Source organism: Acidovorax sp. LjRoot118 (assembly GCF_964253575.1).
Taxonomy (GTDB): domain Bacteria; phylum Pseudomonadota; class Gammaproteobacteria; order Burkholderiales; family Burkholderiaceae_C; genus Acidovorax.
The window spans coordinates 6,659,426-6,714,907 of sequence record NZ_CAXURB020000001.1 but is presented as its reverse complement, the minus strand read 5'-3'; the positions used below and the strand labels follow the sequence as shown (position 1 = coordinate 6,714,907).

General features: G+C 67.3%; 51 protein-coding genes (1 of these 51 running past the window's edge). 19 read left to right on the top strand and 32 right to left on the bottom strand.

Going from position 1 to position 55,482, the window contains the following annotated elements:
* The 7 genes from ACSQ9E_RS31495 to ACSQ9E_RS31465 form a co-directional block, all read right to left on the bottom strand.
* Nucleotides 1-529 carry the beginning of an FAD-dependent oxidoreductase gene (locus ACSQ9E_RS31495; RefSeq protein WP_436220069.1) on the bottom strand. Its footprint begins 1,064 nt before the window's first position, so 529 of the gene's 1,593 nt are visible here — the first part of the coding sequence; it begins with the start codon at nucleotides 527-529; its stop codon lies beyond the left edge, outside the window.
* A 175-nt stretch (nucleotides 530-704) separates the two neighbouring features.
* Nucleotides 705-2,435, bottom strand: a complete 1,731-nt coding sequence (locus tag ACSQ9E_RS31490) for an ABC transporter substrate-binding protein (RefSeq protein ID WP_436220068.1) — start codon at nucleotides 2,433-2,435, stop codon at nucleotides 705-707.
* Nucleotides 2,436-2,536: 101 nt separating this feature from the next.
* Entirely contained in the window at nucleotides 2,537-2,845 is a 309-nt protein-coding gene (locus ACSQ9E_RS31485; protein WP_428003269.1) for a DUF2160 domain-containing protein, read from the bottom strand.
* Between the two features lie 12 nt (nucleotides 2,846-2,857).
* Complete coding sequence (locus ACSQ9E_RS31480) at nucleotides 2,858-3,670, bottom strand: carbohydrate ABC transporter permease (RefSeq protein WP_057268556.1); 813 nt, start codon at nucleotides 3,668-3,670, stop codon at nucleotides 2,858-2,860.
* Nucleotides 3,663-4,559, bottom strand: a complete 897-nt coding sequence (locus tag ACSQ9E_RS31475) for a carbohydrate ABC transporter permease (protein WP_436179984.1) — start codon at nucleotides 4,557-4,559, stop codon at nucleotides 3,663-3,665. The genes ACSQ9E_RS31480 and ACSQ9E_RS31475 overlap by 8 nt, the downstream gene beginning before the upstream one ends.
* Entirely contained in the window at nucleotides 4,556-5,647 is a 1,092-nt protein-coding gene (locus ACSQ9E_RS31470) for an ABC transporter ATP-binding protein (RefSeq protein WP_436179985.1), read from the bottom strand. Before ACSQ9E_RS31470 ends, ACSQ9E_RS31475 begins: the two co-directional genes overlap by 4 nt.
* A gap of 1 nt (nucleotide 5,648) precedes the next feature.
* The gene (locus ACSQ9E_RS31465) at nucleotides 5,649-6,725 is read right to left on the bottom strand and encodes an ABC transporter ATP-binding protein (protein WP_436220067.1); all 1,077 of its coding nucleotides are present in this window, start codon (nucleotides 6,723-6,725) and stop codon (nucleotides 5,649-5,651) included.
* A gap of 202 nt (nucleotides 6,726-6,927) precedes the next feature.
* Between ACSQ9E_RS31465 and ACSQ9E_RS31460 the strand changes: the two genes are divergently transcribed.
* The 3 genes from ACSQ9E_RS31460 (at nucleotide 6,928) to proC (ending at nucleotide 10,146) form a co-directional block, all read left to right on the top strand.
* A complete protein-coding gene (locus ACSQ9E_RS31460) occupies nucleotides 6,928-7,692 on the top strand; it encodes a DeoR/GlpR family DNA-binding transcription regulator (RefSeq protein WP_436220066.1) in 765 nt (254 codons plus the stop codon).
* A 47-nt stretch (nucleotides 7,693-7,739) separates the two neighbouring features.
* Complete coding sequence (gene glpK / locus ACSQ9E_RS31455; protein ID WP_436220065.1) at nucleotides 7,740-9,233, top strand: glycerol kinase GlpK; 1,494 nt, start codon at nucleotides 7,740-7,742, stop codon at nucleotides 9,231-9,233.
* 76 nt (nucleotides 9,234-9,309) lie between these two features.
* Nucleotides 9,310-10,146, top strand: coding sequence for a pyrroline-5-carboxylate reductase (gene proC, locus ACSQ9E_RS31450; RefSeq protein WP_436220064.1), 837 nt, complete (start codon nucleotides 9,310-9,312; stop codon nucleotides 10,144-10,146).
* Between the two features lie 17 nt (nucleotides 10,147-10,163).
* On the opposite strand, the gene ubiA is transcribed toward proC, so the two are convergent.
* Nucleotides 10,164-11,048 (bottom strand): 4-hydroxybenzoate octaprenyltransferase, encoded by an 885-nt coding sequence (gene ubiA, locus ACSQ9E_RS31445; protein WP_436220063.1) that lies wholly within the window; start codon nucleotides 11,046-11,048, stop codon nucleotides 10,164-10,166.
* Nucleotides 11,049-11,222: 174 nt separating this feature from the next.
* On the opposite strand from ubiA, the gene ACSQ9E_RS31440 reads away from it, so the two are divergent.
* Genes ACSQ9E_RS31440 through ACSQ9E_RS31425 form a run of 4 tightly spaced genes read left to right on the top strand, consistent with a single transcriptional unit; the run spans nucleotide 11,223 to nucleotide 17,240 of the window.
* Nucleotides 11,223-14,648: a response regulator gene (locus tag ACSQ9E_RS31440; protein ID WP_436179990.1), complete on the top strand. Its 3,426-nt coding sequence runs from the start codon at nucleotides 11,223-11,225 to the stop codon at nucleotides 14,646-14,648.
* Complete coding sequence (locus ACSQ9E_RS31435; protein WP_436179991.1) at nucleotides 14,645-15,487, top strand: CheR family methyltransferase; 843 nt, start codon at nucleotides 14,645-14,647, stop codon at nucleotides 15,485-15,487. Before ACSQ9E_RS31440 ends, ACSQ9E_RS31435 begins: the two co-directional genes overlap by 4 nt.
* Nucleotides 15,484-16,095, top strand: a complete 612-nt coding sequence (locus tag ACSQ9E_RS31430; protein WP_436220062.1) for a chemotaxis protein CheB — start codon at nucleotides 15,484-15,486, stop codon at nucleotides 16,093-16,095. The genes ACSQ9E_RS31435 and ACSQ9E_RS31430 overlap by 4 nt, the downstream gene beginning before the upstream one ends.
* Entirely contained in the window at nucleotides 16,092-17,240 is a 1,149-nt protein-coding gene (locus tag ACSQ9E_RS31425; RefSeq protein ID WP_057268549.1) for a hybrid sensor histidine kinase/response regulator, read from the top strand. Before ACSQ9E_RS31430 ends, ACSQ9E_RS31425 begins: the two co-directional genes overlap by 4 nt.
* A gap of 195 nt (nucleotides 17,241-17,435) precedes the next feature.
* Here ACSQ9E_RS31425 and ACSQ9E_RS31420 read toward each other — a convergent pair whose 3' ends face one another.
* The 6 genes from ACSQ9E_RS31420 to recG form a co-directional block, all read right to left on the bottom strand.
* The gene (locus ACSQ9E_RS31420; RefSeq protein WP_057268548.1) at nucleotides 17,436-17,810 is read right to left on the bottom strand and encodes a response regulator; all 375 of its coding nucleotides are present in this window, start codon (nucleotides 17,808-17,810) and stop codon (nucleotides 17,436-17,438) included.
* Nucleotides 17,811-17,994: 184 nt separating this feature from the next.
* Nucleotides 17,995-18,495: a Dps family protein gene (locus tag ACSQ9E_RS31415; protein ID WP_057268547.1), complete on the bottom strand. Its 501-nt coding sequence runs from the start codon at nucleotides 18,493-18,495 to the stop codon at nucleotides 17,995-17,997.
* Nucleotides 18,496-18,618: 123 nt separating this feature from the next.
* On the bottom strand, nucleotides 18,619-20,355 hold the full coding sequence (locus tag ACSQ9E_RS31410) for a dipeptidase (RefSeq protein WP_436220061.1): 1,737 nt from the start codon (nucleotides 20,353-20,355) through the stop codon (nucleotides 18,619-18,621).
* 357 nt (nucleotides 20,356-20,712) lie between these two features.
* The gene (locus ACSQ9E_RS31405; RefSeq protein ID WP_057268545.1) at nucleotides 20,713-21,678 is read right to left on the bottom strand and encodes a LysR substrate-binding domain-containing protein; all 966 of its coding nucleotides are present in this window, start codon (nucleotides 21,676-21,678) and stop codon (nucleotides 20,713-20,715) included.
* The gene (locus ACSQ9E_RS31400; protein ID WP_436220060.1) at nucleotides 21,675-21,875 is read right to left on the bottom strand and encodes a hypothetical protein; all 201 of its coding nucleotides are present in this window, start codon (nucleotides 21,873-21,875) and stop codon (nucleotides 21,675-21,677) included. Before ACSQ9E_RS31400 ends, ACSQ9E_RS31405 begins: the two co-directional genes overlap by 4 nt.
* Before the next feature lie 8 nt (nucleotides 21,876-21,883).
* The gene (recG, locus tag ACSQ9E_RS31395) at nucleotides 21,884-24,004 is read right to left on the bottom strand and encodes an ATP-dependent DNA helicase RecG (protein ID WP_436220283.1); all 2,121 of its coding nucleotides are present in this window, start codon (nucleotides 24,002-24,004) and stop codon (nucleotides 21,884-21,886) included.
* A 109-nt stretch (nucleotides 24,005-24,113) separates the two neighbouring features.
* Between recG and ACSQ9E_RS31390 the strand changes: the two genes are divergently transcribed.
* Nucleotides 24,114-25,406 (top strand): HD-GYP domain-containing protein, encoded by a 1,293-nt coding sequence (locus ACSQ9E_RS31390; RefSeq protein WP_436220059.1) that lies wholly within the window; start codon nucleotides 24,114-24,116, stop codon nucleotides 25,404-25,406.
* Nucleotides 25,407-25,484: 78 nt separating this feature from the next.
* Nucleotides 25,485-26,591: a tRNA preQ1(34) S-adenosylmethionine ribosyltransferase-isomerase QueA gene (gene queA, locus ACSQ9E_RS31385; protein WP_436220058.1), complete on the top strand. Its 1,107-nt coding sequence runs from the start codon at nucleotides 25,485-25,487 to the stop codon at nucleotides 26,589-26,591.
* Nucleotides 26,592-26,866: 275 nt separating this feature from the next.
* Here the strand turns inward: queA and ACSQ9E_RS31380 are convergent, their stop codons facing one another.
* The 5 genes from ACSQ9E_RS31380 to ACSQ9E_RS31360 all read right to left on the bottom strand — a co-directional run bounded on the left by ACSQ9E_RS31380 (nucleotide 26,867) and on the right by ACSQ9E_RS31360 (nucleotide 31,108).
* Nucleotides 26,867-27,532: a hypothetical protein gene (locus ACSQ9E_RS31380; RefSeq protein WP_057268541.1), complete on the bottom strand. Its 666-nt coding sequence runs from the start codon at nucleotides 27,530-27,532 to the stop codon at nucleotides 26,867-26,869.
* Entirely contained in the window at nucleotides 27,519-27,767 is a 249-nt protein-coding gene (locus ACSQ9E_RS31375; protein WP_428003251.1) for a helix-turn-helix domain-containing protein, read from the bottom strand. The genes ACSQ9E_RS31380 and ACSQ9E_RS31375 overlap by 14 nt, the downstream gene beginning before the upstream one ends.
* A 53-nt stretch (nucleotides 27,768-27,820) precedes the next feature.
* Nucleotides 27,821-28,390 carry a DUF2975 domain-containing protein gene (locus ACSQ9E_RS31370; RefSeq protein ID WP_436220057.1) on the bottom strand — a complete coding sequence of 190 codons (570 nt, stop codon included), beginning with the start codon at nucleotides 28,388-28,390 and terminating at the stop codon, nucleotides 27,821-27,823.
* A 115-nt stretch (nucleotides 28,391-28,505) separates the two neighbouring features.
* Entirely contained in the window at nucleotides 28,506-30,116 is a 1,611-nt protein-coding gene (locus ACSQ9E_RS31365) for a gamma-glutamyltransferase family protein (protein ID WP_436220056.1), read from the bottom strand.
* Nucleotides 30,117-30,124: 8 nt separating this feature from the next.
* Nucleotides 30,125-31,108, bottom strand: coding sequence for a Bug family tripartite tricarboxylate transporter substrate binding protein (locus tag ACSQ9E_RS31360; protein WP_436220055.1), 984 nt, complete (start codon nucleotides 31,106-31,108; stop codon nucleotides 30,125-30,127).
* A gap of 207 nt (nucleotides 31,109-31,315) precedes the next feature.
* Here ACSQ9E_RS31360 and ACSQ9E_RS31355 point away from each other — a divergent pair, with 207 nt between their 5' ends.
* Nucleotides 31,316-32,227, top strand: coding sequence for a LysR substrate-binding domain-containing protein (locus tag ACSQ9E_RS31355; protein ID WP_436220054.1), 912 nt, complete (start codon nucleotides 31,316-31,318; stop codon nucleotides 32,225-32,227).
* Nucleotides 32,228-32,230: 3 nt separating this feature from the next.
* Here ACSQ9E_RS31355 and ACSQ9E_RS31350 read toward each other — a convergent pair whose 3' ends face one another.
* From ACSQ9E_RS31350 to trpE, 9 genes are all read right to left on the bottom strand, one after another.
* Complete coding sequence (locus ACSQ9E_RS31350; protein WP_436220053.1) at nucleotides 32,231-32,941, bottom strand: uracil-DNA glycosylase; 711 nt, start codon at nucleotides 32,939-32,941, stop codon at nucleotides 32,231-32,233.
* A 17-nt stretch (nucleotides 32,942-32,958) separates the two neighbouring features.
* A complete protein-coding gene (gene trpC / locus ACSQ9E_RS31345; protein ID WP_057203934.1) occupies nucleotides 32,959-33,759 on the bottom strand; it encodes an indole-3-glycerol phosphate synthase TrpC in 801 nt (266 codons plus the stop codon).
* 96 nt (nucleotides 33,760-33,855) lie between these two features.
* Nucleotides 33,856-34,398 carry a hypothetical protein gene (locus tag ACSQ9E_RS31340; protein WP_057203933.1) on the bottom strand — a complete coding sequence of 181 codons (543 nt, stop codon included), beginning with the start codon at nucleotides 34,396-34,398 and terminating at the stop codon, nucleotides 33,856-33,858.
* Between the two features lie 69 nt (nucleotides 34,399-34,467).
* A complete protein-coding gene (locus ACSQ9E_RS31335) occupies nucleotides 34,468-35,043 on the bottom strand; it encodes a hypothetical protein (RefSeq protein ID WP_057203932.1) in 576 nt (191 codons plus the stop codon).
* Between the two features lie 15 nt (nucleotides 35,044-35,058).
* Nucleotides 35,059-36,090 carry an anthranilate phosphoribosyltransferase gene (gene trpD / locus ACSQ9E_RS31330; RefSeq protein WP_057203931.1) on the bottom strand — a complete coding sequence of 344 codons (1,032 nt, stop codon included), beginning with the start codon at nucleotides 36,088-36,090 and terminating at the stop codon, nucleotides 35,059-35,061.
* Between the two features lie 25 nt (nucleotides 36,091-36,115).
* Nucleotides 36,116-36,784 (bottom strand): LysE family translocator, encoded by a 669-nt coding sequence (locus tag ACSQ9E_RS31325; protein WP_200961153.1) that lies wholly within the window; start codon nucleotides 36,782-36,784, stop codon nucleotides 36,116-36,118.
* Nucleotides 36,781-37,365, bottom strand: coding sequence for an anthranilate synthase component II (locus ACSQ9E_RS31320; RefSeq protein ID WP_057203930.1), 585 nt, complete (start codon nucleotides 37,363-37,365; stop codon nucleotides 36,781-36,783). The genes ACSQ9E_RS31325 and ACSQ9E_RS31320 overlap by 4 nt, the downstream gene beginning before the upstream one ends.
* Nucleotides 37,362-37,715 carry a chorismate mutase gene (locus tag ACSQ9E_RS31315; RefSeq protein ID WP_057203929.1) on the bottom strand — a complete coding sequence of 118 codons (354 nt, stop codon included), beginning with the start codon at nucleotides 37,713-37,715 and terminating at the stop codon, nucleotides 37,362-37,364. The genes ACSQ9E_RS31320 and ACSQ9E_RS31315 overlap by 4 nt, the downstream gene beginning before the upstream one ends.
* A complete protein-coding gene (gene trpE / locus ACSQ9E_RS31310; RefSeq protein ID WP_057203928.1) occupies nucleotides 37,712-39,211 on the bottom strand; it encodes an anthranilate synthase component I in 1,500 nt (499 codons plus the stop codon). The genes ACSQ9E_RS31315 and trpE overlap by 4 nt, the downstream gene beginning before the upstream one ends.
* A 352-nt stretch (nucleotides 39,212-39,563) precedes the next feature.
* On the opposite strand from trpE, the gene ACSQ9E_RS31305 reads away from it, so the two are divergent.
* On the top strand, nucleotides 39,564-40,154 hold the full coding sequence (locus tag ACSQ9E_RS31305; RefSeq protein ID WP_057203927.1) for a chalcone isomerase family protein: 591 nt from the start codon (nucleotides 39,564-39,566) through the stop codon (nucleotides 40,152-40,154).
* Between the two features lie 233 nt (nucleotides 40,155-40,387).
* On the top strand, nucleotides 40,388-42,022 hold the full coding sequence (locus tag ACSQ9E_RS31300) for a methyl-accepting chemotaxis protein (protein WP_057268532.1): 1,635 nt from the start codon (nucleotides 40,388-40,390) through the stop codon (nucleotides 42,020-42,022).
* A gap of 8 nt (nucleotides 42,023-42,030) precedes the next feature.
* Here ACSQ9E_RS31300 and ACSQ9E_RS31295 read toward each other — a convergent pair whose 3' ends face one another.
* From ACSQ9E_RS31295 to ACSQ9E_RS31285, 3 genes are all read right to left on the bottom strand, one after another.
* A complete protein-coding gene (locus ACSQ9E_RS31295) occupies nucleotides 42,031-42,741 on the bottom strand; it encodes a phosphoglycolate phosphatase (RefSeq protein WP_436180012.1) in 711 nt (236 codons plus the stop codon).
* Between the two features lie 77 nt (nucleotides 42,742-42,818).
* Complete coding sequence (locus ACSQ9E_RS31290) at nucleotides 42,819-44,285, bottom strand: hypothetical protein (RefSeq protein ID WP_428003770.1); 1,467 nt, start codon at nucleotides 44,283-44,285, stop codon at nucleotides 42,819-42,821.
* Nucleotides 44,286-44,338: 53 nt separating this feature from the next.
* Nucleotides 44,339-45,661 carry an SPFH domain-containing protein gene (locus ACSQ9E_RS31285; protein WP_436180013.1) on the bottom strand — a complete coding sequence of 441 codons (1,323 nt, stop codon included), beginning with the start codon at nucleotides 45,659-45,661 and terminating at the stop codon, nucleotides 44,339-44,341.
* Nucleotides 45,662-45,889: 228 nt separating this feature from the next.
* Between ACSQ9E_RS31285 and ACSQ9E_RS31280 the strand changes: the two genes are divergently transcribed.
* The 3 genes from ACSQ9E_RS31280 (at nucleotide 45,890) to ACSQ9E_RS31270 (ending at nucleotide 49,298) form a co-directional block, all read left to right on the top strand.
* On the top strand, nucleotides 45,890-46,615 hold the full coding sequence (locus tag ACSQ9E_RS31280; protein ID WP_436180014.1) for a response regulator transcription factor: 726 nt from the start codon (nucleotides 45,890-45,892) through the stop codon (nucleotides 46,613-46,615).
* The gene (locus tag ACSQ9E_RS31275) at nucleotides 46,612-48,759 is read left to right on the top strand and encodes a sensor histidine kinase (protein ID WP_436220052.1); all 2,148 of its coding nucleotides are present in this window, start codon (nucleotides 46,612-46,614) and stop codon (nucleotides 48,757-48,759) included. The genes ACSQ9E_RS31280 and ACSQ9E_RS31275 overlap by 4 nt, the downstream gene beginning before the upstream one ends.
* A gap of 149 nt (nucleotides 48,760-48,908) precedes the next feature.
* A complete protein-coding gene (locus tag ACSQ9E_RS31270; RefSeq protein ID WP_436220051.1) occupies nucleotides 48,909-49,298 on the top strand; it encodes a hypothetical protein in 390 nt (129 codons plus the stop codon).
* A gap of 145 nt (nucleotides 49,299-49,443) precedes the next feature.
* Here ACSQ9E_RS31270 and rpe read toward each other — a convergent pair whose 3' ends face one another.
* Nucleotides 49,444-50,124 carry a ribulose-phosphate 3-epimerase gene (gene rpe, locus ACSQ9E_RS31265; protein ID WP_436220050.1) on the bottom strand — a complete coding sequence of 227 codons (681 nt, stop codon included), beginning with the start codon at nucleotides 50,122-50,124 and terminating at the stop codon, nucleotides 49,444-49,446.
* A gap of 29 nt (nucleotides 50,125-50,153) precedes the next feature.
* On the opposite strand from rpe, the gene apaG reads away from it, so the two are divergent.
* From apaG to ACSQ9E_RS31245, 4 genes are all read left to right on the top strand, one after another.
* On the top strand, nucleotides 50,154-50,561 hold the full coding sequence (gene apaG / locus ACSQ9E_RS31260) for a Co2+/Mg2+ efflux protein ApaG (RefSeq protein WP_057203920.1): 408 nt from the start codon (nucleotides 50,154-50,156) through the stop codon (nucleotides 50,559-50,561).
* A complete protein-coding gene (locus ACSQ9E_RS31255; protein ID WP_436220049.1) occupies nucleotides 50,558-52,543 on the top strand; it encodes a site-specific recombinase in 1,986 nt (661 codons plus the stop codon). Before apaG ends, ACSQ9E_RS31255 begins: the two co-directional genes overlap by 4 nt.
* Before the next feature lie 328 nt (nucleotides 52,544-52,871).
* Nucleotides 52,872-54,131: a cation:proton antiporter gene (locus ACSQ9E_RS31250; RefSeq protein WP_057268525.1), complete on the top strand. Its 1,260-nt coding sequence runs from the start codon at nucleotides 52,872-52,874 to the stop codon at nucleotides 54,129-54,131.
* On the top strand, nucleotides 54,128-55,252 hold the full coding sequence (locus ACSQ9E_RS31245; protein WP_057203917.1) for a YbdK family carboxylate-amine ligase: 1,125 nt from the start codon (nucleotides 54,128-54,130) through the stop codon (nucleotides 55,250-55,252). The genes ACSQ9E_RS31250 and ACSQ9E_RS31245 overlap by 4 nt, the downstream gene beginning before the upstream one ends.
* The last annotated feature ends 230 nt before the right edge of the window (nucleotides 55,253-55,482 follow it).

Here is a 55,482-nt window from a genome sequence, read left to right as displayed (position 1 = left end):
CCAGGCGGGCATCGTCGAACTGGCCGTCCCAGTACTTCACGCCGCCCTTGAGTCCGTCCTGGCGCGCGTTGGGCAGGCATTGCAGCGTCTTGGCGCGGCCCAGGAACTGGGTGGACCCCAGGCCCGCCTTGCCGGCCAGGGCGTCGTACATCATCAGGCCGATGCCGTAGAACGGTGTCTCCCACACCTTGTAGGACGGCATGACGAAGGCCAGGGGCTGGGCCAGGTGGGGGGCGTTGTTGAGCAGCGTCGTGCGCTCGTGCAGGGCCTCGCGCACCAGCGCGATGTTCCCCTGGGCCAGGTAGCGCACGCCTCCGTGCACCAGTTTGGTGGCACGCGAGGAGGTTCCCTTGGCAAAATCGTGCGAATCGACCAGCACCACGCTGAAGCCCCGGGCCGCCGCGTCCAGCGCCACACCGAGGCCCGTCGCCCCGCCCCCGATCACGGCCAAGTCGTACTGGTGCGGCGCGGCAAGGCGGTCAAGGAGGTCGGAGCGCCGCGTGGGCAGGGGAGCGAAAGCGTGGGTCATAGGTGCTGATTGTCCACAGGCACGGGGGCTGGGCTAGGGTAAACCCTGAATTCTTGACACCTGCGGGGCGGATTGGCCTGGTGGGCCTCCCGCGCCCGCGGGTGCGGAGGAGAAAAATGGCGTCCGGCTGTCCATGGATAGATGGACAGGGACCGGCCGCCAGGGGCCAGGGCGCTCAGCGCGCCTTGCCGTCCTTCCAAGCCTGCAGCAGCTTGTCGTAGGCAATGGTTTCGCCCTTCGGCTTCTCATTGGCCAGCTTGGCCCAAGGGGCCTGCTTGTCGCTCAGCCACTTGGCGGGTGAGCTCTTGGGGTTGAGCTTGGGCGCGCAGTGGGCCATGCCGGCGCGCTCCAGGCGGGCCATCACCTGGTCCATCTCGTCGGCCAGCGTGTCCATGGCGCCCTGGGGCGTCTTTTCACCCGTGACGGCCTGGGCCACGTTCTTCCACCACAACTGGGCCAGCTTGGGGTAGTCGGGCACGTTGGTGCCGGTGGGCGACCATGCGACGCGGGCCGGGCTGCGGTAGAACTCCACCAGGCCACCGAGCTTGGGGGCAGCGTCCGTCATGGCCTTGGACTGGATGTCGCTTTCGCGGATCGGCGTCAGGCCCACCAGGGTCTTCTTGAGCGAGGTGGTCTTGGCCGTCACGAACTGGGCGTAGAGCCAGGCAGCAGCGGTCTTGTTGGCGTCATGGCCCTTGAAGAAGGACCACGAGCCCACGTCCTGGTAGCCGTTCTGCATGCCCTGCTTCCAGTACGGGCCGTTCGGGCCGGGGGCCATGCGCCACTTGGGTGTGCCATCGGCATTCACCACGGGCAGGCCGGGCTTGACCATGTCGGCCGTGAAGGCGGTGTACCAGAAGATCTGCTGCGCGATCTGGCCCTGGGCCGGCACGGGGCCGGCTTCGCCGAAGGTCATGCCCGTGGCTTCCTTGGGCGCGTACTTCTTCATCCAGTCCACGTACTTGGTCAGCGCGTAGACGGCGGCGGGCGAATTGGTCGCGCCGCCGCGGGCCACCGAGGCGCCCACGGGCGTGCACTTGTCGTCGGCCACGCGGATGCCCCATTCGTCGATCGGCAGGCCATTGGGCGCGCCGATGTCGGCCGTGCCGGCCATGGACAGCCAGGCATCGGTGAAGCGCCAGCCCAGCGACGGGTCCTTCTTGCCGTAGTCCATGTGGCCATAGATGGCCTTGCCATCGATGGTCTTCACGTCGTTGGTGAAGAACTCGGCGATGTCCTCGTAGGCGCTCCAGTTGAGCGGCACGCCAAGGTCGTAGCCGTACTTGGCCTTGAACTTGTCCTTGATGTCCTTGCGGTCAAACAAGTCGGCGCGGAACCAGTAGAGGTTGGCGAACTGCTGGTCGGGCAACTGGTAGAGCTTGCCATCGGGCGCCGTGGTGAACTTGGTGCCGATGAAGTCCTTGAGATCCAGACCGGGGTTGGTCCACTCCTTGCCGTCGCCTGCCATGTAGTCGGTCAGGTTCATCATCTTGCCGTAGCGGTAGTGGGTACCGATCAGGTCCGAGTCCGAAATCCAGCCGTCATAGATCGACTTGCCCGACTGCATCGAGGTCTGCAGCTTCTCGACCACGTCGCCTTCCTGGATCAGGTCGTGCTTGACCTTGATGCCCGTGATCTCCTCGAAGGCCTTGGCCAGGGTCTTGGATTCGTATTCGTGGGTGGTGATGGTCTCGGAGACCACGGAGATCTCCTTGACCCCCTTGCCCTGGAGCTTCTTGGCAGCATCGATGAACCACTTCATCTCGGCCATCTGCTGGTCCTTGCTCAGCGTGGAAGGCTGGAACTCACTGTCGACCCACTTCTTGGCTTCGGCCTCGCCCGCCATGGCCGACTGCCCGGTCACGACTGCTACCGCCAGTGCCAGCGCTGTATACCGCGTCTTCATAGTGCCTGTCTCCTCATAGTCATCTCCCCATTGGATACACAAGGGTCGCCCGGCTCCGGGGAAGGTTTGAGCCGCGCGACGGGAACATTTCCAGGGCGTCGTCAGCCCTTGCGCATGATCAGCGCGAGCAACAGCATGGACAGCACGAAGCTGAACCAGATCGACGGGTCCTCGCCCAGCTCAAACCACTGCGCGAGCTTGCCGCTCACGCCCACGAAGATCAGGTTCACGTAGGCCGCCGACAGCAGCCCGATGAACAGGCGGTCGCCGCGCGTTGTTTCCAGGGGCAGAAAGCCCTTGCGCATCGTGGTGGGGGACTTGAACTCCCACACCGCCATGCCAGCCAGCATCAGCACGATGCACGTGAAGAACACCGCCACCGGCAGGGTCCAGGCCATCCACTCGAACATGGCAGCTCCTTCTTAAACGCGGCCCATCGCGAAACCCTTCGCGATGTAGTGCCGCACAAACCAGATCACGATGGCGCCCGGTACGATGGTGAGCACGCCGGCCGCGGCCAGTGTTGCCCAGTCCATGCCCGAGGCGCTCACGGTGCGCGTCATGGTGGCCACGATGGGCTTGGCGTTCACACTGGTCAGCGTGCGCGCCAGCAGCAGCTCCACCCAGCTGAACATGAAGCAGAAGAACGCTGCCACGCCCACGCCGGCCTTGATCAGAGGCAGGAAGATGGTCACGAAGAAGCGCGGGAAGCTGTAGCCGTCGATGTAGGCGGTCTCGTCGATCTCGCGCGGGATGCCGCTCATGAAGCCCTCCAGGATCCACACCGCCAGCGGCACGTTGAACAACAGGTGGGCCAGCGCGACGGCGATGTGTGTGTCCATCAGCCCCACCGTGGTGTACAGCTGAAAGAAGGGCAGCAGAAACACGGCAGGCGGCGTCATGCGGTTGGTCAGCAGCCAGAAGAACACATGCTTGTCGCCCATGAACTGGTAGCGCGAGAAGGCATAGGCTGCCGGCAGCGCCACGGTGAGCGAGATCACCGTGTTGATGCCCACGTAGATCAGGCTGTTGATGTAGCCCGAGTACCAGGATTCGTCGGTGAAAATGGTCCTGTAGTTGTCCCAGGTGAAGTGCTGGGGAAAGAACGAAAACGAGGACAGGATCTCCGCATTCGTCTTGAAGCTCATGTTGATCATCCAGTAGATGGGCAACACGGCGAAAATCAGATAGGCGATCAGGAACAGCGACCGCTTGTGGAAGCGTTTTTCATTCATGGCCGGCCCCCTCGTTGTTGGCGGTGCCTACGCGCTGCATCCAGTTGTAGAGGATGAAGCACAGAAGCAGGATGATGAAGAAGTAGATCAGCGAGAACGCCGCCGCCGGGCCCAGATCGAACTGGCCCACGGCCTTCGTCGTCAGGTACTGGCTCAGGAAGGTGGTGGCATTGCCCGGCCCGCCGCCCGTGAGCACGAAGGGCTCGGTGTAGATCATGAAACTGTCCATGAAGCGCAGCAGCACCGCGATCATCAGCACGCCGCGCATCTTAGGCAACTGGATGTAGCGGAACACCGCGAACTTGCTGGCCCCGTCGATGCGCGCCGCCTGGTAGTAGGCGTCGGGAATGGAGCGCAGCCCGGCGAAGGCCAGCAGCGCCACCAGCGGGGTCCAGTGCCACACGTCCATCAGCAGCACCGTGAGCCAGGCCTGCGTGGCATTGCCGGTGTAGCTGTACTCGATGCCGATCTCCTGCAGCATGCGGCCCATGAGCCCGATGTCGGCGCGGCCGTAGATCTGCCAGATGGTGCCCACCACGTTCCAGGGGATCAGCAGCGACAGGGCCACCACCACCAGCACGGCCGACGACTTCCAGCCCTGCGCGGGCATGGACAGCGCCAGCATGATGCCCAGCGGAATCTCCACCGCCAGCACCGCCAGCGAAAAGGTGATCTGGCGCCACAGCGCGGCGTGCAGCTCCTCGTCGCGCATCACGGCGGCAAACCATTCGGTGCCGACGAACACGCGCCGCTCGGGCGAGATGATGTCCTGCACCGAGTAGTTCACCACCGTCATCAGTGGCAGGATGGCCGAGAAGGCCACGCAGATGATGACCGGCAGGATCAGGAACCAGGCCTTCTGGTTCACCGGCTTGGTCGTGGTGCTCATGGGGTGACCTCCGCAGCCAGCAATTGTTCGTTCTGGTAGAAGCAGGTGTGCGTTCCCAGCACCTGCAGCCACGCCGTGTCACCGGTCGATGGCAAGCGGGTCTCCGGCGCAAAGCGTGCCTTGAGCGTGTGCTCGCCCACCCGGGCGGTGAGCATCAGGTAGGTGCCGATGTCTTGCACCTGCACCACGGTGCAAGGCAAGGCGCCCGGCTGTTCTGGCTCGGCCAGGGCCAGGTACTCCGGCCGTATGCCCACCTGCAGGGCGCCTTCGGGCAGCGTGCGGCCCACGGGCGCCGCCAGGCGGTTCCCGGCCACCGAGAGGCTTGCGCCATCGCGCTGCGCGGGCAGGAAGTTCATGCCCGGTGAGCCGATGAAGTGGCCCACGAACACGTGCGCGGGGCGCTCGAACAGCGCATCGGCCGAGCCCACCTGCACGGCACGGCCGCGCGTCATCACCACCACCTGGTCGGCAAAGGTCAGCGCCTCGACCTGGTCGTGCGTCACGTAGATCAGCGTGAGCTTGAGCTCGTGGTGGATCTGCTTGAGCTTGCGGCGCAGCTGCCACTTCAGGTGCGGGTCGATCACCGTGAGCGGCTCGTCGAACAGCACGGCCGCCACGTCCGAGCGCACCAGGCCGCGGCCCAGCGAGATCTTCTGCTTGGCGTCGGCCGCCAGGCCCGCCGCGCGCTGGTTGAGCTGGCCACTCATCTCCAGCATCTCGGCGATCACGCCCACGCGCTGCTTAATCTGGTCTTCGGGCACCTTGCGGTTGCGCAGCGGGAAGGCCAGGTTCTCGGCCACCGTCATGGTGTCGTAGATCACGGGGAACTGGAACACCTGCGCGATGTTGCGCTCCTGCGGGCTGGCGCGTGTCACATCGCGGCCGTCGAACAGCACCTTGCCATGCGAGGGCACGAGCAGGCCCGACATGATGTTGAGCATGGTCGTCTTGCCGCAGCCCGAGGGGCCGAGCAGCGCATACGCACCGCCGTCCTCGAACTCCATTTTCAGGGGCAGCAGCGCGTAGTCGCCGTCCTGCTGCGGGTTGGGTTTGTAGGAATGCGCCAGGTCCAGGCTGATACGTGCCATCTCAACGCCCTCCCAGGCGCGCAGGCGCCCACACCAGCGCGCCGTCGGCGCCGAACACATAGGCCTGCGCCGGGTCCAGGTGCAGCGCCAGGGGCGTGCCCAGTTCAAAGTAATGCACCCCGGTGAGCTGCGCCACCAGGTCGCCCCAGGGGGTGGAGGCATGCACGAAGGTGTCCGAGCCCGAGATCTCGGCCAACTCCACCGTGCCGTTCACGCCCACGTCGCCGGGGCGGGCGTGCACGCGCAGTGCGCTGGCGCGCACGCCCACGGTGACAGCGCCGGCCGCCGTACCCTCTGGCAGCGGGATGGACAGCGTGGCTCCGCCTTGCAATTGCACGCCTTGCGCTGCCACGGTGGCCGCGATCAGGTTCATCGGCGGGTCGCTGAAGGCACGCGCCACGCGCAGCGAATTGGGGGCATGGAACACCTCGGCCGTGGGGCCATACTGCAGAAGGCGGCCTTCGTCGAGTACGGCGGTGTAGCCGCCCAGCAGCAGGGCCTCGCCCGGCTCGGTGGTGGCATAGACCACCGTGGACTGGCCGGCGGCGAACAGCTGGGTCAGTTCCTCGCGCAGTTCCTCGCGCAGCTTGTAGTCCAGGTTCACCAGCGGCTCGTCGAGCAGCATCAGCGGCGCGCCCTTGGCCAGGGCCCGGGCCAGCGCCACGCGCTGCTGCTGCCCGCCCGAGAGCTCGGCCGGGTAGCGGTCCAGGAACATCTCGATGTGCAGGCGGGCGGCGATCTCGCGCACCCGGGTGTCGATGTTCTTTTCGCCGCGCAGCTTGAGCGGCGAGGCGATGTTGTCCGCCACCTTCATCGAGGGGTAGTTGATGAACTGCTGGTAGACCATGGCCACGTTGCGCTCGCGCACCGGCACGCCGGTCACGTCCGCACCGTCCACCCGCACGGCGCCGGCGGTGGGCGTGTCGAGCCCGGCCATGATGCGCATCAGGCTGGTCTTGCCGGCTTGCGTGGCGCCCAGCAGCACCGTCACGGCGCCGCTGTGCAGCGCCATGCTCATGCCATGGAGCCAAGTCTGCGCCCCCACCCTCTTGCTGATGCTGTCCAGTGCCAGCTGCATCACGCATGCCTTTCCATAGTGCCCCTCGAGGGGCCTGTTGTGCCAAACCGCAGACGCAAGCGCACAGCGGTCGTTTGTTTTCGATTGCGTTCATTCTTGTTCTTTTGTGATCGTTTCAAATCAAGGTTTACCCTTAACGGGTTCCTTTTTGTTCCATTTAAAGTACATCCACTACTGGCGTCCTTCTTGCTGATCCATTCGCGTGAATACCAACCCCCGACAACTCCTGCTCCTTGAAGAAGTGCGCGCGCGCAAATCCGCCAGCGTCGAACAGCTGGCCGAGACCCTGGGCGTGACCCTGCAGACGGTGCGCCGCGACGTGCAGCGCCTGGCGGAATCGGGCCTGCTCACGCGCTTTCACGGCGGGGTGCGAGTGCCCAGCTCCACCGTGGAGAACCTGGCCCACACGCAGCGCGAAACCCTGCATGCCGAGGGCAAGGCGCGCATTGCACGCGCCGTGGCCGAGCAGGTACCCAACGACTGCTCGCTGATCCTGAACATCGGCACCACCACCGAAGCCATCGCGAAGGCGCTGCTGCACCACCGCGGCCTGCGCGTGATCACCAACAACCTGAATGTGGCCGCCATCCTGAGCGGCAACCCCGAATGCGAGGTGATCGTGGCCGGCGGGGTGGTGCGCACGCGCGACCGCGGCATCGTGGGCGAGGCGGCGGTGGATTTCATCCGCCAGTTCCGCGTGGACATCGCGCTGATCGGCATCTCGGGCATCGAGCCCGACGGCTCGCTGCGCGACTTCGACTACCGCGAGGTGAAGGTGGCGCAGACCATCATTGCCCAGTCGCGCGAGGTCTGGCTGGCGGCCGACCACAGCAAGTTCAACCGCCCGGCCATGGTGCAACTGGCCACCCTGCAGCAGATCGACCGGCTGTTCACCGATGCGCCGCCGCCCGAGCCCTTCCCCATGCTGCTGCAGGATGCCGAGGTGCTCTGTACCGTCGCCGCCTGATCCCCGCACCATCCGGCAGTGCGCTGCCTGACTTATCCTTGCCCGCCATGACCTACCTGCTCGCACTTGACCAAGGCACTTCCAGCTCCCGCAGCATCGTCTTCGACGAGCAAGGCCACATCGTGGCCCAGGCCCAGCGCGAGCTGCCGCAGATCTACCCCCAGCCCGGCTGGGTGGAACACGACCCCCTGGAGATCTGGCGCACCCAGCTGGCCACGGCCCGCGAGGCGTTGGAGAAGGCGAACCTCCAGGCCAGCGCCATCCGCGCGGTGGGCATCACCAACCAGCGCGAGACGACCGTGCTGTGGAACCGCAAGACCGGCCTGCCGGTGCACCACGCCATCGTCTGGCAGGACCGCCGGGCCGAACCCGCCTGCGCCGCACTGCGCGAGCAAGGCAAGGCCGGGACCATCCAGGCCAAGACCGGCCTGCTGATCGATGCCTATTTTTCGGGCACCAAGCTGCAGTGGCTGCTGGACCATGTGCCGGGCGCACGCGCGCAGGCCGAGCGCGGCGAGCTGGCCTTCGGCACGGTGGACAGCTGGCTCATGTGGCAGCTCACGCATGGCGAGGTGCATGTGACCGATGTGAGCAATGCCTCGCGCACCATGCTGTTCAACGTGCACACCAACCAGTGGGACGATGAGCTGCTGGCGCTGCTGCGCATTCCCAAATCGCTGATGCCCAGCGTGCAGCCATCGAGCTCGCATTTCTGCGACGTGGCGCCCGACCTGCTGGGCCACGCCATCCGCGTGGGCGGTGTGGCAGGCGACCAGCAGAGCGCGCTGTTCGGCCAGGCCTGCTTTGGTGCGGGCATGGCCAAGAACACCTATGGCACGGGCTGCTTCATGCTGATGCACACGGGCACCACCTTCCAGACCTCGCAGAACGGCCTGCTCACCACCAGTGCGGCCCAGGCCGGCACGCAGACCGAGTTTGCGATGGAGGGCAGCGTCTTCGTGGGCGGCGCCGTGGTGCAGTGGCTGCGCGACGGCCTGCGCGCCATCTCCACGAGCGGCGAGGTCGAGTCGCTTGCCCAGAGCGTGCCCGACTCGGGCGGCGTGATGATGGTGCCGGCCTTCACCGGCCTGGGCGCCCCGTACTGGAAGCCCGATGCGCGCGGCACCATCACCGGCCTCACGCGCGGCTCCACCCTGGGCCATATCGCGCGCGCCGCACTGGAGAGCATCGCCTACCAGAGCGCCGCCCTGCTGCTGGCCATGAGCCGCGATGCCGTGGCGGCTGGCGGCGCCCCGGTGAGCGAGCTGCGCGTGGATGGGGGGGCCTGCATCAACGACCTGCTGATGCAGTTCCAGGCCGACCTGCTGGGCATACCCGTGGTGCGCCCGGCCGTGATCGAGACCACGGCCCTGGGCGCCGCCTATCTTGCAGGCCTGTCTAGCGGCGTGTACGGCAGCACGACCGAGCTCTCGCAGCTGTGGCGGGCCGAACGGCGCTTCGTGCCCACCCTGGGCAAGGCGCGCGCGCAGGAACTCATGGAGCGCTGGGAACTGGCCGTGCGCCAAGCCACCCTGGAATGAGGACCCCGGTGGTCGGCGGGGCGGCTACCATCATGCCCCTGCCGTTCCCTTGTCTTCGTTCTTCCGACTGCACACCATGAGCCAGACCACCGCCTCCCCCTCCCTCCCCGTGATCGCCTTCATCGGCGGCGGCAACATGGCCAGCGCCATCATCGGTGGCCTCATCCGCCAGGGGCACCCGGCCAGCCAGATCGAGGTGGTCGAGCCCTGGGCCGAGGCGCGGGACGCCTTGCTCAAGAACCATGGTCTGCAGGCACAGCCCGAGGCCGGGCCGGCCCTGCAGCGCGCCCGCATCGTGGTCTGGGCCGTCAAGCCCCAGACCTTCAAGGATGCCGCCGCCCAGACCCGCGCGCACACAGATGACGCCCTGCACCTGAGCGTGGCCGCCGGCATCCGCTCGGACAGCATCGCCCAGTGGCTTGGCAGCGAGCGCGTGGTGCGCACCATGCCCAACACCCCGGCCCTGGTGGGCAAGGGCATGAGCGCTCTGTATGCCCGCCCCGGTGTGTCACCAGCGGAGCGCGAGAGCGTGCAGGCCATCATGGCCACCACGGGAGAATACCTGTGGGTGGACACCGAAAAACAGCTCGACGCTGTGACGGCCCTGTCGGGCTCGGGCCCGGCCTATGTCTTTTACTTCCTGGAAACCATGGCGCGCGCGGGCACGGCCATGGGCCTCTCGGCAGAACAGGCCCACCAATTGGCAGTAGGCACCTTCGTGGGCGCCTCGGAACTGGCGGCCCGCTCAGACGAGTCACCGGCCGTGCTGCGCCAGCGCGTCACGTCCAAGGGCGGTACCACCTATGCGGCCCTGCAGTCCATGGAAAAGGATGGCGTGGGCGAGGCCTTCGAGCGCGCGATGAAAGCCGCCGAGCAGCGCGCCGACGAACTGGGCAACGAGTTCGGGGCCTGAGCCCTGGAGATTGCTATTCAGTTGGCCGCCATCTGCCGCAGCACATAGCTGCCGGCAATGCCGGCGAACACCGTGGCGCCGAGCCAGTGGTTGACGCGGAAGGCGATGAAGCAGCCTTCGCGGGTACGGTGGCGTATCAGCGTCCAGTGCCAGACACCCTGCGCCAGGGCTGCGGCCGTGGCCAGCCAGTACACCGGGCCCAGGCCATAGGGCGCCAGCGCCACGCCCCAGATGGCCAGGAACAGCAGGTAGAACAGCACGATGGCTGCCACATCGAAACGGCCCAGGGTGATGGCCGAGGTCTTGATGCCGATCTTCAGGTCGTCGTCGCGGTCGACCATGGCGTACTCGGTGTCATAGGCCAATACCCAGAACAGGTTTCCCAGCCACATCCACCAGGCCACGGCTGGCACCTGGCCCTGCACTGCGGCGAAAGCGATCACGATGCCAAAATTGAAGGCAATGCCCAGCACCGCCTGTGGCATGGAAATCACGCGCTTGGAAAACGGGTAGGCAATGGCCACCAGCACGGCGGGCACGGACCAGGCGATGGCCGCTGCATTGGTGGTCAGCACCAAGCCGAAGGACACCAGCGCGAGCACGGCGCCCAGGGTCAGCGCCTCCTTGACGGAAATGGCCCCGGTGGTCACGGGCCGCGCCGCCGTGCGCTTGACATGGCGGTCGAAGTCACGGTCGGCCACATCGTTCACGCAGCAGCCGGCGCTGCGCATGAGAAAGGTGCCCAGCACGAACACCGCCAGCAGGTGCCAGCCCGGAAAACCATCCGAGGCAATCCACAGCGCGCTCAAGGTGGGCCACAGGCAAACCAGCCAGCCGGCGGGCCGGTTCCAACGGATCAGGTCAAGGTAGAGGGACAGGCGGCTGCGCGAAGGGGCTGACATGGCGAAGAAGGCGGCAAATACGGGCAATGTTGCCCGTCGGGCGGGCGGCACCGGGAATGTAGCAGCCGCGAGGACCCCACTCGCCGCGCTTGCGATGCAGGAAATGTCCTACACCGGGAATTTGTACAAACCCGTTACATTGTCCGGTTGCCCCTCACCCGGAACCCGCTTCGCATGCCCCGATCACCGAGTACCCAGGCCGCCCAGCGTTTTGCCATTCCCCGCAGCCTGATGGCGGGGTTCATCGTGGCGGCCCTGGCCACGCTGGTCATTGCCTTCGTCAACTACCGTGCGTCCGAGGTCCGGGCCGAAGCCGTGGCGGCGATGGACCGCACCTCGCAGGGCATGCGCCAGCTGTCGCTGGTGCACTCGGCGATGAAGGACCTGGAAACCGGCCAGCGCGGCTACCTGCTCACAGGCGATGCCTCGTACCTGCAGCCCTACCTGCTGGCACAGAACGTCCTGGACCGCCAGATCGCAGCCCTCAAGACCAGTACGGGCAGCAACCCGGGCCAGTTGCGACTCGTGGTCCAGATCGAAGACCTGACCAAACAAAAGCGCAGCGAACTCGCCGAAACCGTGGAGCTGCGCAAGACCGGCAACGTGGACGGGGCCATGGCCTTGGTGCGCACGGATGCAGGCAAGAACATCATGGACCGCATCCGGGACCTGGCCTCCGACCTGGCGGGCCTGCAGACCCAGGAACTGGAGGACCGCCGCCGCAATTGGGAAGAAGCGGCCGCCCTTTCGGCCTACTATTCCTGGGGCGGGTCCCTGGTGTTGCTGGTGCTGATCTGCATCTCGGCAGCCCTTACGGCGCGCGAGCACCGCCTCAAGGCGCGCCAGAACTGGGTGGTCACGGGCCTGAGCGGCCTGGCACAACAGTTGCAGGGCGACCGCCGCGTCGAAGAGATCGGCGAACTGGCGCTCGAATACCTGGCCACCTACCTCAACGCCAAGGTGGGCGCGGCCTACGCTGTTGACGAGCAGGGTGGTTTCACCCTGTTCGGCGGCTACGCCCTGCCGCGCGAGCGACTGGCGCAGAAACTGATCGATGGCGAAGGCCTGGTGGGCCAGTGCGCGCGCTCGCGCGAGCTGCTGCACGTGCGCGACGTGCCGGCCAACCACCTGACCGTGTCCTCCAGCACGGGCGCGTCGGCGCCGGCCGAGTTGCTGGTGGCACCCGCCATGGAGAACGGCGAGGTGTTTGCCGTGATCGAACTCGGCTTCTACCGCGCGGTGGACGAATTCGAGCACCGCCTGTTCAAGCAGGCCTCCGAGATGCTGGCCGTGGCCATCCGCTCGGGCCAGGACCGCAGCCGGCTCGAAGCCCTGCTCGAAGAGACCCAGCGCCAGTCCGAAGAGCTGCAGGCCCAGCAGGAGGAACTGCGCGTCAACAACGAAGAGCTGGAGCAGCAAAGCCGCATCCTGCAGGAGTCGCAGGCGCAGATGGAGCTGCAGCAGACCGAACTGGAGCAGACCAATGCACAGCTGGAAGAACAGACCCAGCAGCTCGAGAACCAGCGCGAGGAGCTGCTGGCCGCCCAGTCGGACCTGACCGAGAAGGCGCGCGAGATCGAGCAGACCAGCCAGTACAAGAGCGAGTTCCTGGCCAACATGAGCCACGAACTGCGCACCCCGCTCAACTCCACCCTGATCCTGGCCAAGCTGCTCGCCGACAACAAGGCCGGCAACCTGACGGGCGAGCAGGTCAAGTACGCGCAGACCATCTCCTCGGCCGGCAACGACCTGCTGGCGCTGATCAACGACATCCTGGACCTGTCCAAGATCGAGGCCGGCCAGGCCACCATCGACATCGAGACCGTGGACATCGCGCGCGCCATGCAGGCCCTGGTCGACCCGCTGCGCCCCATCGCCGAGGAGAAGGGGTTGAGTCTGGCGCTCACCATCGATGCCAACGTACCGGCCACCATGGACACCGACGCCCTGCGCCTGGGCCAGGTGCTCAAGAACCTGCTGTCCAACGCCGTCAAGTTCACCGAGCAGGGCAGCGTGGCGCTGCATGTCTCGCACCAACCAGGCGACCTGCTGGCCTTTGCCGTGCGCGACACCGGCATCGGCATTCCCGAGCACCAGCAGGAGCTGGTCTTCGAGGCCTTCCGCCAGGCCGATGGCAGCACCCACCGCAAGTATGGCGGCACCGGCCTGGGCCTGTCGATCTCGCGCGATCTGGCCCAACTGCTGGGCGGCAGCATCGCCATCCACAGCACGCCGGGCCAGGGCAGCGAGTTCACCCTGACCGTGCCGCGCCATGCCGTGCAGTCCGACGAGCCATCCACCGGCCGTGCCTTCCAGGCCCCCCAGAGCGCCGCCAGCGCGCCGCCAGCCTCCAGGCCTGCCCGGCCGGCGCCGACAGCCCCCGCCATCCTGCCCGTGGCAGCGCGCCCCAAGGGCGAGCGCAACATCCTCGTGATCGAGGACGACGTGCGCTTTGCCAACATCCTGAACGACCTGGCGCAGGAGATGGATTTCCACTGCATCCTGGCCCACACGGCCACGGAGGGCCTGGCTGCCGCCACCCTGCACCAGCCCAGCGCCATCGTGCTGGACGTGAACCTGCCCGACTTCTCGGGTCTCGGGGTGCTCGACCAGCTCAAGCGCAACCCGGCCACCCGGCACATCCCCGTGCACGTGGTGTCGGTGGCCGACTACTCGCAGGAGGCCATGGGCCGCGGTGCCGTTGGCTACGCGCTCAAGCCCGTCAAGCGCGAAGAACTGGTACACGCCCTGCAGCGCCTGGAAGCCAAGTTCACCCAGGGCATGCGCCGCGTGCTGGTGGTGGAAGACGACGCGCGCCAGCGCGAGAGCGTGCGCGCCCTGCTGGCCAGCGACGGCGTGGACATCGTGTGCGTGGAAAACGCCACGGCGGCCCTGGACTATCTGCGCAGCAGCACCTTCGACTGCATGGTGATGGATGTGAACCTGCCCGACCTGAGCGGGTACGAGCTGCTCCAGGCCATGTCCGAGCAGGAAGACGTCTCCTTTCCGCCAGTCATCGTCTACACCGGCCGCGCCCTGACGCGCGACGAGGAACAGCAGCTGCGCCGCTTCTCCAAGTCAATCATCATCAAGGACGCACGCTCGCCCGAGCGCCTGCTCGACGAGGTGACCCTGTTCCTGCATCAGGTGGAATCCGAACTTTCGGTGGAGCGCCGGCAGATGCTGCAGGTAGCGCGCAGCCGCGACGCGGCCTTCGAGGGCCGCACGGTGCTGGTGGTGGAGGACGACGTGCGCAACGTGTTCGCGCTCTCCAGCATCCTGGAGCCCACGGGCATCTCGGTGCAGATCGCGCGCAACGGCCGCGAGGCGCTCGAGTTCCTGGAGCGCTCGGGCGGCACCGGGCCCGCCGTCGACCTGGTGCTGATGGACATCATGATGCCGGAGATGGATGGCTACACCGCCATGCGCGAGATCCGCAAGCAGCCCGCCTGGCGCAGGCTGCCCATCATCGCCCTCACGGCCAAGGCCATGAAGGACGACCAGGACAAATGCCTGGCCGCCGGCGCCAACGACTACATCGCCAAGCCACTGGACGTGGAGAAGCTGCTGTCGCTGGTACGGGTGTGGATGCCCAAGTGAGCGCCCAACCCAAGACGGCCAGGATTGCCGACATCGAGCAGCGCCTGCTGCTGGACGCGATCTACTACCGCTACCACTACGACTTTCGCGGCTACGCGCAGGCCTCGCTCAAGCGGCGCCTGCAGGCCGCGATCTCGCGCTTTGGCTGCCAGACGCTGTCGCAGCTGCAGGACAAGGTGCTGCACGACGCGACCGTGTTCCCGGCGCTGCTCGAATACCTCACGGTGCAGGTCAGCGAGATGTTCCGCGACCCGCGCTACTTCAAGTCGCTGCGCGAGCAGGTGATCCCCATCCTGCGCACCTACCCCTCGCTCAAGGTCTGGGTGGCCGGCTGCAGCAACGGCGAGGAGGTGTACTCGCTGGCCATCCTGCTGCACGAGGAAGGCCTGCTCGAACGCACCATCATCTACGCCACCGACATCAACCAGCAGGCCCTGCAGGCCGCCGAGGCCGGCGTGTTCGACCTGGCGCGCGTGGCCGCTTTCACCGAGAACCATGCACGCTCGGGCGGCAAGACCTCGCTGTCGGACTACTACTCGGCCGGCTACGGCCGGGTGGTGTTCGACCGTGCGCTGCGCAAGCAGGTGGTGTTCTCCGACCACAGCCTGGCCACGGACACGGTGTTTGCCGAGGTGCACCTGGTGTCCTGCCGCAACGTGCTGATCTATTTCGAGCGCGAGCTGCAGAACCGGGCGCTGGGCCTGTTCAAGGAGGCGCTGTGCCGCCGGGGCTTCCTGGGCCTGGGGTCCAAGGAGTCGATGCGCTTCACCGAGCAGGCCCCGGCCTTCGACGACTTCGTGCTCGAAGACCGTATCTACCGCAAGAAGGTGGGCATATGACTACCGCAGCCCCGGTGTACCCGCACGGGCCGCGCGCATTCGATGCCATCGTGATCGGTGGCTCGGCGGGCGCCATCGATGCCATCTCCACCATCCTGCCATCGCTTCAGGCGCAGACCTGCGTGGCGGTGCTGGTCACGCTGCACCTGCCGCGCGAGGCACCCAGCCTGCTGCCCGAGATCTTTCGCCCGCGCTGTGCGCTGCGCACGGCCGAGGCGCAGGACAAGGAGCCCATCGAGGCCGGCAGCGTGTACTTTGCCCCACCCGACTACCACCTGCTGGTGGATGCCGGTCCGCAGCTGGCGCTGTCGGTCGATGCGCCCGTGCACTTCTCGCGCCCGTCCATCGACGTGCTGTTCGAATCGGCGGCGGACATTTATGGAGGGCGTTTGATTGGTATGCTCCTGTCCGGCGCCAACCACGATGGCGCCCGTGGCATGGCCGCCATCGGCGCTGCAGGGGGGCTCTGCATCGTGCAGTCCCCCGCAAGCGCCGCCATGTCCGCCATGCCCCAGTCCGCGCTGGACCTGATGACGCCGCACCACATCCTCCCCCCTTCGGACATTGCATCCCTGCTGACCGAACTGCAAATGCGGAGAATCCTGTGAGCCCCACCCTTCTGCACCCACCGCCACCGCCCGCCGAGCGCATCAAGTGCCTGGTGGTGGACGACGTGCCCGAAAACCTCGTGGCCGTGGAAGCCCTGCTGCACAGCGACAGCATCGAGGTGCTCAAGGCCCAGTCGGGCCCCGAGGCACTGGAGCTGCTGCTGTTGCACGGTGACGTGGCGCTGGCCCTGCTGGACGTGCAGATGCCAGAGATGAACGGGTTCGAGCTGGCCGAGTTGATCCGCGGCAGCGAGCGCACCCGCCATATCCCCCTGATCTTCATGACCGCCGGTTCGCGCGACCCGAACTGGCAGTTCCGTGGCTACGAAACGGGGGCCGTGGACTTTCTGTACAAGCCCATCGATCCGCAGATGCTGGCGTCCAAGGCGGGAGTGTTCTTCGAGCTGTTCCGCCAAAAGCGCAGCCTGGCACGCGAACTGCGCGAGCGCACCGAGGCCCTGCGCATCAACGAAATGTTCATGGCGGTGCTCAGCCATGACCTTCGCACGCCGCTGATGGCCATCGGCGCGGCGGCCACGGCGCTGCAACGCCAGCCGCTGGCGGCGGACAGGGCGCAGGCACTGGCCGGCCGCGTGCTCAGCAGCAGCCAGCGCATGGCACGCATGATCGAGGATCTGCTGGACGTGACGCGCATCCGCCAGGGCACCGGCCTGGCGATGCGCATGGCCCCCGTGGACCTGCATGCCGTGCTGCAGCGCTCGCTGCAGGAGATACGCACCAGCTTTCCCAACCATGTGATCAGCACCAGCGACCAGGGGAATCTGGCCGGCATGGGGGACGAGGAGCGCCTGTGCCAGTTGGCCATCAACCTCATCGGCAATGCGGTGCACCACGGCGATCCCGCAGTGGCGATCCATGTGGCACTCGATGGCACCGACACGGACACTGTCGCCTTGACGGTGACCAACGGCGGCACCATTCCGCCGGCCCTGCTTCCGCAGTTGTTCAGCCCGTTCCGGGGGCGTGACCAGGAACCGGGGCGCCACCAGGGCCTGGGGCTGGGCCTGTTCATCGTGCAGCAGATCGTGCGCTCGCATGGCGGCCGGATCGATGTGCAGTCCGAAGACGGCACCACGCGCTTCCATGTGGTTCTGCCGCGCTGCGGCGCTGCGGCTGCGGGCTGATCGCACGACTACCCGCGCCGGCAGCTCAGGAAATCAGAGGCTGGGGATTTTTTGGCCGTGTCCGCAGGGCGTGTCAAAACACTTCGGCTCTAGGCGCAAAGCACAGCCATAGCCGGGGCTATGGCGAGCATTTGCAACGACGAGCCGGGGTGTTTTGGCGTGCAAGGCGGGCATGGACGAGAGATTCTCAGCCTCTCAGAGCCCGGCGGGCGTCTTTTCGAGGGTGGACTGCACCTGCACCAGCAACGCCTCCAGGTCTTCCAGTTCGAAAGGCTTCATCAGCGTGCGCACATGGGGGCCCCAGCCCGATGGATGCGCGCCCAGGTCATAGCCGGTGCACAGCACCACCCAGCGCTGCGGGTCCACCGCCAGCACCTGCCGAGCCAGGTCCGTGCCCGACAGCCCGGGCAGGCTCACGTCGGTCACCAGCAGGTCAAAGCTGCCGGCCTTTTCGAGTTCCAGCGCCTCTTCAGCCGTTGTACAGGTCGTGATTGCGCGCCCCTCACCCTCCATCAGCATGCCGATGGTTTCGCGCAGTTCGGGGTTGTCCTCTACATAAAGGATTCGCATAGGGCGTCGTGTTCTCGAAGGCTGGCCGTGGTTGAAAGAAGCAAATGCCAGCGGCGATCATTCAGCAAAGCGCCGATTCCGCTTGTAGGACGAGCACCCATCGTGCAGCGCGGCCCTGCGGGGAAAGGCCTGGCCGGACGAAAAAACGGGGCCCCGTGGCCCCGCTGGCGTGGCTGGCCAGGGCTTATTCTTCGAGCAGCGAGCGCAGCATCCACGCGGTCTGCTCGTGCACCGTGAGGCGCTGGGTCAGCAGATCGGCCGTGGGCTCGTCGCTGGCTTTGTCGGCCAGGGGGAACAGGCTGCGCGCCGTACGGGCCACGGCCTCATGGCCTTCGACCAGCACGCGCACCATGTCCAGCGCCTTGGGCGGCTTGCTCGGCGCATCGGCGACGGTGGCCAGCTTGCCGAAGTCGGCATACGAGCCGGGAGCGATGTGGCCCAGCGAGCGGATGCGCTCAGCAATCGGGTCCACCGCGTTCCACAGCTCGGTGTACTGGGCCATGAACATGGTGTGCAGCGTGTTGAACATGGGCCCCGTCACGTTCCAGTGGAAGTTGTGCGTGGTCAGGTACAGCGTGTAGGTGTCGGCCAGCAGGCGCGACAGGCCCTGGGCGATGGCAGCGCGGTCTTTTTCGCTGATGCCGATGTTGATGGTGGGGGCGGTGGACTTGGCGGCTTTGGCCATGGGAGCTCCTTCGTTGGGATGGTGGTCGATCAATCGATGGAAATACGCCGCACCGGTGGACCGGGAAGGCTCCCGGCCAGGGCGCGGCGGCTTGCGGTCACTTTAGCGCAAGCGCCTTTTCCCTCACTGCATCTGGCCCAAATTGCCGATGCGCACCAGCATCTCGGTGAACATCTGCATGTCGGCATCGAGGTCCACCACTTCCTTGAATTCCTTGGCGTTGTGGGCCGTGTACTTCTTGCCGGGCATGGCGGGGCCGAAGTTGATGGCGTTGGGCATGAGCTTGGCCGTGGTGCTGCCGGCGGTGGACACCGGCTGGGCTGGGAGGCCCGTGGTGTCGCCGAAGGTGTTTAGCAGTGTGGACAGCCAGGCGCCCTTGGGGTCGCGCGCCATCCAGTTGCCCTGCTGGTGGTCGATGATCACCGGAACGGACGCCTGCGCGGCCCAGTCGTTGACCTTGACCTTGGTGGCGTGCACCAGGGCGTCGGGCGTTCTGCCGCGCGGCATGCGCACGTTCACCAGCACGTCGACCATGCCATCCTTCTCGCGCACGAGGTTGGGCGACATGGTCAGCGGGCCCATGAAATCATCGCCATAGGCCAGGCCGATGGTGCGGCCGAGGTAGTCCGTGCCATACAGCTCGGCAATGTAGCGCACGGCGTTGGCATAGCCGGTGGGCGCCACGGGCACGTCGGATTCGCGTAGGAACAGTGCCAGGCGCGGCAGCGGGTTCACGCCTTCTTCGGGGCGCGAGCCGTGGGCGGAGGTGCCGGTCACCTTGATCTGCACCGCGCTGGCGTCCTGCGCCACGTCGATGCCGAAGCTGCCGCCCTGGGGCGTGTACTTGGCGATGAACGCGGCCTTGGCCGCGTTCAGGCGGGCCGCCACGGCAGCCAGGTCACCGCCCTGCAGACGCGCGGTCGCGGTCTGCGGCACGGCGTTGGTGGAGGCGGCACCGGCCATGGCAGCGATGTAGGTGAAGCCGGCCGGCGCATCCTGCAGCGGGAACGAGGTGCGCAGCGCGCCCGAGCCCTTCTCTGCGACCACGGCCGGGTACTTGCTGTCGAGCACGATGTTGTACTCGGGCAGCTCGGTCTTGGTGCGGTAGTACTTCATGGCGTCGCCACCGGTCTCTTCGGTGGTCTCGATCATGAGGCGGATGGTGCGCGCCAGCGGCAGGCCGCTGTCCTTGACGGCCTTCATCGCATACAGCACGGTGGCGATGGAGCCCTTGTCGTCGATGGAGCCGCGGCCATACAGGTTGCCGCCCACGCGCGTGAGCTTGAAGGGATCGAGGCGCGTGCCGTCCTCCAGCACCCATTCGTCGGCCACCACGGGCACCACGTCGGCATGCGTGAGGATGCCGAATTCTTCCTTGCCCGTGCCCGGCAGCTTCACCTCGAAGATGCGGTTGTCCACATTGCGGTATTCCAGGCCGAAATCCTTGGCCATGGCTTCGACCAGCGCACCGAAGGCGATGATGGCCTTGTCCTCGTGCGGAGGCACCTTGTCGCTCCTGAAGGTGGGAAGGGCGACCATGCGCGCCGTGGTGTCTATCACCGCAGCCTGGTTGCGCAGGCGGTTGTACAGGCCCAGAAGGCGGCTGATGTTGACAAGGTCGTCCCCGGCCAGCGGGGCCTTGGCCTTGTAGCCGGCCACGCTGGCCTGCAGCATGGGGTTCTCACGCGCGGCCTGCGCCAGGAACTCATCAAAGCTGCCCTGGGCGGCGGCGGGCAATGCAGCCACCAGGCGGTCCATCTGGACCTTCTTGATCGTCCTGGCCTGCGGCGCGTTGGTCGTCACGCTGGAGCAGGCGGCAAGGCCCACGGCGAGGCCTGCGGCCATCAAAATTTTCTTCATCTCTGTAGCTTTCCTTGGGAATTGGGGAGCGCGGGACAGGTGCGGGCGGCATGTGGCGCTGCTTCGCAGCACCGGGCCCCGTGTATGGCACGCCGGCGTGCCCTGCGCGGCGAAAGTGTATCGCTGCCGGCCCCGGCAGCGCCAGACATGCCCTGAAAGGCAGATTTCATTCCGACCTGCGCGCAAGGCAGGCGCAGAGCATGAAACTGGCGCGACCCAAGCCAGCGCACCCGCGCAAGGGCCGCCCCGCCGCGAAGACGGCGTATCCAGCGCTTGCGCTGGGGGCGTCCCCCTCCCAGATTGCAAAGCAATATGAGAGAGGGGTGAAGGCGCACAGCGCCTCAGGGGGTGCTCACCTCACGACAGGCGCGTGACGCCCGGCAACTCGCAGGCGTAGATCGCGTTGCGCAGCGCGGCAATGGCTTCGTAGCGCGTGAAGCTGCGCCGCCAGGCGAGCACCACGCGGCGCATGGGTGGCGGGCTGCCATCGTCCTCGCGGATGGGGATGTAGCGGATGTAGTTCTCGTCGCTCTTGCGCCGGCGGGACACCGTGAGCAGCGCATCGCGCGGCACCGACAGGCGCGGCACCAGGGTCACGCCCATGCCGGCCGCCACCATGTGCTTGATGGTTTCCAGCGACGAACCCTCGAAGGACCTGCGGATACCCTCGGCATTGCTGGCAAAGCGCGCGAACTCGGGGCAGACCTCCAGCACATGGTCGCGAAAGCAGTGGCCCGCGCCCAGCAGCAGCATGGTTTCGCTCTTGAGTTCTGCGGCAGTGATGGATTTCTGCGTGCCCAGCGGGTGGGTGCTGGGCAGGGCCGCCATGAAGGGCTCGTCGTACAGCGGCGCCATGGCCAGGCCGGTGTCGGGAAAGGGCTCGGCCAGGATGGCGCAATCGATCTCGCCGGTGCGCAGCATCTCAAGCAGCTTGACGGTGAAGTTTTCCTGCAGCATCAGCGGCATCTGCGGGGTGCGTGCGATCGAGTGGCGCACCAGGTCGGGCAGTAGGTAGGGGCCGATGGTGTAGATCACGCCCAGGGTCAGCGGCCCGGCCAGGGGGTCCTTGCCGCGCTTGGCGATCTCCTTGATGGCGGCCGCCTGCTCCAGCACGCTTTGCGCCTGGCGCACGATCTCGTCGCCCAGCGGGGTGACGGTCACTTCGCCGGCGCTGCGCTCGAAAAGCTTCACGTCAAGTTCCTCTTCGAGCTTCTTGATGGCCACCGACAGGGTGGGCTGCGACACATAGCAGGCATCGGCGGCGTGGCCGAAGTGCTTTTCGCGCGCCACCGCGACGATGTATTTGAGTTCGGTGAGGGTCATGGAGATTCCAGACGGGTAGACCCTGCATTGTGCAGCGCCGCGCGCCCGGCAACCCAGGGCGTGGTGCTGCAGCGGTGCAGAAAGAAGACCGGCAGCAGCACAAGAATCCTCGCACAGGCTGCAACGGTAGGGAAGGCCAGCGGGTGGGACACGGTGACGGCCGGCAACGGCTCGGCAACAGGGACGACGTGCGTCATGGCGGGAGTCAGGCTTTCAGGTAGTCGGATTTTCCACCCAGCCAGCGCATCACATGGCGCTCGGCCAGCTCGGCGTGGCGGTCCAGCATCATTGGCGCGAGTTCGCGTGCCCATTCGAGCAGGTGGGTGTCGGTGGCCAGGTCGGCAAAGCGCAGCAGCGCGTCGCCCGACTGCCGGGCCCCGAGGAATTCGCCCGGCCCGCGGATCTCCAGGTCGCGCCGGGCGATCTCGAAGCCATCATTCGTGTCCGACATGGCCCTCAACCGCTCCTTGGCGGTCTCGCCCACCCGGCCGCTGTCGTTGGTGGAATACAGCAGCACGCAGGCCGATGCCGCCGCACCGCGCCCCACGCGCCCGCGCAGTTGGTGCAGCTGTGACAGGCCGAAGCGCTCGGCATGCTCGATCACCATCAGCGAGGCATTGGGCACATCCACCCCGACCTCGATCACCGTGGTGCTCACCAGCACGCCCATCTGCCCGCTGGAAAAGAGCGCCATCACGGCCTTCTTTTCCGCCGTCGGCATGCGCGAGTGCAGCAGGCCGACCTTTACGCCGGGCAGGGCCTCGCTCAGGTCGGCATGGGTGGCGGTGGCATTGCTCAGGTCCAGCACCTCGCTCTCTTCGATCAGCGGGCACACCCAATACACCTGCCGTCCGTCGTTTACCTGGGCGCCAATGCGAGCGATCACTTCGTCCTTGCGGCTGTCGGCAATGAGTTTGGTGACTATGGGGGTGCGCCCAGGCGGCAGCTCGTCGATGACGGAGACGTCCAGGTCGGCGTAGTAGCTCATGGCCAAGGTGCGGGGAATGGGCGTGGCGCTCATCATCAGCATATGGGGTTCCATCCCCTGGGCAGCGAGCTTTTGCCGTAGGGACAAACGCTGCGCCACCCCGAAGCGGTGCTGCTCGTCGATGATGGCCAGCGCCAGGTTTTTGAAACGCACCTGGTCCTGGATCACGGCATGCGTGCCCACCACCAGCGCGGCCTCGCCGCTTTCGACCAGGGCCAGCATGGCCGTGCGCTCCTTCTTCTTCTGCCCGCCCACCAGCCAGGCCACACGCCGGCCGTGGGCCGCCAGCAGCGGCTCGAGCCAGCCGATCATCTTGGCGAAGTGCTGCTCGGCCAGGATTTCGGTGGGCGCCATCAGGGCACACTGCCAGCCGGCGTCCATGGCAATGGCGGCCGCCAGCGCCGCCACGACGGTCTTGCCCGAGCCCACGTCGCCCTGAAGCAGGCGGTGCATGGGCACGCGGTGCGCCAGGTCCTTGGCAATCTCCACCCCGACCCGCCGCTGCGCGGCGGTCAGCGAAAAGGGCAGCACGGCCATCAGTTGTTCGTGCAACGGCAGCACGCCATCCACCACCTTGCGGGGGCGCAGCACCGGTGCGCGCAACTGGTCGCGCTCGCGGCGCGACTGCTGCTGCGAGAGCTGCTGGGCCAGCAGTTCCTCGGCCTTCAGGCGCTGCCAGGCCGGGTGGCTGTGGTCCTCCAGCGTGGACAGCGACACGTCGGGCGTGGGGTGGTGCAAAAAAGTGAGTGCCTCGCGCAGATTGAACGCGCGGTAGCTGCCGTTGTCATGCCGGAAGACGGCGTACGGCGGCTCGGTGCCGGCGGGCAGGGTTTCGGACAGGTCGACCCGGCTGAGCGCCCCCACCACCGCCCGGCGCAGGTAGGACTGCGGCAGGCCGGCCGTGGTCGGGTAGACGGGGGTCAGCGCGGCCGGCAGCTCGCCGCCGGCCTGGCGAAAGGCCGGGTGCAGCATCTGCCGGCCCCAGAAGCCGCCCTTGACCTCGCCCCGGATGCGCAGGCGCGCGCCCACGGCCAGGGTTTTCTGGTGTGAGGGGTAGAAGCTGAAGAAGCGCAGTTCGCAGGTGCCCGAAGCGTCCTCGACCTGCACCAGCAACTGGCGGCGCGGGCGCAACTGCACTTCGCAGGCCGTCACGGTGGCTTCGATCTGCACCATCTGGCCGTCGCGGGCACTGGACAGCGGCGTGATGCGGGTTTCATCCTCATAACGCAGTGGCAGGTGCAGGGCCAGATCGATGTCGCGCTTCAGACCCAGCTTGTGCAGTGCCTTTTGCGCCACGCTGGCGGTGGAGGGCTTGCTGGGAGCAGCAGCCGCGGGCATTTTGTTCAAAGGTTATCCGGCAGGGCGAAGGTTTCGGCAGTCAAAAAGGCTACCATGGTTACTGTTTATTACCTGATTTCGGCAGACCCCGGCGATCCGGACAGATTCCATGCTCAAGCGCATCAGTATTCAGCATCTCACGTTGGGCATGTACCTGCACGACTTCTGCGGCTCCTGGATGGACCACCCCTTCTGGCGTGCCAAGTTCGTCTTGAAGGACCCCAAGGATCTGGCGCGCATCAAGGATACGGCCATCGAGGAGGTGTGGATCGACATTTCCAAGGGCCTGGACGTGGCGGCGGGCGTGCGCTCCATCTCGCGCGAAGAGGCGGACATCCAGGTCGAGACGGACTTCAGCATGCTGGAGAACCTGCCCCCCCTGGTGGTCGACCCCCCACCCCCTCCTGCCCCCCCTGCGCGCCGCCAGACACGCGGCAAGGCCCCCGCCAGCATGCACAGCGAACTGCTGGCGGCCGCCTCGATCTGCGGCGAGGCCAAGCAGGCCATGGTCTCCATGTTCCGGGAAGCGCGCATGGGCAAGGCCGTGAATTCCGAGAATGCCCGCGGACTGGTGGAGGAGATTTCCGACTCGGTCACGCGCAACCCGGGCGCCCTGATCAGCCTGGCCCGGCTCAAGACGGCGGACGACTACACCTACATGCACTCGGTGGCGGTGTGCGCGCTGATGGTGGCGTTGGCCAAGCAGATCAACCTCAACGAGGAACACACCCGCAGCGCCGGCATGGCGGGGCTGCTGCACGACCTGGGCAAGGCGGCGATCCCGCTGGCGGTGCTCAACAAGCCGGGCAAGCTCACCGACAGCGAATTCGCCATCGTCCAGACCCACCCACAGGAGGGCTACGACATGCTCAAGGAGGGTGGCAGCGTGGAAGATGCGGTGCTCGATGCCTGCCGCCACCACCACGAGAAGATGGACGGCTCGGGCTACCCCGGCAAGCTCAAGGGCGACGAGATCAGCCTGATTGCCCGCATGACGGCCATCTGCGACGTCTACGACGCCATCACCTCCGACCGCCCCTACAAGTCCGGCTGGGACCCGGCGGAGTCGCTGCGCCGCATGGCCGAGTGGACCAAGGGCCATTTCGACCCCCGCCTGTTCCAGGCCTTCGTCAAGAGCATCGGCATCTACCCCGTGGGTTCGCTGGTGCGGCTGACGTCCGGGCGCATCGGCGTGGTGATGGAGCAGGGGCAGCAATCACTGACCTCGCCCAAGGTGAAGGTGTTCTTCTCGACCAAGTCGGACCTGCGCATTCCACCCGAGGTGGTGGACTTGGCCGCGCCCGGCAGTGCCGAGAAGATCGTGGCCCGCGAAGATCCGGACAAGTGGAAATTCCCGGACCTCAACGAACTGTGGTCGGGCTTTTCCGGGCAGGCCTGGTAGATAGCCCAGGCTGGCGTGGGAAAATAGCGCCCCTGTTTCTTTACCCCTTGGTACGGGCCCGTCCGGCCCTCAAGCTCCATGACTGTTTCTGCCCCGCCGGCCCCGCGCCACTTCACGCTCAGCGATTTCGACTTCTCGCTGCCCCCCGAACTCATTGCCCAACACCCCGCTGCAGAGCGCAGCGCATCGCGCCTGCTCGACGGCCGCGCGAGCGCACCGGTGGACCGCATCTTTCGCGAGCTGTCTGGCCTGCTGCAAAGCGGCGACCTGCTGGTCTTCAACGACACGCGCGTGGTCAAGGCGCGCATCTTTGGCGAAAAGGCCAGCGGCGGCAAGCTGGAGCTGCTGATCGAGCGTATTTTGCTCGGCAACGAGGTCGTGGCCCACATGAAGGTCAGCAAGAAGCCCCTGCCTGGCGCCGTGGTGCACATGGCGGGAGGCCTGCACGGCGGCGGCTTCAACGCCACCCTGCTCTCGCGCTGGCCAGCCGAGGACGATGGCCCGCTGTTCCGCTTCGCCCTCCAAGGTCCGGCCGGCGAGACGCCGCACGAGCTGATGGAGCGCCACGGCCACCTGCCGCTGCCGCCCTACATCGAGCGCCAGCAGAATGCCGACCACGATCCCGACGCCGCAGAAGATGCCCAGCGCTACCAGACGGTGTTCGCGCGCGCACCCGGCGCAGTGGCGGCTCCGACGGCGGCCCTGCATTTCGACGAGGGTGTGCTCGCTGCGCTGGCTGAACGCGGCGTGGAGCGTGCCAGCGTCACCCTGCACGTGGGCGCCGGCACCTTCCAGCCCGTGAAGACCGAGAACCTCACCGAGCACCAGATGCACAGCGAGTGGTACGAAGTGCCGCAGGCCACGCTGGCAGCGCTCGAGCGTTGCCGCCAGCGCGGCGGCCGTGTGGTGGCGGTGGGCACGACGACGGTCCGTACCCTCGAATCCTGGGCGCGCAGCGGCCAGGCCTCGGGCGATACGAACATCTTCATCACCCCGGGCTTCCCCTTCCAGGTGGTGGACCTGCTGCTCACCAACTTCCACCTGCCCAAGAGCACGCTGATGATGCTGGTCAGCGCCTTCGCGGGCTATGGGCGGATCATGGATCTGTACCGCCACTCCATCGCGCAGCAGTACCGCTTCTTCAGCTATGGCGATTCGATGCTACTGGAGCGCCAGCGCCCCTAGTCCACTGAAACCGAGAAATCGACTGTGCGTGAGGGACCGGCAGGGCCGCAATCTAGGCGCCGGGCGCAGCCGGGTTGCACACCCGGCGAGCACGGCAACGACGAGTGCGGCCCTGCCAGACCCTCACCCTGCGGGCCTGGGTGGCAGCAGGCACATCGCTGCGTTGCGGGCTTTGCCAAGGCGGCCAGCCTTGGCCGCAGCCCGCGCCTTGCGCTGTATCCCGCTGCCACCCCGGCGCACAGCCGATTTCTCGGTTTCAGTGGACTAGGGCACGCTCAGCAGTTCGTGACGGTGGCAATGCGGGGCGCGGCCCCCTGTTCCGGCAGGCGATTGGCCGAGGGCAGGCGTACGCAGTAGACGCCGGCCTCGCTTTCCACGCGCGTGACCCGGCCGGCATACGTGTTCTGCCACTCCTTTTCGGTGAGGGTGCCCAGGGGCCGGGGCGCCGGGCTTGCCGCGTTCGCAGCGAGTGCCGCAGCGGCTGGCGAACCATGGCGGCGCTGCCATTCCCGCTCCTGCCGCGCCGCGCGGGCCACGCCCTCGGGGCTCCATTGGATGGCGGGCACATCGCGGGCATCGGAGGCGGCGGGCACCGGCGCAGGCATGGCCACCAGGCCCGGGCCTGTGTCCTGCGGCAGGGCCAAGGCAGCAGGCGGGCGCACACTGCGGCCCTCTCGCACCGGCCCAGGCCGAGGTCCCGCCGACCGGGAGGGCTGCGCCGCCACCGGCTCTGGCGCGGGAGTTCTGGACACCGGTGCCGCAGCCTGCGGAGCCGTGATCCACAGGACTTCCATCGCCTGCCTGGCGGGCGGCTCGGGCACCCGCACGGCCGATGCCGGCAGCACCAGCCGCCACAGCAGCACCGCGTGAAGCAGCAGCGAAGCCGCCACGGCACCCCCCAGGCGCCAGCGGCCCGGGCGGTAGCCGTCAGGTGGCCACATCGTCCACGGCGCCGTCGTCCACACCATTCTCGGGCGCCACCCAGGCCAGCAGGTCACCCGGCTGGCACTGCAGGTAGTCGCAGATGGCAGCCAGGGTCTCGAAGCGCACGCCCTTGACCTTGCCGCTCTTGAGCAGCGACAGGTTGGCCTCGGTGATGCCCACGTGCGCTGCCAGGTCGCGCGACTTCACCTTGCGGCGCACCAGCATTTCATCAAGGGTGACGACGATGGGCATGGCCACCTTTCCGGCGCATGCCTCGGGAATGGAGCCGCCGGGTCACAGCGCGGTCAGACAAACGCACTGGACTCCTCCTGCAGGCGCTGGCCCTCGGCCATCACGTGGGCCAGCAGCAGCATCATCAGGCCGACGATCAGCACGCTCACCTCGAACGAGCCCACCGACAGCGCCACCTGCCCGCCGCGCTGGCCCGAGGCCAGCCAGGACAGCAGCGCCGTCACCGCCGCCCCGTGCACCAGCGAGGCCGCGAACATCGCGATGAAGCCCCAGCCCACGCCACGAAAGCCGCGCACCACCGCAGGACCGAACACCTCGCCACGCAGGAAGGCCGTGCAGATGCGGTGCAGGCACCACACGGTGAACAGCATGGCGGCGGTCGGCAGGCATTCGATGGCCAGGCCCACCAGGCGCCAGCTCGCTTCGATCTGCAAAGGGGCGGCAATGTTTGCCTGCAGCGCCTGTGAGGGCAGCAGCATCTGCACCAGGCCACCCGATTCGCCACGGCCCAGCAGCAGCCAGCGGGCCACGGAAAAGCACACGCCCGCCAGCGCGCACAGCAGGGTCAGCGCGTGCAGCCCGCGGGACAGGCGCCGGAAGGCCGGGCTTTGGATGGATACCATGGTGATTGCCTCATTTTTTCTGTAAAACAATAATAATATTCTGCCATACAGAAATAAAAATGCAATCACCCGGTGCGCAGCCGCCCCCCAGGGCCGACAGCCGCTCTTTGATGCGTCAGAAAGCGACCGCGTGCCCGTCCTTGCGCGGGTCGGAGCCGGCGATGTAGCTGCCACCGTCGCGCAGCACGAGCTGGGCGCCGCCGAAGGCGAAGACGCCATTGCCCTCCTCCACCGTGACCTCGTGGCCGCGTGCGCGCAGTGCGGCGACCACGGCGGGGTCGAAGGCCGGCTCCACCGCCACGCCCTTGCCGCCCGTCACGCGCCAGCGCGGTGCGTCGGCTGCGGCCTGCGGGTTCTGGCCGTAGCGCAGCACGCGCAGGGCCATCTGCAGGTGGCCCTGGGACTGCATGGGGCCGCCCATCACCCCGAAGGCCATCTGCGGCGTGCCGTCGGCATGCATGGCGAAGGCCGGGATGATGGTGTGCGAGGGGCGCTTGCGCGGGGCCACTTCGTTGGCGTGCCCTGGAGTGAGGGTGAAGCCGTGGCCCCGGTTCTGCAGGCTGATGCCCGTGCCCGGCACGACCACACCCGAGCCGAAGCCCATGTAGTTGGACTGGATGAACGAGACCATCATGCCGGAGGCATCGGCCGCGGCCAGGTACACCGTGCCGCCGGGGCGCGGCGTGCCGTGACCGGGGTCGCCGGCCTGCGCGGCATCGATCAGTTGCGCGCGCTGCGCCAGATAGTCGGCGTCGAGCAGGTCGCGAGGCGTCACGGCCTGCATGGCGTCGATGTCGGCGTTGTACTCGTGCAGGTCGGCCAGCGCGAGCTTCATGGCCTCGATGCTGGCGTGCACCGTGTCCACGTGGTCCAGCGGCTGGCCGCCGATACCGTGGGATTCGAGCATGCCCAGCGCCATCAGTGTGGCGATGCCCTGGCCGTTGGGCGGAATTTCATGGACTACCGAATCGCCGAAGCGCTGGCTCACGGTGCCCACCCAGTCAGCCTGGTGCGATGCGAGGTCATCCTCGGTCATGGCGCCGCCATGGGCGCGGGAATGCTCCACCATCTGGCGCGCCAGCGTGCCAAGGTAGAAGGCCTCGCCCTCGGTCTGGGCAATCAGCTCCAGCGTGCGCGCATGGGCTTCGCTGCGGAAGATCTCACCGGCGCGCGGCGCACGGCCACCGGGCATGAAACACTCGGCAAAGCCTGGCTGGGAGCCGAGCTTGGCCGCCCCCAGCGCCCACAGCCGGGCGATGGTGGGAGAGACGGGGAAGCCATTGCGCGCATAGTCGATGGCAGGCTCTGCCAGCTTGGCAAACGGCAGCTTGCCCAGGCGTTTGGACAGGGCCACCCAGGCGGACACGGCGCCAGGCACGGTGATGGCGTTCCAGCCCGTCTCGGGCAGGCCACCGCGCTCGGCAAAGTACGCAGGCGTCCATGCGGCGGGCGAACGGCCCGAGGCGTTCAGCCCGTGCAGTTCCTTGCCGTCCCAGACGATGGCGAAGCCGTCGCTGCCCAGGCCGCAGCCCGTGGGCTCGACCACGGTGAGGGCCATGGCGGCAGCGATGGCCGCATCCACCGCATTGCCGCCGGCCAGCAGCATGCGCAGCCCGGCCTGCGCGGCCAGCGGCTGCGAGGTGGAGACCACATTGCGCCCCATGACTGCGCTGCGGTTCGATGCGTAGGGAAGGGCCCAGTCCAGGCCCGTGGTGGGTTCAGTCATCGGATCGGTCACTCCACGGAAATCTTGTGCTGGCGGATCACTGCGGCCCAGCGCGCGCTGTCGGCCTGCACCATGGCGGCGAACTTGGCGGGGGTGCTGGGGGCGGCGGGCTCCACGCCGAGCTTGGCCAGGCCCTCGGCCACCTCGGTCGACTGCATGGCCTTGGCAAAGGCCTTGTGGATGCGGTCGACCAGTGCCGGCGGTGCGCCGGCCGGCAGGTACACGCCGAACCAGGTCACCGAAGAATAGCCGGGCAGGCCGGACTCGGCCATGGTGGGCAGCTCGGGCGCGAGCGCGCTGCGCTTTTCGCTGGTCACAGCCAGGGCGCGCAGGCGACCGCCCTTGACGTGCGGCATGCCCGTGGGCAGCGAGTCGAACAGCACGTGGGTCTGACCAGCCACGAGATCGGGGATGGCCAGGGCCGTGCCCTTGTAGGGCACATGCATCATCTCGACGCCGGCCTGGGCGCTGAAGGCCGCAGCGTTCAGGTGCACGATGGTGCCATTGCCACTGGTGGCGTAATTGAGCTTGCCGGGGTGGGCCTTGCCGTAGGCAATCAGCTCGCCCACCGTCTTCACGGGCAACGAGTTGGTCACCAGCAGCACGCTGGGTGCGTCGGCCAGGTGGGCGACGGGCGTGAAGTCCTTGCGCGGGTCATAGGCCAGGCGCGGCATCAGGTGGGGCGAGATGGCGTGCGTGCTGCTCGTGGTGAGCAGCAGGGTGTAACCGTCGGGCTGCGCCTTGGCGGCTTCGGCCGCGCCGATGGTGCCGCCGGCGCCGGGGCGGTTGTCCACCACCATCTGCTGGCCCAGGTCCTGCGCCACGCGCTGCGCGACCACGCGGGCCACGAGGTCGGTGGCACCGCTGGCCGGGAAGGGAACGATCACCCGCACCGGACGGTCGGGCCAGTTCGATTGCGCATGCGCGCCCGCACACACGGCCATCAGGCAGGCCAGGCCGAGCACGCTACGGCCCCAGGACAAAAGACGCATACGAAGCACTCCAGAAAAAGAACGGGGACATTAAGGACCGGGCACGCCCTCCCCCGCTATCCACAGGAACAGGAAGGCGGCGCAGCAGGCTTCATCTTAGGAATGTGGCAGTCGCATGACCACCACCAAATCAGCAAATAGCTTTGCCGTGCCGGCAAAGCGCTTCGCTTTTTGAGATGATCCACGGCAAACCTCCCATCGCCCCCCATGCGCGCCCAACTTCTGCAAGACACGGCCCTGCGCTACTTCCTCGAAGTGGCGCAAAGCGGCTCGCTCACCGAAGCCTCTGCCCGGCTGCACGTGGCCGCCTCGGCCCTGAGCCGGCAGATCGCCGGGCTCGAGTCGCAGTTGGGCACGCCGCTGTTCGAGCGGCACCCGCGCGGCATGGTGCTCACCGGGGCCGGCGAGATCCTGGCCACGCACGCGCGCCGCACGGTGCTGGACGCCGAGCGGGCGCTGGGCGAGATCGGCGCACTGCAGGGTCTGCGCGCCGGCCAGGTGCGGCTGGCCACATCCGACGCGTTTGCGAACGAACTGGTGCCGCGCCTGTGCGTGGAGTTCCAGCGCACGCACACCGGCATCCAGTTCGAGGTGCAGTCCCTGCCCACGGCCCAGGTGCCCGGTGCGGTACGCAGCGGCGCGGCCGATATAGGCCTGTGCTTCAGCCGCGCGCCACACAAGGACATCGACGTGGCCTACCGCCAGCGGGCGCCGGTGCTGGCCCTGGTGCCGCCCGGCCACCCTCTGGCCGGTGCGAAGAGCGTGACGCTGGCGCGCATGGGCCAGTACCCGCTGGCCCTGCCGCCGCCCGAAACCACGGTGCGGCAGATGATCGACATCGTCTGCAGCCGCCAGGGCCTGCAGCTGGCGCCGGTGCTGGTGAGCAACCACGTCAAGACCATGCTCCACTTCGTGGCCAACGGGGGCGGGCTGTCGGTGTCCAGCGAGATCGCGGCGCGCCACATGGTGGCGGCAGGCGACATCGTCGCGCTGCCCATCGGCGACCAGGGCATGGACCTGCGCGACCTGGAGCTGCAGACCCTGTCGGGCCGCCGCCTGCCCGTGGCCGCGCAGGCCTTTCTGGACCTGCTCAGGGAGTGGCTGCCCGGGCCCTGGTGATTCTCAATCGCGCCCTTCGTGCTGTTGGCGGAATGCGCGCGCCTTACCGAAGTGGCCGTTGCCGATGAAGGGCACGGGGGGCCGCAGCGCCGACAGCGGCGAGGGGTGGTTGGAAGTGAGCACCAGGTGCCCACGGTCGGCCGGGATCCACACGCGCTTGGACTGGGCATGCGAGCCCCAGAGCATGAACACCACCGAACGCTCGCCTTCGGCCACGTGGCGGATCACGGCGTCGGTCAGTTCCTCCCAGCCCTTGCCGGAATGGCTCGCGGCCTGGCCCTCTTCCACCGTGAGGCCGGTGTTGAGCAGCAGCACGCCGTTCTTCGCCCATTTGACGAGGCTGCCGCCCGGCTCGGGCCATGCAGGAAACGGCGTCTCCAGGTCACGCTGCATCTCCTTGAAGATGTTGCGCAGCGAGGGCGGCAATTGCACACCGGGCGCGACGGAGAACGCCAGCCCCTCGGCCTGGCCACGCCCGTGGTACGGGTCCTGGCCGAGGATGACCACGCGCACCTGCTCGGGTGGGGTCAGCTCCAGCGCGCGCAAAGGCTTGGGCGGGAAAATGGCAGCGCCGGCGGCCAGGCGCTGTTGCAGATAGCCCAGCAGCGCCTGGCCACGCGGGCCGGCAAAGAAGGCATCGACCAGCGGCTGCCAGCCGGGAGCCACAGGCCAGTCAGCGGGGTCGGCGCTTTGCAGTTGGGTGGCGTCGGTCATGGGTGGCAGGCCGTGGATCAGGCGAACAGGTTCGCCAGCGCCTCGCCGGGTTCAGGCGCGCGCATGAAGGCCTCGCCCACCAGGAAGGCATTCACGCCCGCATCGCGCATGGTCTTCACGTCGGCCGGCGTGAGGATGCCGGACTCGGTGACCAGCAGGCGGTCGGCCGGCACGTTCTTCTGCAGGTCCAGCGTGGTCTGCAGCGACACCTCGAAGGTGCGCAGGTTGCGGTTGTTGATGCCCACGAGGCGGGTCTTGAGCTTGAGCGCACGCTCGAGCTCGGCGCCGTCATGCACCTCGACCAGCACCGCCATGTCCAGGCTGCGCGCAATCGCCTCGAAGTCGGCCATCTGCGCATCGTCCAGGCTCGCCGCTATCAGCAAAATGGCATCGGCGCCCATGGCCCGCGATTCGTAGATCTGGTAGGCGTCGACCATGAAGTCCTTGCGCAGCACGGGCAGTTGGCAGCTGGCGCGCGCCTGCTTGAGGGCATCCACGCTGCCCTGGAAGAACTGCTTGTCGGTCAGCACCGAAAGGCAGGCCGCGCTCACCTTGCCATCGCCATCGGCATAACTCTGTGCGATATCGGCAGGGATGAAGTCGGCGCGCAGCACGCCCTTGCTGGGGCTGGCCTTCTTGACCTCGGCGATCACCGCCGCCTGGCCTTTGGCGATCTTGGCGCGCAGCGCGCCCTCGAAGTCGCGCGTGAGCACGCGGCTCTCGGCATCGGCACGCATCGCGGCCAGGGGCATGCGCTTGGTGGCGGCGGCCACTTCTTCGTGCTTGACGGCAACGATCTTGTTGAGGATGTCACTCATGGAAAAACCTTCACAAAAATTCAAACTGGCCCTGCCCAAGTGCACCACGAAGATTTCGACACACGCAAAATCAGCGTTGGCGTGGCACTGCCCTGACTACATGCCCTGCATTGGCTCGAAGTTCCGAAGACCAAGACGACGGTTCAAATGCTCCAGGCATTGATCAACCAATGCCTCCTCCCGCCTGGAACCGCGCAGCAAAATCACGCGCGTCAGGAGAATCTTCGTGCCTACTGGCCCAGGATGCAGTATCAGGCGACACGTGAATGTCGGACTCTTCGCTGTTGCAAAGAACTCCCAGCTCAAGCGGCACCCTTCATGTAAAACGAGAGTGTCTTGCATTTTCAGGCCCCAAGGCGTGAGCGTGCGACGTTGAAAATCCAAGACCCAGCCCCGCGACTGGTTGCGCTGGAATTGCCGCCGCAATGCAATGGTTGCGCAGCCAACCAACACCACACCCACAGACCAGAAAATGCTCCAGAGATACTGTGCCCGCAAATCCAGCGTCATCATCACCGTGGCCAGCACAACCAATATTGAAATGCCACAAAACGGCACACCGACCGTCAGGTCAGCAAGGCTGCCGCCCCCGATGCTCAACGGGAGCCACGCCCTGGGTCGCTGTTCGATCGCGGCCACCCAGGCATGCAAACGGCGCAGACGTACGAGCCCAGGAGAAGGTTTGTCTGCCACAGCCAGCCCCCTGACTCAATGGGCAGGTACCAGCCGGCCGCCCGAACGCCGGATACCGAGGCGGTCCACCAGTTCATCCACGCACTGGTCGAGAGCGCCCATCTGCATGGACAGCGTTTCGGTGTCGGAGGACTGAAGTTCCACTGCGCACAGGGTCGCAATCGGACCCGCCGTTCTGTGGCGGAACTCGACTTCGCAGGACAGGGCACCATCGCCTGGAGGGCCGGGGATGATGCCAATGGAATGTGCAGGGTCGAGTGGAATGGCCGAACCGCCTCGGGTTGGCTGCAGCGTGCGCCGGGACATGTCCAGCACCCATTGCACCCGGTATGCGAAATACCGCACCTGCCACCAGCACATTCCCAAGCCGCTGGCCACGACCAGCCCAATGCCCCACCACGCGTTGGCGACCGCGGGTTGCAGGACGAGCAGCAGAACATAGCCCGTTCCCCAAACGAACAGGATGTTCCACGGAGGGGTCCAGGTGGACCTTTGGTGCACTCGCTCTGGCAGGTAGAGGCAGGCGTCCTCCCTCACGGCAGCCGCGAGGTCGTTGACGTCCCGCAACGTGCGGTGCCCCTGTGTTGTCATGCGCTGCTGCAGCGATCAGGCCGCCAGCGCGTGCGTACGCGCCACCAGTTGCTCAAGCCGGGCCAGCGCGGCACCCGAGGCGATTGCGGCGCGGGCCTTCTGCAGGCCGTCGGCGATGGAGCTGGCCACATTGGCGGCGTAAAGCGCGGCGCCGGCGTTCAGGCAGACGATGTCCTGCGCGGCACCGGTCTCGCCCTTGAGCACGCCGATCAGCATGTCGCGCGACTGCTCGGGCGTTTCCACCTTGAGTGCGCGGTTGCTCGCCATGGGCAGGCCGAAGTCCTCGGGATGCACCTCGTACTCGGTGATCTGGCCGTTCTTCAATTCACCCACCAGGGTGGCGGCGCCCAGGCTCACTTCGTCCATGCCGTCGCGGCCATAGACCACCAGCGCATGCTCGGCGCCCAGGCGCTGCAATGCGCGCACCTGGATACCGACCAGATCGGGGTGGAACACGCCCATCAGGATGTTGGGCGCGCCAGCCGGGTTGGTCAGCGGGCCGAGAATGTTGAAGATGGTGCGCACACCGAGCTCACGGCGCACGGGGGCCACGTTCTTCATCGCCGGGTGGTGGTTGGGCGCGAACATGAAGCCGATGCCCACCTCGGCGATGCATTGGGCAATCGCCTCGGGCGTGAGGTTGATGTGGATGCCCAGCGCCTCCATCACGTCGGCGCTGCCGCTCTTGCTCGACACGCCGCGCCCGCCATGCTTGCTGACCTTGGCGCCCGCAGCAGCCGCCACAAACATCGAGCAGGTGGAGATGTTGAAGGTGTTGGCCCCGTCGCCGCCGGTGCCCACGATGTCCACCAGGTGTGTGCTGTCGGGCACGTGCACCTTGGTGGAGAACTCGCGCATGACCTGCGCGGCGGCCGTGATCTCGCCGATGGTTTCCTTCTTCACGCGCAGGCCGGTGATGATGGCCGCCATCATCACCGGCGAGAGCTCGCCGCTCATGATCAATCGCATCAGGTGCAGCATCTCGTCGTGGAAGATTTCGCGGTGCTCGATGGTGCGCTGCAGCGCTTCCTGGGGGGTGATGGACATGGTGTGGTCTCCGTCTCGCAATTTTTTAAGCGGCAGGCCGGTCCGAGAAGGCCAGCTTGAGGCCGAAGCCGATGAACATCGCCCCGGCGACGCGGTCCAGCCAGTGCATGCCGCGCTGCACGGCGCCCACGCGGCGCGCCATGAAGCCGGCGGCCAGCGCCCAGCCCACGTTGACGGGAATGGCGTTGAGGTTGAACAGCACCCCGAGCAGCACGAAGGCCAGGGCCTTGCTGTCCGTGCCCGGCGCGATGAACTGGGGCACAAAAGCCAGGAAAAAGATCGCCACCTTGGGGTTGAGCACATTCGTCCAGAAACCGCCCATGAACACGCTGCGCAGCGACACGGCCGCAGCCGGCGCGGCCTGCGCCGCCGCGATGGCGGCACCGCTGCCGCCATCACCCGAGGCCTTGGCGAACAGCATGCGCACTCCCATCCACAGCAGGTAGGCCGCGCCCACCCACTTGAGCACGGTGAAGGCCGTGGCCGACGCGGCCAGCAGCGCACCCACGCCCACGGCGGCGGCAAAGATGTGCACGAAGCAGCCGGCCGTGATACCCAGGCCCGCCACGATGCCGGCCCGCACGCCCGAGCGCAGCGCGTTCGAGACGATGTAGAGCACGTCCGGACCGGGCGTCAGGTTGAGCAGCCAGCCGGCCGCGATGAACACCAGCAGTTGGTGCGTCTCGATGATCATGGCCGGGGCTCCAGGAAGTTCTTGAGCATGGCGTGGCCGTGTTCGGTGAGGATGCTCTCGGGATGGAACTGCACGCCCTCGATGTCCAGCGTCTTGTGGCGCACGCCCATGATCTCGCCGTCGTCCGTCCAGGCGGTGATCTCCAGCGCCTCGGGGCAGTCGGCCCGCGCGATGGACAGCGAGTGGTAGCGGTTGACCGTGAACTTCTCGGGCAGGCCGGCGAACACGCCTTTCTGCGTGGTGGTGATGACGCTGGTCTTGCCGTGCATCAGCTGCTGCGCGCGCACGATGCTGCCGCCGAAGGCCGCGCCGATGGCCTGGTGGCCCAGGCACACGCCCAGAATGGGCAACTTGCCGGCGAAGTGCTGGATCGCAGCCACCGAGATGCCGGCCTCGGCCGGTGAACAGGGGCCGGGCGAGATCACCAGCCGGTCGAGCTGGCCGGCGGCCAGGCGCTCAGCGATCTCGTCCACTGTGATCTCGTCGTTGCGGTGCACCTCGACCTCGGCACCGAGCTCGCCGAAGTACTGCACGATGTTGTAGGTGAAGCTGTCGTAGTTGTCGACCATCAAGAGTTTCATGCTGCGCTCCCTGCGGTCTGGCCCGCGTCGCTGGCGTGCCCGGCGCGCAGGCGCGCGAACTCGCGGTGTTCGTAGGCAATGGAGGCTTCCATGATGCCCCGGTAGATGGCCTCCACCACGTCGGCCTGGCCGCCCTGTGCCAGGGCGCGCTCGCGCACCCGGTCCACGATGGCCTGTATGCGCGCCTCGTCGCGCACCTGCACATCGCTGTGCTTGATGCGCGCGGCCTGCGTCATGTAGCCCGAGCGCTGCACCAGCAGCGGCACGAGGATGTCGTCGAGTGCGTCGATTTCACGGCGCACGTCGGCCATGGTGGTGCAGTGCTGCACCTGCTCGATGGCGCGGCTCATTCCAGGCCCTCCTCGACGAGCTCCGCAGCGCGCAGCAGGGCGCGGGCCTTGTGCTCGGTTTCCTTCCACTCGAGCTCGGGCACCGAATCGGCCACCACCCCGGCGGCCGCCTGCACGTAGAGCGTGCCGTTCTTGATGATGCCAGTGCGGATGGCGATGGCCACGTCCATATCGCCGGCATAGCTCAGGTAGCCGCAGGCACCGCCGTAAAGGCCGCGCTTGGTGGGTTCGAGCTGGTCGATGAGCTCCATCGCATGCACCTTGGGCGCGCCGGTGAGCGTGCCCGCCGGGAAGGTGGCCTTGAGCACGTCGATGGCGGTCATGCCGTCGTTCAGGATGCCTTCGACGTTGCTCACGATGTGCATCACGTGGCTGTAGCGCTCTACCGCGAAGGCCTCGGTCACCTTCACGGTGCCTGTCTTGGCGATGCGGCCGATGTCGTTGCGCGCCAGGTCGATCAGCATCACGTGCTCGGCCCGCTCCTTGGGGTCGTTGATGAGTTCGACCTCGGCCGCCTTGTCTTTCTCGAGCGTGGCGCCGCGCGGGCGCGTGCCGGCCAGCGGGCGGATGGTAATCTTCTGCCCGTCCGGCGTGCTCTCCTGGCGCACCAGGATCTCGGGGCTGGCGCCCACCACATGGAAGTCGCCGAAGTCGTAGAAGTACATGTACGGCGAGGGGTTCAGCGAGCGCAACGCACGGTACAGCGACAGCGGGCTTTCGGTGTAGCGCTTGTGGATGCGCTGGCCCACCTGCACCTGCATGAAGTCACCGGCGGCGATCAGCTCCTTGGCGCGGTCCACCGCAGCCAGGTAGTCGACCTTGGAAAAATCGCGCTGGGCGGGGTGGCTCTCGGTGGGCTTGACCACCGGGGCGCTGACCGAATACTTGAGTTGCTCCTTGAGCTCGCGCAGGCGCTTCTTGGCCTTGGCATAGGCTTCGGGCGTGGCCGGGTCGGCGTAGACGATGAGGTAGAGCTTGCCCGAGAGGTTGTCGATGACCGCCAGTTCCTCACACTGCAGCAGCAGGATGTCGGGGCAGCCCAGGGTATCGGGCGGGCAGGTGTTCTCGAGCTTCTTTTCGATGTAACGCACAGCGTCGTAGCCGAAGTACCCTGCCAGGCCACCGCAAAAACGCGGCAAGCCGGGGCGCAGCGCTACCTTGAAGCGCTTTTGGTAAGCCGCGATGAAGTCGAGCGGATTGCCTTCGGCAGTCTCCACCACCTGGCCGTCGGTAACGACCTCAGTGCGCGCCGCAGCACCGAAACCGCTGGCGCGCAGCAGGGTGCGCGCCGGCAGGCCGATGAAGCTGTAGCGCCCGAAGCGCTCGCCTCCCACCACGGATTCGAGCAGGAAGCTGTGCTTGCCGCCCTCCTTGGCGCGCGCCAGCTTCAGGTAGAGCGAGAGCGGGGTTTCCAGGTCCGCAAAGGCCTCGGCCATGAGCGGAATGCGGTTGTAGCCTTCGCCGGCCAGGCTTTTGAATTCAAGTTCAGTGATCACGGGGAGAGCTCCCAGCTGTCACAGCGCGTGTCCCCGCCAATGGGCATTGGGGGCGCTGCGGTTCATTCAATCGGCCCTGACAAGGGCCACGGGTGCACGCTGGGGCGGTTCGCCCAGGTGCCATCAGGCGTTCAGGCAGACAGGCTGACGCCAGGGCCAGGCTCCCCGGTCGCTGCAACCTGTGATGAACACGTGGTGAATGAACATGGGCCAAAGTGTAGCAAAGGTCTTGGAGCTTTCGGGTTTTTGGCATGCAATCACCATGAAGAACCACTCGAAAACCCTGTTGCGCCCGTTGCACGGTCTTGCAACAATTAGAAACGAACGGTCGTTCTATTTTGAGGAGACAAGCATGAGAAACATGGTGCGATGCGCTGCACTCGCCGCCGCATGCCTTCTGGCCGGGGCCACCATGGCCCAGCCCATCACGGTGTCCAACGTGAAGTACGAAGAGACCACCCAGGTGGCCGACAGCACCCTGCAGCTCAATGGTGCGGGCGTGCGCTACAAGGCGGTGTTCAAGGTCTACACCGCCGGGCTGTACCTCGAAAAGAAGGTTGGCACACCGCAGGAGGTGGCGAGCCAGAAGGGCCCCAAGCGCATGAGCATCACCATGCTGCGCGAGATCGATTCCACCGAACTGGGCAAGCTGTTCTCGCGCGGCATGGAAGACAACATGGACCGCGCAGCCTTCTCCAAGCTGATCCCCGGCGTGCTGCGCATGAGCCAGATCTTCTCGGACCACAAGAAGCTCATGGCGGGCGACCAGTTCCAGGTGGACTGGATTCCCGGCACCGGCACGGTGATCACCGTCAAGGGCAAGCCCCAGGGCGAGCCCTTCAAGGAGCCCGAGTTCTTCAACGCCCTGCTGGGCATCTGGCTGGGCAATGCGCCAGCGGACTGGAAGCTCAAGGACGCGCTGTTGGGCAAGCAGCCCGCGTAAACAGCGCCCCCTCCCGGGAAAGCACCTACCCACTTCTGTCACCCGGCAGACACAGCGCCTGCAAACCGCAGGCGTAACCTTCGAAGAACCTGTTCAAGCCCCGGCAGCGTGTGCATGCGCCATCCGCCGCACGCTTCTGCCGGGCCTTCTCCTCGCCACCCGCGCCCAGGAGCGATCCGCCGACAACCCTCGCCCTTTGACCCTGCACCTTCGTTCGCGCGCCTGACCACACCATGAAACCAAGCAACCTCTCCGTCGGCCTGCGCCTGGGCCTGTCCTTCGGCGCCATCCTGCTCATCACCGCGCTCCTCGCCGCCACCGGCATGTGGCGCATCGCCAGCCTGCAGGGCGCCAGCGAGCGCGTGGCCACGCAGGAGATCGAACAACAGACCCTGGTCGAGAACTGGGCTGCCGACATCCGCCTGAACTGGGTGCGCACCGAGGCCTTCCTCAAAGCCATCGACCGCGACTACATGGAAAAGCTCACGGCCGACACGCAGGCCACGGCCAAGGGCATCGAGACCAAGGTCCAGCGCGTCGAAGGCCTGGTGCAGGGCGACAGCAACCGCGCGCAACTGGCTACCATTGCCGCCGCGAGCAAAGCCTATAGCGACAAGCTCGCCGAGATCCGCGAACTGCACCGTGGTGGCGAGCCGAATGTACCCACGCTGGTGGACAAGGAGCTGCGCCCACTGGCCGACCGGTACCTCAAGTCCCTCGATGACCTGCGCACCGCCATGGCCACGCAACTGGCCGCGAGCCAGAGCGACACCGGCGCGCTGGCCAAAGCCAGCCAGGTGCTGCTGGGCGTGGGCACGCTGATCGCGGTGGCGCTGGGCGCGCTGCTGGCCTTCACCGTCACGCGCTCCATCGTGCGGCCGGTGCAGCAAGGCAAGCAGGCGGCCGAAAGCATTGCCGATGGCGACCTGACGCACCCCATCACCACCACGCACAACGACGAAACCGGCCAGTTGCTGCAGGCCCTGGCCACCATGCAGTCGCGCCTGGCCACCATCGTCGGCAATGTGCGCCACAGCGCCGAGGGCGTGGCCACCGCCAGCGCCGAGATCGCCTCGGGCAACAACGACCTGTCGGCCCGCACCGAGCAACAGGCCTCGGCGCTCGAAGAAACCGCCGCCTCCATGGAGGAACTGGGCTCCACCGTGCGCCAGAACGCCGACAACGCACGCCAGGCCAACCAGCTGGCGATGAGCGCCTCGACCGTCGCCATCCAGGGCGGCCAGGTGGTGGCCGAGGTGGTGGACACCATGAAGGGCATCAACGAAAGCAGCAAGAAGATCGCCGACATCATCAGCGTGATCGACTCCATTGCCTTCCAGACGAACATCCTGGCCTTGAATGCCGCAGTGGAAGCAGCCCGCGCGGGTGAACAGGGCCGCGGCTTTGCCGTGGTGGCCAGCGAGGTGCGCAACCTGGCCCAGCGCAGCGCCGAGGCGGCCAAGGAGATCAAGGGACTGATCGGTACCAGCGTGGAACGTGTGGAGCGCGGCAGCGCCTTGGTGGACCGGGCCGGTGCCACGATGAGCGAGGTGGTGGCCTCGATCCGCCGCGTGACCGACATCATGGGCGAGATCAGCGCCGCCAGCAGCGAGCAGAGCTCGGGCGTGGGCCAGGTGGGCGAGGCCATCACGCAGATGGACCAGGCCACGCAGCAGAACGCCGCGCTGGTGGAGCAGAGCGCTGCGGCGGCCGACAGCTTGAAGACCCAGGCCGGGCAGTTGGTGGAGGCGGTGGCCGTGTTCCGGCTCGGTGCGAACCACCATGCCGCGCCGGTCGCTGCGCCCCGCCCGGCCAGCAACGCATCGCGGCTGTTGCCAACAAGTGGGCAGCGCCGTATCGCCGCCTGAGCAGCCGCTCAGGCGTTTTTCAGCTCTTGCAGAGCATCCACGAAGCCATCGGCATCCACGGCCCGCACCGGCTGGCCGTGGTTGTAGCCGTAGGTCACCAGCACCACCGGGCAGCCGGCGGCGCGCGCCGCCTGCGCGTCGTTGCTCGAATCCCCCACCATCAGCGTGCGCGCCGGCGTGCTGCCCAAAGCCTCGCAGGTCTTGAGCAGAGGCAGCGGATCGGGCTTCTTGCGCTCGAAGCTGTCGCCACCGAACACCTGAGAAAAATAACCGTGGAGCCCCTTGGCCTTGAGCAGCGGCACGGCAAAGTCCGTGGGCTTGTTGGTCAGGCAGGCCAGGCGCAGGCCTGCCGCCTGCAGCGCCTGCAGGCCAGCCACGACGCCTGGGTACACCTGCGCGTACTGGCCATTGATATCAAGGTAGTGCTTCTGGTAGCTGACCCAGGCAGCGGGGTACAGCGACTCCACCTGCGCGGCATCTGCCGCCTGCCCGCCGGACGCCAACACATGGCCCAGCACCGAACGCAGCAGGTGCTCCGAACCCTTGCCCACCATGTGCTCGATGTGCTCGGCCCCGATGGCAGGCAGCGCCAGTTCGCGCAGCATGCGGTTGAGCGCCTCGGCAAAGTCCCCGAGCGTGTCCACCATGGTTCCGTCCAGGTCCACGATGGCGGCGTCCACACGGGACAGCAGGGCGGACAACGGTAGCGATGCGGACATGCGAAGAACTCCTCGGAATGCGGATGAAGAAAGGCCGGGCAGCGCTGCCCGGCCTTGGCGAGTTTAAAGGTGCCGGCTTACCGCAGACTCAAGGTCTGGAGCTTCCAGGCCGGGTCCTGCCAGCGCTGGAACAGGGGCAGCGCAGCCACGTCGCCGGTCACGCGCTCGGTGGCCAGGCCTTCCAGGCGCACGATCTCGAAGCTGCGGCGGTAGCGGCCCTGGCCGCGTGCCTCGCGCGCCACCAGCATCTGCTGGCCGCCGGGCACCCAGCCGGCCCACTCGGCCACGCCGGTCTCGGGCGCGCTGGCGGCGGGGGGCAGCACGTCGACCAGCCAGCCCTCGGCTGTCTTGCGCATCACCCACAGCTCACGCCAACCTTCCAGGGGCTGCACGGCCAGGGCAACCGCCGTGCCCTCGCGGTTCACGCTGGCAGAGGCGGTCCAGACCACGCCGTAGGTGCAGCGGCGCACCAGTGGTGCCTTCACACCCTTCTGGGCATCGACCAGCAGCACGCAGGTCTCGCCGGGCGCTCCGGGCTCGGTCACGATGCCGGGGCGGTTGCCCTGGGCGACGGGCAGGCTGGTGGGCACCAGGGCCCAGCGCACGGCGCCCACGCGCATGGCGGCGTCGTTGTAGGCGGACTGGTCTTCGTCGGGCAGATCGTTCTTGCTGACGCCGGCGAACTCGGCCAGGGCGCGGGAGGCCGCAGCCGCCACGGCCGCGCCGGCGATGTCCTTGCGCGCCTGCTGGAAGGCCATGGCACTCCACACGCCGGCGCGGCGCATCTGGATGCGGTTGCGCACATAGGGCGACAGGCCCGCCACGTCCACGCGGTCGAGCACCTGCGATTGCCACTCTTGCACGCGGGCACGCTCGTGCGCCGGCAGGTCGGGGTTCACGCACTCGGGCCGGGTCAGCGCCAGGGCGGCACGGGCACGCTGCTCTCCATCCGCCACGGGCATGGCCAGCACGCGGCGAAAGGCCTCACCGTCGTAGCAGACCTGCATGCGGCCTTCGACCTCGTAGGTGGTAAAGCGCACGCCGTAGCCGTTGGCCACGTCCAGGTGGGCCGACAGGGTGGCGCCCGAGGCCTTGCCCGGCACGGCGGCCGAGGCACGGCGCGCCAGCCGGTCGGCCAGGGTTCCCAATGCGTCGAAGGCCTGGGCGCCCTGCTCTCCCGCCAGCGCGCTGGCCGGTGCCGCCTGCAGGTAGGCGGCCGTGATGCCGATGCCCAATGCTTCGGCGCCTGGGGTGTCACGCACGAAGCGCAGCACCGACAGCAGGGCCGGGCCCTCGGCCTCATCAAGCGCCACGCGGCGCACGTCGCTGGTACGGATGAAACCGCCGCGCTCGCGCTTGTGATCCCATACCTGCAGGTAATCGAGGCGCTCGCCGCGCACTTCGAGCACCTCGCCCTGCCACAGCGCGGACTGCTGCTGGGCCGAGTCACGCGGCGCTGCGCGCAGGCTGGCCTGGTCCTGCACGACGATGGCGCTGCCCAGGGTGCTGGCGGGCGCGGGGGGGACGGCAGCGGTGGCGACCATGGTGGCGGCCGAGGCGATGGCCGCGGCGAGTGTCAGGGTGGTGCGGTTCATGCTCATTGCTCCGTGGCTTGGGTCGTGGAGGCGTCATCGGCAGCGGCAGCTTGCGCGGCCACGGCCTGGGCGTTGCGGTTGCCGCCCAGCAGCGCGGCACCGATGAAGTCCCCATTGGTCGGAGGGGGCGCGATGATGACCTGGATCTTGTCCGAGAGCTTGTCGGCCAGCGTCTTCTGGATCAGCAGCGGGTGGCGCGTGACCAGCGCGCCTTCGCGCGCCATCTGCTCGGCGTTGACCTTGCCGATGCGGTCCATGCGGTAGGCCTCGGCCTCGGCCAGCTTCTGGCGGGCATCGGCCTCGCCACTGGCCTCGATGCGGCGGGCCTGGGCCGTGCCCTCGGCGGCCTTGATGCGCGAGACCTTCTCGGCTTCGGCCTCCAACTGGCGCTGCTCGATCTGGCGCTGCTTGAAGGGCAGCACATGCTTCATCGCTTCTTCCTGGGCGCGGGCGGCGATCACCTGTTCGCGGGCGGAGGCTTCGGCGGCCACTTCGCGGCGCACCTTGTCGGCGCTGGCGTCGAGCTCGGTTTCCTTCACGCGCTTGTCCTTGAGCTCCAGCGTGTAGCGCATCTTCTCGGAGGCCAGCTCCTCGGCCAGCAGGCTGTCCATGCCGCGGCGGTATTCAGCGGGCAGGTCCACCTTGCCGATCTGCACGTGGCGCAGCAGCACGCCATCGGCAGCCAGGCGGGTGCGCAGCTCGGTCTCGATGATCTGCTGGATTTCGGCGCGCTTGGAAGAGAAGATCTCGCGCACCGTGTAGCGGGCGAACACCTTGTAGATCAGGCCTTGCACGGCAGGCTCGACGATTTCGGCGCCGATGTTGTCGGGCAACTGCGCCGAGCGCGCGGCCATGGCGGCCGGGTCCAGCGCGTAGCGCACGCTCAGGTCCAGGCCGAAGGACAGGCCTTCCACCGACTGCAGCGGCGCGGCACCCGTCGCCTGGCGCATCTGCTCGGGGCGGTAGGTCTGGTCACGCAGGGTGAACACGCGCACGCTGTGCAGGCCGGGCAGCACCCACACGCTGCCGTCGCGCCACTGGCTGACCGAGCCGGTGAGCTGGTTCACACGCACACCGAGCTCGCCCTGGTCCAGGTGCTGCACCGGGGGGTTGCGGTACACCATGGCGCCAGCAGCCACCACTGCCGTGCCGGCGACCAGCCAGCCCAGGGTGCGGGGCGACGGCAGGGCCAGGGGGCGGGAGGCAGCGATGGGAGCGCCTGCAGCGATCTCGTCCTGGGCGCCATCCAGCGTGGGCTCCACGGCAGGGGTGGCGGCAGGGGTGCGGCGCAGGGCGCGGGTGATGCGGTTCCAGGTGGCTTTCATGGTGTCTTCCCTCGTTGATTCGGTTCGGTGGGTGGTTTCTCTGCGGCGCCGGATTTCCGTGCTGCATTGGTGTCCAATTCTTCGCATTCCCCCCGGAAGCATCAATGCGGCGCACCCACCAAAGCGCTCACGCCAGGAGTGCAAAAGCTCCCACCCCGGAAGAAAAACTCACACCGCTGCGGCGGGGGCCCGGGATAATCCCGGCAGCACCACTCTCAGAACCTGTTCATGACCCGCATTGCCGTGATCGAAGACGACCTGCCCACCAGCAACCAGCTGGCCGGCTGGATCCGCAGTGCGCGCAGCGGCATCGTGATCGACCAGTGGTTCACCCGCGACGAGGCCGAGGCGGCCCTGGCGCGCGAGCACTACGACGCCGTGGTGCTGGACATCGAGCTCGGCCGCGAGCGCCATGCGGGCGTGGCCCTCATCAATGCCATCAACAAGCTGCGCCAGGGCACGCCGGTGCTGGTGGTGTCGGCCATGCCGGCGGCCATCTACCGCAGCATCATGAAGGCGCTTGACGCCTGGGACTACCTGCAAAAGACGACCTTCGAGGAGGCCGATTTCATCGAGACCTTTCTCGACATCCTGCGCACCACGCAGGCGGCTACGCCAGCCGCTGTCGCGGCGGTCGCGCCCGGCGATGCGCTGGTGCTCGACCCGCTGTGGCAGCGCACCCCCACATGGCGCGGCGAGCGCATCAACCTGCCGCTCACGGCGCAGCGCATTCTGGCCACGCTGCACCAGCGCAGCGGCGAGGTGGTCTCGTACGACGAGCTGTTCGAGGTGGTCAAGAGCGGGCGCAACCGCGACAACGTGCGCAAGCACGTGAGCACCATCCGCGAGGCCCTGCGCGAAGTGGACCCGGCCTTCGAAGGCATCGAGAACGTGCCCATGCGCGGTTTCCGGTGGGTAGGCTCGCCGCTGGCGCAGGGCCGCCTCAAGACATGATCAAGCGCCTGCTGCGCCCCGGCCTGGAGATGCCCCGGCTCGAGATGCCTCGGCTGGGGCTGCCGGCCTTTCGCCTGCGCATCCTCGTGCGCAGCGTGTTCATCCTGCTGGCGGTGGCCACCGTGGCGCTCAGTGTGGTGCTGCTGCGCGAGGAGAAGGAGCGCGCCTGGCAGAGCTACCAGCACGGCTTTGAGCGCAGCCAGGCCGAGGTGATGGCGCGGCTGCGCCACCCCTCGGGGCAGCTCGCACTGCTCAACGCCGGCAGCCTGGGCCAGGGCGCCACGCCGCTGGCCCCGCTGTTGCTGCCCTACTCGGCCATCGACTTCGACGACCAGAACAAGGCCCAGCAGGCGGTGGAGATGGCGGGCTGTTCGGTGCAGTACCCCGATGGCTCCTCTGTCTGCGCGGCCATCGGCAACAACCCCTACGCAGGCGGCTTCATCTACATCGTGGGCAGCTTCTACGCAGGCGAACTGGCCGCGCGCGAACGCGGCGCGCTGGACCTGGCTGCCGTGCACCGGGCGCGCGTGACGCTGGACATGCGCGGCACCACCAGCCGCTGGGTGGCGCCCTTCGAGGCCATGGCGCCAGCCAGCGGCACGGCGGCCGGCACCAGCCCCGGGGCACGTGGCCGGCTCACGGGCTTTGTGGACAACGGTGGCGAGGCGCTCGATGCGCGCGCGCGCCCGGTGCGCGATTTTCGCGGCTGGTTGTGGCAGAACGGCCAGTGCCGCGACCTGGCCGGCGCTGCGCCCGACTGCCTGCGCCGCAGCTTCTATTCCATCCGCCTGCCGGTGGAGCTGTTCCGCGAGGCGCTGTTCCGCAAGGAGCGCCTGGTGTGGCCGCCCGAAGACCTGGGCAGCATGCGCGTGCGTGTGGAGATGCTTGCGCCCGGTGACGGCCCGGCGCTGTTCGACAGCAACACCCCCGGCGCGCAGCCCGGTGCCTCGCTGACCGAGGTCACGCGCAGCCTGCTGCCCGGCGAAAAGGTGCAGGTGCGCAAGATGGGCGATGGCGAGGAGAACACCCTCACCCTCAAGGGCAGCGAGGTGCAGGCCGAGCCCTCGGCGCCCTGGCTGATTCGCCTGGTGAGCTGGCTGCCGCTCGATGCGCCCGATGCGCCCACCACGCCGGCGGGCCTGGACATCCTCGACACGCCCACGGGCAACTACGTGGTCAGCTTCACCGGCAACCTGCGCGGACTGGAGCAGGGCCTGGCCGCCGTGGCCACGCGGATGTCCTGGTACCTGGGTGCCATGCTGACCGCCATCGCGCTGGCCTGGCTGATCGTGGAGGTAGGGCTGCTGCGCCGCGTGACCGCCCTCACCCGCCGCGCGGCCGCTGTGTCGTACAACGTGCAGGACGGGCACATCGGCCCACGCCTGGGCGACCTCGATGTCTCGGACCTGCGCGGCTCGGACGAGCTGGGCATCCTCGCGGGCGGCCTGGCCGACCTGCTGCAGCGCGTGAAGGACGACATCCAGCGCGAGCAGCTGCGCGCACAGCAGGAGCGCGACATGTGGCACGCCGTGGGCCACGAGATCATGTCGCCCCTGCAGTCGCTGATGGTGCTGCATGGGGGCCCTGGCGACCCAGGCCACCGCTATGTGCAGCGCATGCAGCAGGCGGTGCACGTGCTCTATGGCACCGCTTCGCCGGCGGAGGCGCTGCAGGCGGCCGACGTGCCGCAGGGCCGGCTCGACCTCGACGCCTTTTTGCGCCACGTGGCGGACAACGCGCACTTCGCAGGCATCGTAGACGTGGTGTACCAGGGGGGCGCGGGCACCGTCATCGTGCGCGCCGACGAATTCGCGCTGGAGGACGTGGTCACGCACATCCTGCGCAATGCTGACCGCTACCGCCCTGCGGGCACGGCCATCACGCTCACGCTCACGGCCTCGGAATCCACCGCCAGCGCCACGCTGCACAACGTGGGGGTCACGATTGCCGACGAGCTGTTGGGCCGCATCTTCGAACTCGGGGTGTCCGACCCCGACCTGCCCACACCCGTGGGCGAAGGCGAGCACCGAGGCCAGGGGCTGTTCGTGGCCAAGACCTACATGGCCAAGATGGGCGGCACCGTCAATGCGCGCAATACGGCCGACGGGGTGGCCTTCACGCTGACGTTCCAGCGGCTGGGTTAGGCAAGGGCGGCAGGAAGAAGGCGCCACGGCGCACGACTGCGGTCGGCGCTGTCCGACAGGGTCCGAGGGGATGCAGGGCTACGCTGCATCCATCCTTTAGCAACCGTGTTGCACCCTGTCATTTGCGCCCTGCGCAAGGAGCCCTCGCCATGAAACGTTTCGCCTTTTTCGCCCCCGTTGTCACCGCCGCCCTGCTGGCAGCATCTGGCGCCGCTTTGGCACAGTCGCCTTCCTCGGAGGCCACGGCCCGCTATGAGCAGGATCGCCAGAAGTGCATGACCAACAACACCCAGGACAGCATGGCGACCTGCATGCGCGAGGCCACCAACGCGCTGGATGCATCGCGCAAGGGCCAACTGAGCGACCCCGGCCCGATCGCAGCGGCCAACGGCACCGACCGCTGCAGTGCGTTCCAGAGCGCGCAGGAGCGTTCGGAATGCGTGCGCCGCGTCGAGAGCAGTGCCGTGAGCGGCTCGGTCTCTGGCGGCGGCGTGCTGCGCGAATCGACGACGACCACGATCATCGTCCCAGCACAGTAAGCTCCCCCTGAGTCGCTTCGCGCCTTCCCCCTCTCTCATATTGCTTCGCAATCTGGGAGGGGGACGCCGCCAGCGCGGCGGGGCGGCCCTTGCGCGGGGGCACTGGCCTGGGGTGTGCCAGTTTTCACCGGCTTTTGTGCGGTAGCTACTTCAGCGCTTGCCGCATGGCGTCGATGACGCCCTTGTAGTCCGGCTTGCCGAAAATGGCACTGCCGGCCACGAAGGTATCGGCACCCGCATCCGCCACCCGGCGGATGTTGTCCGTCTTGATGCCGCCATCCACTTCGAGGCGGATGTCCTTGCCCGAAGCGTCGATGCGGCGGCGCACGTCCTCGATCTTGCGCAGGGCCGAATCGATGAAGCTCTGGCCGCCGAAGCCGGGGTTCACGCTCATGATCAGGATGAGGTCGATGTCGTCGATCACCCAGTCCAGCACGTCCAGCGGTTCTGCCGGGTTGAACACCAGGCCGGGCTTGGCGCCCTTGGAGCGGATGGCCTGGATGCTGCGGTGCACATGGCCCGAGGCATCGGGGTGGAAGCTGATGTAGTCGGCTCCCGCATCGGCAAACGCGGCCGCCAGGGCGTCGACAGGCTCGATCATCAGGTGAACATCCACCGGAATGGCGGTTCCATCGGCCGTTTTGGCATGCGGCTTGAGCGCCTGGCACACCATGGGACCGAATGTGAGGTTGGGCACGTAATGGTTGTCCATCACGTCGAAGTGGATCCAGTCCGCTCCGGCGGCAATGACATTGCGCACTTCTTCGCCCAGGCGGGCAAAATCGGCGGAGAGGATCGAGGGGGCTATGCGAAAAGGTCGGCTCATGCCCCAATTGTCGCAGTTACCATTCGCCCATGCCAAAGTACCAGTTTGACGTGCAAGTGCAGCCCGAGTACCTGCCGGAGCAGTCTGCCCCGGACACAGGGGTGTTCAGCTTCGCCTACACGATCACCATCACCAATGCCGGGGATGCGCCCGCCCAGTTGATCTCGCGCCACTGGATCATCAGCGACTCGCGCGGCCATACCGAAGAGGTCAAGGGCCTGGGCGTGGTGGGGCACCAGCCCCTGCTCAAGCCTGGTGAATCCTTCCAGTACACCAGCGGTTGCCGCCTGCGCACGGCCAGCGGCACCATGCACGGCACCTTCCATTGCGTGGGCGAGGAAGGCGAGCCCTTCGATGCCAAAGTGGACCTGTTCATGCTGGAGGCGATCAACCAGGGTCCTACGGGACAACCCCTGACCGGCCGGGTGCTGCATTGAGCCGCAGCGTCGATCTGGCCACCATCCTCGCGCGGCTGGACCCAACCGCCGACCTGGCCCACCGCCACCTGTGGCTAATCGGCCTGCTCGACTGGGTGCGCGGCAAGCGCGACTCGGTGCCCGGCGCCGTCGGCCGGCTGCAGCTGTTCCTGGACGCGGCGGAAGCCCGCCCCGAGGTGCAGGCCAAGCTGCAGGCATGGTGGGCAATGCTGGTCGACACGGTGGACATCACCACCCTGCTGGCCGACTTCGGCTTTGCGCCGCGCACGGCCCTGGCCAGCGAAGTGGCCGAGCGCCTGCGCAACAAGCTGCTGCCGGCAAGCCCCGAGACCATCGATGCCTCGGAGCTGTTCATGCTGGCCCTGCCCGGCGGGTTCGACGCCCAGTGGGTGGCCGCGCTGGAAGAAACCCAGCTCACACGCCTGGTGCACCTGCTGGCACCCACGGACACGGGCGGCGCCTCGCGCTGGCAGAAAGCCTTGCTCGATGCGATCACCTACTGTGCCGGACAGATCCTCTCGACCGGGTTCGCACCCGAGCTGCGCCTGCGCATGAGCGAGACGGCGCGCGAGTCCCAGCCCTTCCACGCCCTGATCCACGACGTGGAGAGCCTGCGCGTGGAGGTGCTGCACGGCCTGCGCACGCCCGAGCGGCTCGATGCTGCGGTGCAGCGCCTGCGCGAGCGGCTGGAAGCCTGCCGCGCCGCCGCCGCCACGGTGTACACGCATTTCGAGGAAAACGGCATCTCGGTCGGCCTGGTGTTTCGCCTGCGCCAGCTGCGCGAGCGCATCCTGCGCGTGCGCCAGTTGCTCGACTGCCTGCTGTCGCCCCAGCCGGCGCTGACGGCCGCCAAACTCATGGCCAATCTGGTGCTGGTGGGACAGGAGCGGCGCAGCCTGCGCGCGCTGTTTGCCTCCAACTCCTCGCTGCTGGCGGCCAAGGTGGCCGAGCGCAGCGCCGAGACGGGCGAGCACTACATCACCCGCACGGGCGCCGAGTACCGGTCCATGGTGAAGAAGGCGGCCGGCGGCGGGGCCCTGATGGCCTTCACCACGCTGGCCAAGTTCGGCCTGTATGCGCTGGCGCTGTCGGCCTTCTGGGGCGGCTTCTGGGCGGGCGTGAACTACGCCACCACCTTTGTGCTGATCCAGCTGCTGCACCTCACGGTCGCGACCAAGCAGCCGGCGATGACGGCACCGGCCATGGCCGCCAAGCTCAAGGAGCTTGGGGCCAGCGATGCCATCGAATCGTTCGTGGACGAGATCACCCACCTGGTGCGCTCGCAGGTGGCGGCTGTGCTGGGCAATGTGCTGGTGGTGTTCCCGGCCGTGCTGGCCCTCGCCTTGCTCATCACCCAGGCCACCGGCGCGCCGGCCATCACGGAAAAGCAGGCCGAGCATGTGTTCGAGTCGCTGCACCTGCTCGGGCCCTCGCTGTTCTTCGCGGCCTTCACCGGGGTGCTGCTGTTCCTGTCGAGCATCATCGCGGGGTGGACGGAGAACTGGTTCGTGCTGCACCGCCTGGACTCGGCCATGCACTACAACCCGCGCATCACCCGGTTTCTGGGACAGGCGCGCGCGGCCCGATGGGCGCGGTTCCTGCGCGAGAACCTGTCGGGCTTCGCGGCCAACATCTCGCTCGGCTTCATGCTCGGCCTGGTGCCGGCCATCGCCGGCTTCTTCGGCCTGGGGCTGGACGTGCGCCACGTGACGCTGTCCACCGGCCAGATCGGGGCGGCCTGCGCCGCGCTGGGCATGGCGGTGGTGCACCTGCAGGCCTTCTGGTGGGCCGTGGCGGCCATTCCGCTGATCGGTGCGCTCAACGTCACGGTGAGCTTCTACCTGGCCTTCAGTCTGGCGCTGCGCGCGCAGAGCGTGAGCGGCGTGGAGCGCTCTCACATCTACGCGGCCATTCGCAAGCGCCTGCGCTCGGCCCCTTTGAGCTTCTTCATGCCGGGGCGCGGGCGCACACCAGCCGCCTGACGCACACTGCAAGGTTGCAAACAGCTCCTTACAAAGCTCGAAACTGTCCTACAAGAAGCGCAGGCGGCGGCAGTTAAATTAGGCGCACCCTGGAAAGCCACAGCCCTTCTGAAAAACCGAAGCGATTTCTGAGGTCTCTGCAGGGTACGTTAAGGTAACGGCGCGCCAGCAGCTGTCTGCTGGGGCCACGGCTGTGTACAACGCCGTGCCAATCAGATGTGATCTGGCGGGTACCGCACGGCACACGCCACCCCACCGGTGGCACTGCGCCGCCGAAGAATCAACCTGCGGGCGACTCGTGTGCCCGCGCCATGCAGAGGTCACCTACATGAATGAAATCCTGAGCTTCTGGGCGCAGTGGCTGCGCCCCTCGGCCGGGCTCCCCACGGTGCAATGGTCCCTGCTGCTGGCAGTGGCCGCCATGGCCGGCTACCTGTGCCAGCGCCACACGGGCCTGCCCAAGGTGGTGGGCTATTCGCTGGTAGGCACGGCCGCAGGCCTGGCCGGCTTCAGCGGTGCCCTGTGGCCGCTACAAGGGATCGGTCTGTTCCTGTTGGAACTGGGCATCGCCCTGGTGCTGTTCGAATGCGGCGGGCGCATCCCGCTGCGCTGGTTCCGCCACAACCCCATGGTGCTGGTGCAGAGCATTGCCGAATCCACGCTGACCTATTTCGCTGTGTATTGGGTATTGGTCTGGCTCAACCAGCCCACGCAGGTGGCCGGCCCCCTGGCCCTGGTGGCGCTGGCCGCCTCGCCTGCGGTGCTGACGCGCGTGGTGGCCGACACCCGCGCAGCCGGCCCGGTGACCGAGCGCGCCATTGTGCTGGCCACCCTTTCCACACTGTACGCGCTGACCTTGGGCAGTGCCCGGGCCGAGCAGATCAACCGCCAGAGCCTGACCCTCATCGACACCATGTACCCCGTGGTCGTGGTGCTCGGCGTCTCGGTGGTGGTGGCCGCCGCGCTGGCGCTGGTGATGCGCATGGCCCTGCGCATCATGAGCCCGGCCAGCGAAAACACCTCCATGCTGCTGCTGGCGCTGATTGCTGCGGGCACCGCAGTGGCCGCGCACATGGGTGGCTCGGCCCCGCTGGCCGCGCTGCTGGGCGGCATCTTGCTCAAGCAGCTCAACCCGCGTCCCTGGGCCTGGCCGCGCCAGTTGGGCAATGCGTCGTCGCTGTTGACCATGCTGATGTTCGTGCTGGTCTCCACCGTGGCCGCGCAAGCCGACTGGAGCGGCCCCGTGGCCGGCGTGGTGCTGGCCCTGATCGCCGTGCGCCTGGTGGCCAAGGTGCTGGGCGTGGCCCTGGGCAATGTGGGCAGCGGTGCCAGCTGGCGCCAAGCCCTGTGGGTGGGCGGCGCGATGACGCCCATGTCCTCCATCGCGCTGCTGATCGCCTCGCAGTTCGTCGTGGCCTCGCCGTCCACCGGCCACCTGATCGCCCGCGTGGCCCTGCCCGCCATCCTGCTGATGGAGGTGCTGGGCGCGGTGATCGCCACGGTGGCCATCTACCGTGCGGGCGAGAGTTCGAAACCCTGGGCGCCGCTGTCGAACGCCACCACCAGCAGCAACGGAGACAACGCGTGAGCCTTGAAGCCTTCAACCATTCCGAACCCCTGACGCTGGGCGTCGAGCTGGAACTGCAGCTCGTCAACACCAACGACTACGACCTCGCGCCCTATGCCGAGGACATGCTGCGCCTCATGCACAAGACACCGCTGCCTGGCAGCGTGGTGCCCGAGATGACGAACAGCATGATCGAGATCTCCACTGACATCTGCCACTCGGCCAGCGAGGTGCTGGGCCAGCTCACGCCGATCCGCGATGCACTGGTCAAGAGCGCCGACAAGCTCAACATTGCCGTGGTGGGCGGGGGCACGCACCCCTTCCAGCAGTGGCACGAGCGGCGCATCTACGACAAGCCGCGCTTTCGCGAGCTGTCGGAGCTGTACGGCTATTTGTCCAAGCAGTTCACCATCTTCGGCCAGCACGTGCACATCGGCTGCCCCGATGCCAATTCCGCGCTGCTCATGCTGCACCGCATGTCGCGCTACATCCCGCACTTCATCGCGCTGTCGGCGTCGAGCCCCTATGTGCAGGGCCAGGACACGGCCTTCGACTCGGCACGGCTCAATTCGGTATTCGCCTTCCCGCTGTCGGGCCGCGCACCGTTCGCGCTGACCTGGGAGGACTTCACGGCCTACTTCGACAAGATGACGCGCACCGGCGTGGTCAAGAGCATGAAGGACTTCTACTGGGACATCCGCCCCAAGCCCGAGTTCGGCACCATCGAGATCCGAGTCTTCGACACGCCGCTGACCATCGAGCGTGCCGCCGCGCTGGCGGGCTATGTGCAGTCGCTCGGTGCCTGGTTCCTCGCGGACCAGCCCTTCATGCCCGAGGAGGACGACTACCTGGTCTACACCTACAACCGCTTCCAGGCCTGCCGCTTCGGCATGGACGCGGTGTACGTGGACCCGGCCACCGGCGACCACATGCCGCTGCGCGAGCACATCATGATGACGATGGACAAGATCGCCAGCCATGCCGCCATGCAGGGCGCTGCCAACGCCATGCACATGCTGCGCACCGAGACCGAGGCCGGCCAGAACGATGCCCGCTGGCTGCGCGAGCGCCAGCGCGAAGAGCAACTGCTGGCCGAAGTCAGCCGGCAGGCGGCACAGCGCTTTCGCGGCGCGCGGATCTGAACGGCGCCCTCAGTCGCCGCAAGGCCTGTACGGCCATGCGCCACAGCGCACCTGGGGCATTTTGCAGCGCTTCGCCGCGCAGGCGGTGGGATTCGCGGAGGGCGGCGGCCTTGAGGCGATGCAGGTCGTCGGGGTAGAGCTCATCTATCTGCGGCATGGAACACATCCTTCACGTTCGAAACAGGGTGTGGCCACTGTAGGCACAGGCCTGCGCGGGCGAAACGCCGTAT

What these genes read in the sequence shown, in the direction of transcription:
- ACSQ9E_RS31420 (WP_057268548.1), bottom strand. Translation starts at nt 17,810, where the DNA reads ATGCGAATCCTTTATGTAGAGGACAACCCCGAACTGCGCGAAACCATC.
- ACSQ9E_RS31350 (WP_436220053.1), bottom strand. Translation starts at nt 32,941, where the DNA reads ATGACCGACGCCACCCAACTGCAAAGCGCCGACCCCGCTGACTGGCCT.
- ACSQ9E_RS31370 (WP_436220057.1), bottom strand. Translation starts at nt 28,390, where the DNA reads ATGGTATCCATCCAAAGCCCGGCCTTCCGGCGCCTGTCCCGCGGGCTG.
- trpD (WP_057203931.1), bottom strand. Translation starts at nt 36,090, where the DNA reads ATGTCCATCACCCCCCAGGAAGCGCTGCAGCGCACCATCGAGCACCGC.
- ACSQ9E_RS31365 (WP_436220056.1), bottom strand. Translation starts at nt 30,116, where the DNA reads ATGACTGAACCCACCACGGGCCTGGACTGGGCCCTTCCCTACGCATCG.
- ACSQ9E_RS31355 (WP_436220054.1), top strand. Translation starts at nt 31,316, where the DNA reads ATGCGCGCCCAACTTCTGCAAGACACGGCCCTGCGCTACTTCCTCGAA.
- queA (WP_436220058.1), top strand. Translation starts at nt 25,485, where the DNA reads ATGACTGTTTCTGCCCCGCCGGCCCCGCGCCACTTCACGCTCAGCGAT.
- trpC (WP_057203934.1), bottom strand. Translation starts at nt 33,759, where the DNA reads ATGAGTGACATCCTCAACAAGATCGTTGCCGTCAAGCACGAAGAAGTG.
- ACSQ9E_RS31285 (WP_436180013.1), bottom strand. Translation starts at nt 45,661, where the DNA reads ATGAAAGCCACCTGGAACCGCATCACCCGCGCCCTGCGCCGCACCCCT.
- glpK (WP_436220065.1), top strand. Translation starts at nt 7,740, where the DNA reads ATGACCTACCTGCTCGCACTTGACCAAGGCACTTCCAGCTCCCGCAGC.
- ACSQ9E_RS31380 (WP_057268541.1), bottom strand. Translation starts at nt 27,532, where the DNA reads ATGTGGCCACCTGACGGCTACCGCCCGGGCCGCTGGCGCCTGGGGGGT.
- ACSQ9E_RS31480 (WP_057268556.1), bottom strand. Translation starts at nt 3,670, where the DNA reads ATGAATGAAAAACGCTTCCACAAGCGGTCGCTGTTCCTGATCGCCTAT.
- ACSQ9E_RS31270 (WP_436220051.1), top strand. Translation starts at nt 48,909, where the DNA reads ATGAAACGTTTCGCCTTTTTCGCCCCCGTTGTCACCGCCGCCCTGCTG.
- ACSQ9E_RS31290 (WP_428003770.1), bottom strand. Translation starts at nt 44,285, where the DNA reads ATGGTCGCCACCGCTGCCGTCCCCCCCGCGCCCGCCAGCACCCTGGGC.
- ACSQ9E_RS31325 (WP_200961153.1), bottom strand. Translation starts at nt 36,784, where the DNA reads ATGATCATCGAGACGCACCAACTGCTGGTGTTCATCGCGGCCGGCTGG.
- ACSQ9E_RS31375 (WP_428003251.1), bottom strand. Translation starts at nt 27,767, where the DNA reads ATGCCCATCGTCGTCACCCTTGATGAAATGCTGGTGCGCCGCAAGGTG.
- apaG (WP_057203920.1), top strand. Translation starts at nt 50,154, where the DNA reads ATGCCAAAGTACCAGTTTGACGTGCAAGTGCAGCCCGAGTACCTGCCG.
- ACSQ9E_RS31280 (WP_436180014.1), top strand. Translation starts at nt 45,890, where the DNA reads ATGACCCGCATTGCCGTGATCGAAGACGACCTGCCCACCAGCAACCAG.
- ACSQ9E_RS31470 (WP_436179985.1), bottom strand. Translation starts at nt 5,647, where the DNA reads ATGGCACGTATCAGCCTGGACCTGGCGCATTCCTACAAACCCAACCCG.
- ACSQ9E_RS31485 (WP_428003269.1), bottom strand. Translation starts at nt 2,845, where the DNA reads ATGTTCGAGTGGATGGCCTGGACCCTGCCGGTGGCGGTGTTCTTCACG.
- ACSQ9E_RS31400 (WP_436220060.1), bottom strand. Translation starts at nt 21,875, where the DNA reads ATGACGCACGTCGTCCCTGTTGCCGAGCCGTTGCCGGCCGTCACCGTG.
- ACSQ9E_RS31390 (WP_436220059.1), top strand. Translation starts at nt 24,114, where the DNA reads ATGCTCAAGCGCATCAGTATTCAGCATCTCACGTTGGGCATGTACCTG.
- ACSQ9E_RS31465 (WP_436220067.1), bottom strand. Translation starts at nt 6,725, where the DNA reads ATGCAGCTGGCACTGGACAGCATCAGCAAGAGGGTGGGGGCGCAGACT.
- ACSQ9E_RS31300 (WP_057268532.1), top strand. Translation starts at nt 40,388, where the DNA reads ATGAAACCAAGCAACCTCTCCGTCGGCCTGCGCCTGGGCCTGTCCTTC.
- ACSQ9E_RS31475 (WP_436179984.1), bottom strand. Translation starts at nt 4,559, where the DNA reads ATGAGCACCACGACCAAGCCGGTGAACCAGAAGGCCTGGTTCCTGATC.
- ACSQ9E_RS31410 (WP_436220061.1), bottom strand. Translation starts at nt 20,355, where the DNA reads ATGAAGAAAATTTTGATGGCCGCAGGCCTCGCCGTGGGCCTTGCCGCC.
- ACSQ9E_RS31315 (WP_057203929.1), bottom strand. Translation starts at nt 37,715, where the DNA reads ATGAGCCGCGCCATCGAGCAGGTGCAGCACTGCACCACCATGGCCGAC.
- ubiA (WP_436220063.1), bottom strand. Translation starts at nt 11,048, where the DNA reads ATGTCAGCCCCTTCGCGCAGCCGCCTGTCCCTCTACCTTGACCTGATC.
- ACSQ9E_RS31275 (WP_436220052.1), top strand. Translation starts at nt 46,612, where the DNA reads ATGATCAAGCGCCTGCTGCGCCCCGGCCTGGAGATGCCCCGGCTCGAG.
- ACSQ9E_RS31305 (WP_057203927.1), top strand. Translation starts at nt 39,564, where the DNA reads ATGAGAAACATGGTGCGATGCGCTGCACTCGCCGCCGCATGCCTTCTG.
- ACSQ9E_RS31295 (WP_436180012.1), bottom strand. Translation starts at nt 42,741, where the DNA reads ATGTCCGCATCGCTACCGTTGTCCGCCCTGCTGTCCCGTGTGGACGCC.
- recG (WP_436220283.1), bottom strand. Translation starts at nt 24,004, where the DNA reads ATGCCCGCGGCTGCTGCTCCCAGCAAGCCCTCCACCGCCAGCGTGGCG.
- ACSQ9E_RS31405 (WP_057268545.1), bottom strand. Translation starts at nt 21,678, where the DNA reads ATGACCCTCACCGAACTCAAATACATCGTCGCGGTGGCGCGCGAAAAG.
- ACSQ9E_RS31335 (WP_057203932.1), bottom strand. Translation starts at nt 35,043, where the DNA reads ATGACAACACAGGGGCACCGCACGTTGCGGGACGTCAACGACCTCGCG.
- rpe (WP_436220050.1), bottom strand. Translation starts at nt 50,124, where the DNA reads ATGAGCCGACCTTTTCGCATAGCCCCCTCGATCCTCTCCGCCGATTTT.
- ACSQ9E_RS31430 (WP_436220062.1), top strand. Translation starts at nt 15,484, where the DNA reads ATGACTACCGCAGCCCCGGTGTACCCGCACGGGCCGCGCGCATTCGAT.
- ACSQ9E_RS31360 (WP_436220055.1), bottom strand. Translation starts at nt 31,108, where the DNA reads ATGCGTCTTTTGTCCTGGGGCCGTAGCGTGCTCGGCCTGGCCTGCCTG.
- ACSQ9E_RS31440 (WP_436179990.1), top strand. Translation starts at nt 11,223, where the DNA reads ATGCCCCGATCACCGAGTACCCAGGCCGCCCAGCGTTTTGCCATTCCC.
- ACSQ9E_RS31320 (WP_057203930.1), bottom strand. Translation starts at nt 37,365, where the DNA reads ATGAAACTCTTGATGGTCGACAACTACGACAGCTTCACCTACAACATC.
- ACSQ9E_RS31250 (WP_057268525.1), top strand. Translation starts at nt 52,872, where the DNA reads ATGAATGAAATCCTGAGCTTCTGGGCGCAGTGGCTGCGCCCCTCGGCC.
- ACSQ9E_RS31415 (WP_057268547.1), bottom strand. Translation starts at nt 18,495, where the DNA reads ATGGCCAAAGCCGCCAAGTCCACCGCCCCCACCATCAACATCGGCATC.
- proC (WP_436220064.1), top strand. Translation starts at nt 9,310, where the DNA reads ATGAGCCAGACCACCGCCTCCCCCTCCCTCCCCGTGATCGCCTTCATC.
- ACSQ9E_RS31490 (WP_436220068.1), bottom strand. Translation starts at nt 2,435, where the DNA reads ATGAAGACGCGGTATACAGCGCTGGCACTGGCGGTAGCAGTCGTGACC.